Source organism: Bacillus salacetis, assembly GCF_049177075.1.
Classification (GTDB): Bacteria; Bacillota; Bacilli; order Bacillales; family Bacillaceae_B; genus Rossellomorea; species Rossellomorea salacetis_A.
The window spans coordinates 791,371-849,041 of record NZ_CP185377.1 but is presented as its reverse complement, the minus strand read 5'-3'; the positions used below and the strand labels follow the sequence as shown (position 1 = coordinate 849,041).

Here is a 57,671-nt window from a genome sequence, read left to right as displayed (position 1 = left end):
CTGACATACTTCATCAGCGCTTAATCCGTTTGCTTCAATAACAGAACCTTGTGTTACCACGTTAGCGATCCCCATTACATTGGAATCCAGTCCTGTCAGTACACAGCAGTCACAGTTCTGCGCATCAGATTCCTGCTTCAATTCCACAACATCATGACCTTTTTCACGAAGTGCTTGTACAACATTTTGAAGAGATTCTTCTACTCCAATTCTTGACATGTCTCCACACCTCCTTAACATACTCATAGGATTTTCTATCGTTGGCAATGGTATTCATTTTATTTTTTGTTTTTTTGTTTCCCGCTTTTCTTTTGACTCTGGCTCTGGCTGTTTCCGACCTGAAAATCATCTGTACTGAATTCCACGTCATTTTTGCCTTGCTGTTTTGCCAGCTGTTTTGTTGTTTGGTCCATATTCAATCTGCCTGCTTTGCTCATGTCGACGACTCCTCCTCAGTTAAAACTTGGCTGCCTGATGATTGCAGCTCTTGATTTCGATGTTAGTGTTTGCATTTTCTTCATGTTTTATAAGTGTGTTTCCAACATGAAGAACAAGTTTAACCATGACTCAAAAGGGTATTAATAAATTATGAGAAATCAAAGAAAGGATGAATTTTAGATGGATCAAAAATTACAAGAACTTATTGATGGACTAAACGAGGACTTAGCGAACGAATATACAGCACAGATTATGTACACAAACTATGCTGCGGTCGTTTCCGGTCTGCACCGCGCCGTATTGAAGCCGTTCTTCGAAGGAGAAGTCAGCGATGAACAAGGGCATGCTCTATACTTGGCAGAGAAAATCAAAACACTCGGCGGTACACCGACAACCACTCCAGCTCCTGTTAAGCAGACAGACAATGTCAAAGAAATGCTTCAGGAAGCACGCCAGGCTGAGAAAGAAACAATCGACCGTTACAAAAAGCGCAAGGAACAAGCAGAAGAGCTGGGTTACACAGAATTGGTCGTAAAACTGGATGACCTTATCTCTGATGAAACTCATCATATGGAAGAACTTGACCGCATGCTGATGGATCCGGCATTTCAATAATATTTTAAAAAAGCTTTCTCCGAGTTCGGAGAAAGCTTTTTTTTGATGGGTCCACGCTCTTAAACTTTACACCTATATCACAGTGTAATCCTGCCATTCATCAGGCAGCATCGACTGATATTTTGGCGAGAGGTATCGGTCATCAACGAGGACAATCACTCCTGAGTCTTCTTCTGTCCTGATCAGCCTGCCTCCTGCCTGCAAGACTTTATTCATGCCCGGGAATATATAGGAATAATCATATCCGTTTTTCCCCAAGGCATTAAAATGATTTTTGATGGTATCCCGGTCCAGTCCCAGCTGCGGAAGCCCCACTCCGACAACGATGACACCATTCAGCCGGTCTCCCTTCAGGTCAACCCCTTCCGAAAAAATGCCTCCCAGAACGGCGAATCCTATAAGAGATGAATCACGGCCTGGCTGGAATGCCTCTAAAAAGTCCTCCCGCTCTTCTTCAGTCATATTGGAGGACTGAAGAATGACTTCTGCATCAGGTCCTTCTTCCATAAAGGCTTCGTAAACGTCATTCATATATCGATAAGACGGAAAAAAATACAGATAATTGCCCGGACGCTGTTTCAACAATTGGCGGGGCAATTGTACAAGAGGCGCAATGCTATTTTCCCTGTCCTTATAGCGGGTGGACAGCGGCTTGATATAGACTTCCCAGTTCTCGCGCGGAAAAGGGGAGGGAATTTTAAAGCGAAAGTCTTCCGGTCCGCCCCCCAGCAATTCGTAATAGTAGTGGAACGGCAAAAGAGTTGCTGAAAAGAAAATGGATGATGCAAAGCCTCTGCTCGTCCGGCTAATTAAATCAGACGGATCCAGACAGTAGAGTTTGACTGAGACGTCCCTTTTTCCCGTATCCACATAGGTCACGTAATTTTCATTATATAAGGCTCCGACTTTTATAAAATTATGGGCAGCAAAGTAAGTTTCAAGCAGGACGCTATCTCCGCTCTGCCCAAATAATTCTGCCTCAGCAGCGGCAAGGAATTGTTCAAGAAGTTCAATCAAATCAGTGAAGTTGTCTTGGTAAACTGTAGTCTCTGTTTCCTCACACTTCTTTCTCAGATTTATAAAGAAACGATTGATTTCATTGGCACATCTGTATATTTCTTTGTTTTTACTCTTGAAGGTTCGCTTGAGTTCCAGAAATGCCGACTTCTCCAATTCTGCTGAAAACATTGCCCTTCCCCTGTCGACAAGATTATGCGCTTCATCCGTAAGAAGGACCGTTTTCTTTTTCTGGGAATCCGATAATCTTTTCAGGGATACCCTCGGGTCGAAAATATAGTTATAGTCACATATAACAGCATCGGCAATGTAGGAGAGATCGATGGAAAACTCAAAAGGGCATACACGGTGTTTCCGGCTGTACTGTTCAATCACCGGCCTGGTCAGCCGGGTTTCGTTTTCAAGGATATCGAGGAGAGCACCATTGATCCGGTCATAGTACCCCTCCGCAAATTGGCAGGAGTCGCTCTGGCAAATTGTTTCTTCTTTCAAGCACGCTTTGTCCTTGGCGGTTATCGTCACCGTCTTTGCGGATAACCCTTTTTCCTCCAGCAGTTGGAATGCTTCTTCTGCTGTAGTCCTTGTGATCGTTTTTGCTGTTAGATAATAGACTTTATCAATGGTTTCTTTTCCTATTGCTTTCAAGCTTGGGAAGATGGTGGAAATTGTTTTTCCGGTTCCGGTCGGAGCGTTGGCAAACAGGGTTTTCTTTTCTAATATTGTCTTATAGACGGCTCCGGCAAGATTTCTTTGGCCTTTTCTATAGGCCTTGTAAGGAAACTCCAGTTCATCGGCGGTCCTGGTTCTCTTTTCTTTATGTTCCGAAATCAGTTTGGCAAAGGGATAGTAGTCCCTGATGGCGGCTTCAGCAAATTCCTCCAGGTGCTCTATTGTAAACGTCTGCAAGTAGTGAAGCATTTCTTCCGTATCAACTTCAATATAGGTCAGCCTGACACTGATATTTTCCAAACCATGGTCTTTTGCGTATATGTACGCATAGAACTTCCCTTGGGCCCAATGGACAGGATGAGCATTTTCTGTAAGGTCATCAAGTCTCGCACGGGTGGACTTTATTTCATCAATAATGACTTCTTCCCCTTCAAAAATTAAGCCGTCACATCTTCCCTCGACTGTAAAGTTCAAATCCTTGTACAGGAGGTCAGTGCTGAGAAATTCTTCTGCACGATCTCCCTCTTTGTATGTTTTCTGGATTTTCTTGTGCAGCCGTGTCCCTTCCGTCATGGAGGAGGAGGTCTGGAATCTCTGGTCAATGCTTCCGCTTTTATAAACATACTCCACCAGGTTTCTGACAGACACTTGTACTTCCTTCAAACCGGTTTCTCCTTCCGTCACTTAATGATTGAGAGTCAGGACTATTATCTTGTCTTCCTGATAAAAACAACCTTTAGATAATCCCCTTGTTTGAATTGGCTGATCGTCCTGAAATCTTCAGGGAGCGTGAACTCCTCCATCAGCTTATAAGAGCTGCCGCTTTCTTTGAAGGCTTTATCGATAAAACCTTTGAACCTTTTCATATCAAAGTTGCTGGCATTGGTCGAAGCGACGATGACACCGTTTTTCTCTGTGATGGAAATAGCTTCCTTAAGCAAATCTTTATAGTCCTTCGCTGCTGAAAAGGTGTGTTTCTTCGAACGGGCAAAGCTGGGAGGATCGAGAATGACCATATCGAACTTGAGCTGTTTTTTTACAGCGTACTTGAAATAGTTAAAGACATCCATGACAATGATATCCTGTTCTTCATAATCAATTCCATTGATGCTGAACTGTTCAATGGTCTTGGCTTCACTTCGGTTGGCAAGGTCAACGCTGGTTGTTTTGGCCGCGCCGCCAGCCGCTGCAAACACAGAAAATGCTCCCGTATAAGAAAATGTGTTAAGGACCGTTTTACCTTCCGCATATTTGTCGCGTATCAGCTTCCTTACATCACGCTGATCGAGGAAGACGCCGACCATCGCTCCTTCATTCAAGTAGACGGCAAAGTTGACGCCGTTTTCCTTCACTATGAGTGGAAACTCTGCACGTTCACCTGTCACAAAGTCATCCTCTTCAATATATTTTCCGCTTTGGGCAAATCTTTTTTTCTGGTAAACACCTTTGATATCCGCAAGCTGCTGCAGTGAGAGAATGATGTCATTTTTGAATTGATAGATTCCCTCGCTGTACCAGTTAATCAAGTAATAGCCGTCAAAGTAATCGATGGTAAGCCCGCCGATCCCGTCACCCTCACCGTTGAATACCCGGAATGCGGTCGTGTCTTCACTTTGATAAAACTGCAGCCTTTGGTTAATTGCATTTGTCAGTTTTCTTTCAAAAAAGCTTTGATCGATCCGCTCCTCCTCTTTCCAGCTGAGGATCCAGCCTAACCCTTTATTCTGTTTCCCATAATAGCCTCTGGCAATGAACTGCTTTTGGCTGTCCACCAGCTTGATGATGCTTCCTTCTTCTTCAAGGCCGGCTGTGGAGGCAAGAGCCTCTTTGCTGATGAGCGGAAAGCCATTTTTAAATTTATCTGCGAACTTCGGGTTCACGGTCAATATAATATCTTTCATGATTTCATCCTATCCTTTGTATAATTTAGCCGTTACTACATATATTTCACAGAGAGGGACAAGTATAATCCCCCCTCTTGCTTCACCGCTTTAAAGCAGCGGGGGACAGTCCCCCATTGCTTTAAAGTGATGAAGCAGGCTGTCTGATCACATTGTGTTTCTTCAATATAGTCATTATCGCATTTTTCAACTGAAGGTAAAAATAATTAATAAAGGAATGTAGTTATGAGAGAACGAATCGTCTTTTTCATTGCCGGGCTCCTGCTCTTGACACTAGGGGTCGCCCTCATCATCAAAGCGGGTCTCGGGGCCTCTTCCTGGGATGCTCTCGCTGTTGGGGAGTCCACAACCTTCGGAATCACTGTGGGAACATGCGTCTTCATCAATGGAATCATCCTTATCTTCATCAATGCTTTTCTTTTGAGAAAGAGACCTGAAGTGTTTGCTGCCCTCTCGATTTTCATTATCGGATTAATGATTGATTTCTGGCTGCTGATCGGATTAAAGAACTATGCACCAGCCACTCTCGGTGTTCAATCAGCGACATTGGCAGTCGGGATCCTTGCACTCGGTATCGGGATTGCTGTCTACTTACAGGCCAAATTCCCATCGAGTCCAATGGATACCATTATGGTCGCAATTTCTGAAAGGTTCGGGTTGAGCCTTAGGAGTTCACGCTTGATCAGTGAAGGGCTCGCCCTGGCTCTTGCAGTAGCTTTCAGAGGGGCAGTCGGAGTCGGTACCATCATTGTCACGCTTTCACTTGGTTTCATCGTCCAGTTCTTCTTCCCAAAATTTGAAAAACTGCTTCAGGGCTGGAGCGAGAGACTTTCTTTTAAGTAACTCATTTGATATAGTGGTTTTTGGAAAATAGATAACAGTGGAAACTGCCGCAAAGGGCAGTTTCTTTTTACATCCTTTCAGTCCCTCGGGCTGGACAGCAATCGATTAAAAACATATCGGAGGACATCATGACAGATAGAAATAAAGGCATCCTGCTTCTTCTCGTTTCATCGTTCGGTTTTGCCATGATGGCTGCATTTGTTAAGCTTTCAGGTGATCTGCCGACCGTCCAAAAAACCCTGTTTCGCAACATGGTTTCAGCGATCATTTCCTTTGGATTTGTGATTTACTATAAGGAAAGGCTCTTTGGGAAGAAAGAAAACCAGAAAATCCTGCTCCTGCGCTCAGCACTTGGAACCTTGGGAATCGTGTTTTTCTTCTATGCCATCGATGAGCTTGTATTGTCCGATGCGGATATGCTCAATAAATTGAGTCCATTCTTGACGATCATCTTTTCGGCCATATTTCTGAAAGAAAAAGCAAGGCCTTTCCAAATCATTGCTATCATTATTGCATTTCTCGGAACCCTGCTCATCATCAAACCCCAATTCACAGTGGATATCATCCCCTATCTGGCCGGTATTTTGTCTGCCGTGTTTGCGGCAGGTGCCTATACTGTTTTACGGGTCTTGGGGCAAAAAGAAAAGTTCTATACAGTGGTTTTCTACTTTTCCTTCTTTTCCACTGTAGTGCTGCTTCCATTCGTCATTATGTTCTATGAACCGATGGAGACAGAGCAGCTTATATACTTATTACTTGCCGGTGTCTTTGCGACCCTTGGCCAATTCGGCATTACCATCGCCTATAAGTATGCACCTGCCAAGGAAATATCAATATTCTTTTATTCAACGGTGGTCTACTCTGCACTAATCAGCATTGTCTTGTTTGGACAAATCCCTGACTTGCTGAGCATTGCCGGATACATCATCATTTTCGCCGCCTCTTTCTATATGTTCATGAAGAACAAAGAAGAAGACAAAGCGAAAGCCTGACCCTTTATCACATTAACGCACTAAGGGGGACTGTCCCTCTTAGTGCGTTAAAGCGGTGAAGCAATAAAAAGGAGCCGGAATCAGCGAATTCCGGCTCCTTTTGTTTATAGTTGAATCGGTATTATCTCGTTTCTTAGATTCTCTTCAAGCTGCTTAAGAGTAAATGACTGCCATTCTTCCAGGTTATCAAGCTCCCAAACCTGCAGGAACAGATTATATAAGAAGAATTCTCTTTTTCTTAGAAACAGAGGAATTGCGTCCTTTATTTCCTGGCTTAAAAAGCTGACTTGATTATATCCTCTTGCGAAAGCTTCGAGGAAATCCTTGTGCAGCTCCTTCCAGTCGGAATGAATAGACTTTCCATGCCAATTGACATGGTATAAAGCTGTTGCAATATCTTCAGCGAACCAGGAATACCCGAAGTCGTCGGAATCAATGATATGAATCTCACCATTTGAATATAGAAGATTCCCATGATGAAGATCCCGGTGAGACAATCCATAGCATGAATCATCTTTTGAAAGCTTATCAATTTCCGATAGAAGCCTTTGGTAATGACGTGCTATATACCTGTCTCGCATGAGAAGCTCCCTGTATAGTTTATCATCACTCTTCCTGTTAACTGCCTTCTGTTGTTTCACAGTTAATTTTACTGCATTTCCGTTTTTGTGAAGCTTCCCGGCCATGCTGCCCCATTTCTCAAAGATTTCCACGTTCCAGTGAGAGGGGGTAGAAGGGTCCAGTCCTTCCCCCTCAATTTTCCCAAACTGTGTTATGAGAAAGGGTTCTTTCTCCAAACAAATCTCTTTTATCCTGTCTCCATCGGAAAATAAATGGGGTTCATTAATTTTTACACCCTCTGAAACCAATATCTCAAGCCAATGCTGTTCAGCAAGAAGCTCCTCTTCCGTTCTTCTTTTTGAGTGAGAAACCCTGAGAACGGTCTGGCCTATTGTATTTTCAAAAATGAGGTTCTGCAGTCCGCCTGTCAGTTTCCGTAAAGATTGACTCTCCAATCCCAACGCTAATGCAATTTCTTCTCTCCCTCTATCATCCATCCCTGTCCAACCTGCTTCTTTTTTACATGATTTTTTCTTTGCTTTCGAAATCTTTTTTGAGCTGTCTTACCAACGGCAAGGCAATTCTCACCTCGGTTCCCTTTCCCAGCTCGCTTCTATAGGTTATCCTTCCCTCCATCGCCTCAATGATCCTTAATGATACCATTGTGCCAAGTCCCGTTCCCTTGTCCTTTGTTGTATAAAAGAGGGTTCCGATCCGGCTCAGCTGTTCCTTTGTCATGCCTTTGCCGTTATCCTTTATCGTAATTCTTGCATCTTGACCGGCAGCTTTTAAGGATACATGGATCCTGCCTCCATGGTCCGTCGCTTCTACAGCATTTTTTATCACGTTGACCAGTGCCTGTTTAAATTGATTTCTGTCGGTATGGAGGTACACTTCTTCTTCCAGGTCACTGTCCAGATCAACTCCCTGTTTGATGGCCAATGGCTGCATAAGGGAAATCACATCAGATATGGTGGCCGATAACTCAAGCCTTTCAATTTTCTCAAACTGGGGTTTTGCAAAGTTCAAATAATCATTTATGATAGCCTCGGCTCTTGCCAGTTCACTCAACACAAGGCTCAGATATTGATAGTTATCATCCTTTTCTTTTTCCTGGCTTTTCATCAATTGGAGAAAACCTTTCACAACCGTCAGGGGATTCCGCACCTCATGTGCGATGGAAGCAGCGAGTTCCCCAAGGGTGTTCAATTTCTCGGCCCTCTGCATTTCCTTTTTCATCAATCGCCTTTCGATTACAGCTTCATGAAGCATCGAGGCAAATCCGATCGCAATAATTTGAATCAGGCCAAAGAGCAATACATAGATAATCAATTCCTTGATATCGTATATAGGATTATCTGAGAAATACAGCCAGGAAATCAGGATCGACAACATGATGAAAGATGGCCAGATCCCGAGCCAAATGGCCGTAAGAATCCTTCTCTTACCCTGATGTTTCCAAAATCTTTTTACATAAAAGAATGGGATTGAAGCGGCCAAAGTGGCACTGATATAGCCGAATAATAAGGAATCAGCAGCCATAAACGTCCTTGCGCCAATAATGGACAGGAACGTTATTCCCCCTGCAATAGGACCGCCGTATAGGAATGACAAGACAAGCGGTACATACCGCAGATCCCAATAAAGACCGTAACTGTAATAAGAGACTGTGAGACATAATATTGCCGAAACACCATACATCATTCCTATAAAATAAGGTGATTGTCCAATGCGGCGGTTTTCAAAGAAAGAAGTGTACACCAGGATAGGGGCCAGAATGACAAAGACATGTAACAGCAGTTTTTCAGCAAGCATTAAATCTTCCTCATCTCTAGTAGTATATTGATAAAATACGACAACTTAAGCCAAACACCTGCTGATAAACACAAAATTTTCAAAACAATTTTGATAAAATCAGAAAAGGATCCCCGAAAATCGGAGATCCTTCGTTAAAGACAAATGATCAAGATACCTTTTCACGATCTGGCTTTGCTTCGTTTTCCCAGTAATCCGCATTCTTAATTCCAAGCTTAACGGGATCGAAAACCGGATCAAGCCCCTGTTTCTTCTGCTGTTCATAGTCTTTCAATGCTTTCAAAGCTGGTTTGTACAGAAGGACGATGGCAACCATGTTCAGCCATACCATGATTCCAAGGCCGACATCCCCCAGTGCCCATGCAAGGGAAGCCGTCTTCACAGCACCGTATAAAGTAGCTCCAAGGAGGACGATCTTCAAGGCTATGATAGCAAGCTGATTGTTCTTTCCTCTAAAAATGTAAGCGACGTTTGTTTCAGCAATATAATAATACGCCATGATGGTCGTGAAGGCGAAGAAGAACAGTGCAACTGCAACGAACCCTGCTCCGAAGCCAGGAAGCACACTTTCAATCGCTGCCTGTGTATATCCAGGACCTGCTTCGATTCCTTCAAGATTATTGACAATCATTGTTCCATCAGCTTTTTCAACATTATAAGCTCCTGTAAAAAGGATCATGAATGCGGTAGCCGAGCAGACAAGCAAAGTATCGATATAAACGGAAGCCGACTGGACAAGCCCCTGCTTGGCAGGGTGAGAAACTTCTGCCGCCGCTGCTGCGTGCGGACCTGTACCCTGTCCGGCTTCGTTTGAATAGATTCCACGCTTTACTCCCCATGAAACAGCCATACCGACGATCCCGCCAAATGCTGAATCCAACGCAAATGCACTTTTAAAGATAAGAGCAAAAACACCTGGCAGTTCTGCAATGTTCATGACAACAATGATCAAGGATAAGAAGATGTACCCTACAGCCATGAAAGGAACTGCGTACTGGGCAACCTTGGCAATACGCTTTACTCCGCCAAAAATGATGACTCCAAGAAGAACAACAAGTCCGATTCCTGTGACCCATGTATTAAGGCCGAACGCATTTTCAAGACCAAGAGCAATTGAGTTGGATTGAATTCCCGGCATCAATAACGCCATCGCTAAAATGGATGCAACCGCAAAAATGACTCCATACCATCTCCAGCCCATTCCTTTTTCAATGTAGTAGGCCGGCCCCCCGCGGTACTGTCCATCCTGCTTCACTTTATAAATCTGGGCAAGTGTCGACTCAATGAACGCCGAACTTGCGCCAATGAAGGCGATGGTCCACATCCAGAAAACCGCACCCGGTCCCCCAAATGCGATAGCTGTCGCTGTACCGGCAATATTACCGGTACCTACACGCCCTGATAATGATAGTGCCAAAGCCTGAAAAGATGATACCCCTGCATCTGAACTCTTGCCTTGGAACATCAATTTGAACATGTCTTTGATGTGCCTTACCTGGAGAAAACGTGTCATAATTGAGAATACAAGTCCTAAAGCCAAAATTAAATAAATGACAGGTGAACTCCATAAAACCCCATTAAGCCAACCAACAACCGTCTCCAAACATACTCCCCCTTTGTAAATTCAGAATTTTGTTTCTATTCGAATTATATTTCATAACTTGTTATTTAGACAATCTTTTTTTTGAAAAATAATTCGGGATGCCCATAAAGGGCTTTAAAGGAGATGAGTCAGGCGAACACAAAAAACCTCTTGCTGCCTTAACAGCAAGAGGTTTTTGCCGAACCTTAAATGTCACCACGATAGTCGTTTCTTCTGAATGCATTTTCATCGGCATCCAGATTTTCAGTATTCTTATAGTCTCTTCTTTCTTTTTCGGAGCCGGTGACAGCAGAGTCTGTCAGTCCTTCTTGACCCGTTGCATACGTTCCTTCACTGGACGTTCCGCGTAGAGATGAATCCCTTTCAGTATCGTTGAGGCGTTCTTCTCCCTGTACCCTGGAAGATCCGTCTTTATCCAAATGAACCTCTTCTTTTTTAACCGTATCGCTTACATGCTCGGTTTCTTCTGACGTTCGTTTCCCAACGACTACCTCATCAGTCACGACCGGCTTCTTCGTGACTTCCACTTTCTCTTCTACAATCGGTATCCTGATCTCGTCATCCTCACCGATTTCGGCAGAAGCATTTCGCTTTTCACCATCCTGCACATGTCTCTTTTCGACATATACTTCTTCATGCTTCACTGGGATATCGACGCTTCTTTCTTCTTCCACTACGTCTTTGCTGATGGAAACTTCACCGGTTTTTCTTTCTTCTTTGTCAACATTTAAACGCTCTTCTCGAAGTTCCATTGATTGTTCTTCGTTTCTGCCGCCAGTTGTTGTATAGTCATTCACTTCAGTTTCACGTCTGTCATATCCAGTCGTGAATTCTTCCAGCTCGGCAGTTGAATCAGATTCTACTGCAATCAAGATCTTTCCATCATCCAATTTTGATTCATAACGGCTGGCTTCCTCATCTGATAGACCATATGTTGACAGGCGGTTATTAGAATGAGTCTCTTCATCAAGTGTGAATGCATCTTTGATCTTATCCCACATGGATGGGTCATGTTGTTCAGTCCGATCGCGTTCCACTTGAAGGCCGGTCTTACTTTCTAAAGAACCAAGGCGGTCTCTATTTGACACAACCGTGATTTCTTCCGGGGAGTATCCTTTTCTTGATAGCTGTTCCACTACTGCTGCTGCTTCATTTGTTGAATCATATGCTCCAATAATGTGTTTTTCCATCATGATTACCTCCCTCATTTTTTTGATGCTACATAATAAAAATTACCCTTGAGATCGAGCAGAAAACGTTTTGCTTCACTGAAAATGTATCCACTCTTGCTATAAATTTCATGTTTAACCCCAACCTATCGAATCCCATTTCACATAAAAAAACCCGCTGTCATTTCTGCAGCGGGTTTAAGGAGGTTAAAAATCTCCTCTGTAATCATTTCCTTTAAATCTTTCTTTTTGTTCTTTTTCATTAAGGTGTTCGGCATTCTTTTCATCCTGATATTCCTTTTCCGTCTGATCGTTCGTGCTGTTTTCCAGTCCTGCCTGTCCTGTGGAATACCTTTCCGATGTCCCAAGCTTTCCGCCAAGTGTATTGCCTACATTTCCCCCTATTGTATCTTCATTTGTATCCACGTTGCCAGACCTAATATCCTCAGGTTCAGCCCCGTGATTGCCAACGCTTTTTCCGGCTGTTGGGGAATTGCGATAGTTTTCAGTTGATGTTTGATTCCTGACTTCATTTACATTCCTCATGTCATCATCGTCTTCAAGGATATCTTCATCATCTGAAACCGGCTTGATATTGGCACCGGCGTCCACCACTTCTCCTCCATGGCTGAGGACATATTTATCTGTCGCTGTTACAGCAACCAGGATCTTTCCGTCATCAAGTTTGGACTGATAGGTTCCAACTTGGTTAAGCGGGATTTCATATTGAGCAAGATCATTGTCTGACCCTTCATGTTCACGAACGGCAAATGAATCTTTGATTTTTTCCCATAAGCTTCGTTCATGGTGTCCTTCTGGATGTTCTACATGGAGCCCAGAAGTATTGTCCAATCTATCAATATCGTTTCTGTTGGAGATGACAAGGATATCATCTTCATTATAACCGTCTTTTGTCAGACTGTTGATGACATCCATTACTTCAGTTGTGGAGTCATATGCACCAACAATACTCTTTTCCATCAGAATTTCCTCCTCGAAAGTGCATGATTTCCCAATTGTCTGGGATGCAGTCATACAAAAATCTACCCCTTTGATAATCGGTTCAAACCAGGTGGTTAACCACATTACTTTCTGTTATCACTTGCACTTTTTGCAGTCTTTTTTAAAATTTTCCAGTTTCCAGAGAGTTATTGCGTTTTCCATCTTAAAAGAAGGGTAGAAGAAAGCAAATATATTTTATACAGAGGAGCTAGTAAAATGATTGCTACTGAACATCGTTTATTAACAAAGGAAGATATGATGAACCCTGAAAAAGTCCCTCAATGGGTGATGGAGGAATATCAAACATTCAGGGATACGGTCACTGAGAAAACATTCCCCTGCTACTTCGGCATGACTGCCGAAAAGAAAGGTGAATTGAGATACTCTTATATTACACATGATGACTGGTCCTCCCTTCCCGGCACGCTGGAACAATTCATCTCTTTGTTCGACAGCCCCAAGCTGACCCGCCATGGTTTATTTTTGTTTGTCGAGCCTGAGAAAGAGGAAAAAGATATCCCTTACTACCGGGAATACTTCTGGAACATCCTTCAGTTTCTCCATGACCAGGATACAAAGCCTTGGCCAAAAGATTATCCAGAGGATCCCGACCACCACCTTTGGGCCTTTTCTTTCGCTGAGGAACCTTACTTTGTATTTGGCAATGCTCCCGCTTATAAGCAGAGGAAGACAAGAGATCTTGGTAACTCCCTTGTCCTAGGTTTCCAGCCCCGGAGGATTTTTGAGGGGCTGGAAGGTACATCCAAAGGCGGCATCATGTCACGTGAAAAGGTAAGGGAAAGAGTGGAAAAATGGGACAATCTCCCTAAGCATCCAAATATCAGCCATTATGGCGATCCCGAGCATCGTGAATGGAAACAGTACTTTATCGGTGATGATGCCGAACCTATGAATGGTAAGTGTCCTTTTCATCATAAATGATCATAAAAAAGAAGCGGCTGAACATGCCGCTTCTTTTCGTCTGGGTTAATTTTGGCTCCCCGACAGCGTATATTCCTTGCCAAATCAAGCCATATTAAGGGCAAGGAGGATGAATGATGAAACTGTCAAAAGTTCTAATACTGCTATTATTAGTATTTTCCTGGGTTATGCTCCCGTTTGCCGGCTGGCGGTCAATTAAGCGGTTTATGCCTGCATCACTGTTTATGTGTTTCTTCTTATTGATTGAAGATGTCATTGCCGAAAGGTTTAAGTGGTGGATCATATATCCAAATCTTTCTTCGAAGATAAGCGGGATGACTCCTTTTGCTGTCGGGCCGTTTTTCACCGGAAGTATTTTCATCCTGAAATATACCTATGGCAGATTCCCTCTGTTCCTTCTTGTTAATCTTATTGTTGATACCTTCTTTGTTTATCCTTTCTATAGATGGTTCAAGAAACTGGGAGTATGGACATTGATCAAAATGAATCAATTACAGTTACTGAGCGTTTTTTTAACAAAATCAATCCTTATGTATGGATTTCATCACTTCTTCATTGCAAAAAGAGAACAAGGAAATTAAAAAAGAACGTTGAGCAAGGTCCATCTGACATCTTCTCTAACGTTCTTTTTTGCGTCTTTATCCTTTTATGCCCAAGAGAAAGGCACTGACCATCCGCTTCAGACTCTCATCAACACTCAAATCCAGCCCGAATCCGCTTTTTTGCTCCAAAGAGGCAAATCCATGAAATAAACTCCGGAGTCCCCTGACAGCATGAAGCGCATCTTCCTTGGAAAGATCCAGATAATCGAGCGTACCAAGAGCCAGTTCCACTATCTGATTTCCTGCATTTTGCACTTCACGATTCCTGGGATCAGGTGCAAGCAATGCTGCTTCATAAAGTCCTGGATGCCTGCGGGCAAAAGACAGGTAGGAAGCCCCTAAAGCCTGCACAGCATCATCTCCCTCTTTTCCCTCGGAAGCAGATTTAATTTCATGATAAAGACTGTTCAGTCCATGGACAGCCATTACCGTTCTCAGTTCATTCAATCCCTTGATATGGTTATATAAAGAAGGTGGACGGATTTTCAATTCCTTCGCCAAATTGGCGATTGTCACGGAATCAATCCCGTTGTGATCAGCCATTTCTCCTGCTGTCTCCATTATCTTGGTTCGTGTAAGTCCCATTCTTGGTGACATGAAATACCATCCTTCCTGCTTTGCTCACTTCACTTTTTGTTTGGCAGATTCAATCGCCAACTCGATTTCCTCAGACGGGTTTTCAAGCATTCTACCATGTCCGACAGCCAGCAGGGAAGGATTATGACTTTTGATTTTCTCCGCACTCAAAAAGGCCGTCTCCTTGCACCATGTAGCCATAGCCGGAAATGGGAATGAAATGACCATCTGTCCGGAAACGGCTGTACGCCCCCTGGTTTGGAAGGCATCCCCGGCAATCAATGAATGATCTCTGGTATCAAGATAAGACATCGCCCCCGGCGTATGGCCAGGTGTGCCTAAAGCAATCAGTGATCCAATCTTATCCCCTTCGCTTATTAAAAAGTCGGCCCTTGTTTTGAGTTTCTTGGGGACTCCGCCTTTAATCGGGATTTGTGATTCGCCGGGCTCGAGACTTTTATCCCCTTTCATCAAACGTTCATCCCGTTTGGGGACCCCGACCTCTATTTCAGGATGGGAAGATTTAATTTTATCCAGAGCTCCAACATGGTCATCATGAACATGGGTCAGCACAATTCTTTTGATTGGCTTCCCAATATCCTTGGCGGTTTGGAGAATTGCATGTGCACAGTAAGGCAAAGCGGCATCAATTAACGTCAGACTTTCTTCTTCTTCAATCAGATAACAGTTTACCGGAAAAAATTTCGGCATAAAGGCTAGTTGATACAGGTTATTCCTTTTCGTTACTTTCATACGATCAGCTCCCTCTCCTACAAAACTAATGGTGTTAGTTTTATTATAACTAACACCATTAGTTTCTGCTACTCTTTTTCTCAAAAAAAGGAGCCCAATCTTTTTTTAAAATGCCATACTGCAGATGGCTTTCCCATTCACCTTGAATCAGGATGTTATTCTTTTTGAACCCCTCCTTCTGGAATCCCGCTTTCTCCAGCACCCGGATGGAAGGGTTGTTTCTCGGCATCACTTCTGCTGAAACCCTGTTCAGCTTCAAGGAATCAAAGGCAAATGACAGAATCAGCTTCAGGCTTTCGGTTGCCAGCCCTTTACCATTCTGTGCTCTATCAATGGCATAGCCGACAACTCCACATTGATAGGGACCTCCTTTAATATCGTAGAGATTAATGATCCCCATTAGTTGATGAGTCTTTTTATTGAAGATACCAAAAGTATAAAACAGTCCCTTTTGTATGCCTTCCTGGAAGAACCTTATATTTTGAAGCTGTCCGTCAAATGTATAATAACCAGCCTGCCATTCAGGTTCTGTCTTTCCCCAAAAGTTTCTGTTCCGTTTAATGAGCCTCAGAAGAACCTCCGCATCCCCTGCTTCAAATGGACGCAGGTAAATTCTTTCACCAGCAAGTAACATAGCAGATCACTCACCTTTACTTTTTTTATAAAAGAATAAGGACTTGATTCAAATCCACTGAATTCTTCTGGACCTCTTTTAATGATATGTTGGTTCCGGAACTGGCATGAGCCGCTGACCCATTTTTCCAAGGGACTTCCATTTATTGATCCTTACTAAAGCAAAAAAAGGATGTTCAACCCGTGGTTGAACATCCTTTTTATTTTCAGCTGATTTCCCTCAGCTGACTGTTATAAAGTTCATAGTAGAACCCTTTCTGCTCCAGAAGTTCTTCATGCGAACCCCTCTCGGTGATCCTGCCGCTTTGCAGAACAAGGATCTGATCGGCTGACTGGATGGTATTCAGGCGGTGAGCGATGACTATGCTCGTTCTGCCTTTCATCAACCGCTGAAGCGCCTCCTGAATTTTCACTTCCGTAACCGTATCGATACTGCTGGTCGCTTCATCCAGAATCAGGAGGGAAGGGTCTGAAAGAATCGCCCGTGCAATGGAAAGCAGCTGCTTCTGACCCTGGCTGATCCCGCCCCCATCTTGAGTCAGTACAGTGTCATACTGCTCGGGCAGTTTCATGATGAAGGAATGGGCATTCGCTTCCTTTGCTGCCTTTTCCACTTCGAGATCGCTTGCATCCAGCCTTCCATACCTGATATTTTCCCGGATGGTCCCCTGGAAAAGGAAGGAGTCCTGCAGTACAAACCCCATATTTTTTCTGAGGCTTTCCCGTTTAATGGTTAAAAGGTCTCTTCCATCTATCGTGATCTTTCCTTCATCATGATCATAAAACCTCGACAATATATTCGTAATGGTGGTTTTACCCGCTCCTGTAGGCCCTACCAATGCAATGGTTTCGCCGGGCTCTGCCTTGAATGAAATATCTTCGACGGTTTTCGTTTCTTTATCATAAGAGAAAGTGACATGGGAAAACTTTATTTCTCCCTTGATCTCATTTACAGAGACAGCGCTGCCTTCATCTTTCTCTTCCTGCTCTTCATCGAGGATTTCAAACACCCTCTCCGCTCCTGCTACAGCAGATAAAAGCGTATTGAATTGGTTGGCAAGATCATTCAGCGGCCTTGTGAACTGACGTGCATATTCTGTAAAGATCACAATGACCCCGATTGTGATCACTCCCTGCACGGCAAGGATACCGCCGACTCCGGCGATGACAGCGAAGCTCAAATTGTTCAGCATGTTCATCAATTTGGGTATGAACCCCGAATAGGTCGATGCCCAGTAGGCGGAGGCTTTTAATCTGTCACTTTTGACAAGGAAATCATCCATCACCTTTTCTTCCTGTGAAAAAGTTTTAACAATCCGTTGTCCGGAAACGGTTTCCTCAATATAACCATTGAGATCCCCTAAATTTTTCTGCGTTTCTTTGAAAAGCTTCCCAGTCCGGTTCGTGATCCACTTCAGCCCGAGGAACATGGCCGGAATGATCAGCATTGTAATGAGTGTCAGAAGCGGACTCAGCCACAGCATGACCCCCACTGTACCCAGCAATGTGAGGACGCTGGAGAAAATCTGGATAACAGAACTGTTCAATGTCGAGCTGACATTCTCCATATCATTTGTGACCCTGCTCATCAATTCCCCATGCTGGCGGCGGTCAAAGAATGGGATGGGCAGTTTATGCAGCTGTTGAAAAAGCTCTGTCCTCATCCTGTAAACTGTATTCTGGGAAATCCCGATCATCCAGTAAGCCTGAAGCCACATCGCGGCTGAATAGAAGATATAGACGACGATCAGCCATAGAATCAATTCAAGCAGCCCGCCCGCATCTCGTGTGACGATGAAATCATCAATCGCCATCCCTACCAGGAACGGACCCAGAAGCCCCAGGAAGGAACTGATGACGACCATCAGGATGACAAGTGTCAGAAGCCCTTTCTCTTCGGAAAGATAGCTCCAGATGCGTTTGACAGTCCCCTTCCAGTTTTTTATCTTCGGTTTGCTCTTCGGTGCTTTACTGTAATGCCTTGGCATGCTCGAGGTTCTCCTCTCCAAATTGAGATTGAAAGATCTTTCCGTAAAGCGGGGAGTCCGTTATCAATTCTTCATGACGTCCTTCCGCAATCACCTTCCCGTCTTCAATCAGAAAAATTTTATCCGATTGGATGGCCGTACTGATTTTCTGCGTCACAATCAAGATGGTGCACGAATAGTTTCCGATTGCCTGGATCAGCCTGGACTCTGTCTTTAAATCCAATGCGCTTGTGCTGTCATCCAGGATCAGAATTTTCGGCTTCCTTACAAGGGCCCTTGCAATCGAAAGACGCTGCTTCTGTCCCCCTGAAAGATTGACTCCCTTTTGCCCAAGTACGGTATCGTACCCTTTAGGAAGCCCCTCAATCAAGTCGTGGATCTGGGCCGACTTAGCGGCTTCGACAATTTCATCCATTGAAGCATCCTCTTTGCCCCAGGCAATATTTTCTTTGATACTGCCTGAAAAAAGCAGGGCCTCCTGAGGAACAAACCCGATACTTTTCCGGAGGTTCTCAAGTTTGTATTTTTCAATTTCCACATCATCGATAAGGATTTTCCCGCCTGTCGCTTCATACAGCCTTGGGATCAGCTGGAAGAGGGACGTTTTCCCGGAACCGGTCGCCCCGAGAATCGATATGATTTCCCTTGGCTTGACTTTCAAATTGATTTCATCGAGTACATCCGCTTTTGTTCCAGGATAGTGAAAAGACACATCCTTGAATTCAATTTTCCCTTCCGAGACAGCCAGGGAAGCGTCACTGTCTGGCGAGTCAACCAGATCGATATCAGTTTCAAGCACTTCCGAGATCCTTCCTGCAGAAGCCCTTGCCCTGGAAAAACTCATGATGATAAAAGCAAAAACAGAGAAAGCCCCAGTGATTCTTGTCGCATAGTTGACAATGGCCACTACATCACCGACAGCAGCATCGCCGTTTGTCACTTCAACATTCCCCATCCAAAGAATGAACAGAATGCTTCCATTCATGACAATAAACAGTACTGGCATAATGGTTTCCATCAGCCTGAGTGCGCTCACTGTCTTATTCATCAGCGTTTTATTGGCTTCAATGAACCGGTTGTTCTCATGCTTACCCCTGAGGAGGGCTTTGATGATCCGCATCCCCCTTAGGTTCTCCTGGATGACATCATTCACGGAATCCAGCTTTTGCTGGACATACCTGAACATCGTCCAGCCGGTATTCAACACCCATAATAAGAAGATGACGATGAATGGTATGACGAGAAGCAGGATGATCCCGAGCTTCACATCGACGATTAGGGCCATGACAGTCCCACCGATGACAAGCAGCGGAGCCCTCATCATGATACGCAGTGAGGTGAAAATCGTATTTTGTATCTGTGTCACATCATTGGTCAGCCTCGTGATCAAGGAAGATGACGGAAACTTGCTGAAGTTTGCAAAAGAAAAGTTCTGGATCTTTTCATAAAGACTCTTCCTGATATCATAACCTGCCCCCTGGCTGACATGAGCAGCGAAAAAGGAGTTGGTAACCCCTGCCGCAAAAGCAGCCAATGCCAATGCAGACATGATGCCGCCCCAATACCAGACAGCCGACATATCCTCCTGTAATATCCCTTCATCAATCACCTTTGCCATAAACAAAGGCAGCAGCAGCTCCACCGACAGTTCAACTAACATCAGCGTCCAGGCAATCCCCATTGCCAACCGATAGTTTTTCAAGAATGACAGCATTTTCTTCATGTATGTTCCCCCATACTTCTTGGATGCTTGAATATATTTCGGAATCCGTATTTTATCCTATTCATTATAAAGGCTTTTCCTTATTTTTAAAAATAGTTTGAATCTTATTCAACGTTATTTATGGAGGCTTTAACACACTAACGCAGCGGGGGACAGTCCCTCAGCGCTTTAACGCGTTAAGGCACGAAGAGGGACAGTCCCTCTTCGTGCGTTAAAGTGCTAAAGGATTAGTAAAGACATAAAAAAAGACGGCTGCAGAGCCGCCTTTTCATCCAACGCTTAACAGCAGGATGACATATCCGATCCCCCCGATTGCGAACGCCCAGAAACTGCTCTGGCGTTCCTGCGGAATCTCCTCTTTCAATACGTTCAAAATGATACTTCCCGATAAGAATGCAAACAACAGTGCAAGCACCGCTTCGGGAATCTCCGTCATAAATCCGATCGCCCAGCCGACGACAATGGCAGATGCGAGCACCCATCGGCCTTCCCTGTCGTACCGGCCTTTATGATGCTCCCTTAACCCAAAGTCCACAACAATGAAATGAAGCGCCATGGCAAATCCATATAACAAGAGATTCCACAAGCCCGCCTCTTCCCTGTGCACAAGAAGATATCCAATCAGGCCATTGTATATGAAAAAAGAACTGATATGAAGCCAAAACGCCGACTTCTTTGGCTTATTCCCCACATCTGGATTCTGCTTTTTTGAATCCTGGACTGCTTTCTCCAATCCGTAGAAAATAATCAATCCAAGCATTGCAAGCAAGTATGCGTGATGCTCAAGGAATGCAACCACTTGAGCCGACTCTTCAATCGACTCTTGATGTTCCTTCAATTCAGGAAGAATATGAATAAATACATATGCCACAGACACCCCGCCGGCAATCGAAAGAAACTTACTTCTCGGAATCGACTCTAAAAACACCATCCTTCTGGCGGACAAGTGCACCACCGCCAGCACAAGGGCCAGAATCAACGGCATCCAATCCATATGTATACCTCCTTTTTTAGAGTTTGTTTTCCCTTTAATTTGGCGAGGTAATCATACCCGCCCAATTTCCACATTTATCCCGTTTACCACTCCGATTTTTAGACTAATTACATACTATAGACTTTTTTAATAGGGCAAGCTAGACCTATCAATCGATAAAGGGCTGACGTTATGGAAAAACCTCAGTTTGATTTACTCAGTGAAGAGGAACAGGCGGCGATCAGCGAGCAGGTCAGCGGCATGACATTCACTAAGAATTTCCGCTCACCCAGTGCGGAGGAATGGTATGTATTCCTGCCTGATTATCAGGATCCCCGGACAGGCGGTGCTGCCGGAAAAGTGATCGTTCATTATAATTTGCTGGGGACCAAAGATATTTTCATTAACACCACAGTAATTTTTGATGACCCTAAGCTGCATCAGCCAAGCCGGCACCATCTTGTTTATGCGGTGTGCGACGAGCTTGTGAACAGGCTTGTCGGGTATGCGGCGACTTTGCTTTCTGTACATGCAGGCGAGAACAGTTACGACGCGAAATATCATTAACTTTCGGAGGTTTTATAAATGAATGAGTCTGTTATTCAATCGATAAAAGAACATTCTACTGAATATAAGTCAGAACGCGACCTCGATAGGATCATAAATGAAATCGGTGATTCACGGATCGTCCTTCTCGGCGAGGCCTCTCATGGGACTTCCGAGTATTATAAGATCCGGACAGAGCTTTCCAAGAGGCTGATTGAGGAAAAAGGGTTCAATATCATTGCGGTTGAAGGTGATTGGCCGGCTTCACAGACCGTCAATCAATATATAAAAGGATATAATGAGACCCAAAATCCGCGTGATGTCCTGCAATCCTACAAACGCTGGCCTGCCTGGATGTGGGCGAATGAAGAGGTTGTGAACTTGATCTCATGGCTGAAGGAGTACAATACAAACACGGACTTAAAGCAAAAAGTTGGTTTCTATGGGATCGATGTGTACAGCCTTTGGGAATCGATGGAGGAAGTCATCAAGTATCTTGAAAAAACGAATTCACCCGACTTGGAAAAAGCGAGAAAAGCATTCTCCTGCTTCGAGCCTTTCAACAGAGAAGCCCAGGAATATGCAGTTTCAGCAGGCCTGCTAGGCGATGACTGCACACAAGAAGTTGTCGAGCTGCTTTCCACCATCAGAAAAAATAAAGACCACTACACAAGCGATCATGAACAGGAACTGAACCTTGAAGTGAATGCGATGGTGGCTGCAAATGCTGAACATTATTACCGCGCGATGGTGACCAATGATGAAAAATCCTGGAACGTCAGGGATGAACATATGGTAGAAGCTTTGAATGCGGTTATGAAATCATATGGCGATGATGCCAAAGTGATTGTCTGGGAGCATAATACTCATGTTGGAGATGCGCGTGCGACGGATATGATGGAGGCAGGGATGACCAATGTCGGCCAGATTGTCCGGGAGCAGAATCCGAAAGAGGATGTGTATATCGTAGGCTTTGGTACACACCGCGGTACAGTGATCGCTTCTGAAGAATGGGGCTTAGACCTTGAAAGGATGGTTGTCCCGCCTGCACGCCGAGGCAGCTGGGAGGATGCAATGCATCAAGCCGGTAATTATAATCAGATTCTGGTGTTCGATGATGATAATCGGAAAAAGTTCCATACGCCGCTTGGTCACAGGGCCATCGGTGTCGTCTACCGGCCGCAGTATGAACAGTACGGTAATTATGTACCATCGATCATGTCGGAGCGATATGATGCGTTCATTTATATTGATCAAACCAACGCCCTGCAGCCATTGGGACTTAGTGAAGTGATGCTGTAGATTTGGCTGCCAATAAACAATCATAAAGAAGAAGGCTTATCATTCGTCGATCAGCCTTCTTTATTTTCGAGCGGTAAGCGGATGGTGAATTTTGTTCCTTTGCCTTTCTCGCTGGTAACATCAATGGTCCCTTTGTGCATCAGCACTAATTGCTTAACGATGGAAAGCCCTAAGCCGAATTCACCATACGGGGTATTGGTCCTTGAAATGTCTGCTTTATAGAATCTGCGCCAGATCGATTGAATTTCGTCCGGATCCATTCCCATTCCAGTATCTATAATCTCGATGATGGTTTCACCTTCTGAAGATTCACCCTTCAGCCAAATCGATCCCCCGGTCGTGAACTGGATGCTGTTTTTTGTAATGTTGATGAGGATTTGAATGAGCCGGTCATAGTCGGCATACACCTTAAGCTCTGGGTCTGCTTCTATATGGATCTCATTTTGTTTTTCTTCCGCCTGGAAATCCAGCTGCTCTTTAATGACTTCGAACACATCCAGCAGGGGAAGTGTTACTTTTGAGATGGCAATCTGGTTGGAGCGGATTTTTTCATAATCTAAGTTTTCATTCACGAGGCGGATCAGCCTGCGGGTTTCCTGGCTGACCAATCCAAAGCTCTTCTCTTTTTGCTCCTCAGGAATCATGTCATTGCGGATTCCCTCAATCACGCCGCGGATCGTTGTTAATGGTGTTCTCATTTCATGTGAAACGTCAGCCATGAACTGCCTTCTTCGATTTTCCAGACTGTCAATTTCCTCTTTGGATGCCCTCAGTTTAGTGACCATATTATTAAAATCATCTGCAAGGTCGCCGATTTCATCGAAGTTGGAGCTTGGGACATGGACGTCGTAATTCCCGGATGACACAAGCGATGTGGCATCTCTAATACGCTGGATCCTCTTCACATGAAGCTTTGATAAAAACAAGCTGATCAGGAGTGAGATTGCCAAAGATATGAGGACGATATACAGTAAATATTTATTGATATCACTCAGCATTTCCCTTGTTCCGCTTATTGGTGAGATGAGGATCAGTCCTCCTGCCAGCTGATCATTGATGATCCTTGGCATGATGACAAGCGAGACCGCCTGGTTGAAGCGGCCGAAATCTTTCTTCAGTGAAACTGTTTCCCCCCGCTCGATTTTTTGCCATTCTTCCTCAGACAGTTCTATCCGGGGATAAATGCCTCCGCGGGAAAAAGATACGACTCCATTCTCATTGAAGGTAATGAGATCGATATCCCTGGCCTGGAGAAGTTTGCTGTATTCCTCTAAATAAAGGGGCCGTCTTGGACTCGGCCTTTCCAGGTCCGATAAGATTTTATTTCCGTAGGAGCTCAATTCTTCGACCTTATTTTCGTACACAAGATTTTCGACATAATGGGAAAACAGCGTCCCAAGTATAAGGAAGGCGATGATCAGCACACTCGTATGGCTAAGAAGCAGCTGATAAAGATATCTAATTTTCATCACCGGCCGCCGTCTCATCAAATTTATACCCTACTCCCCATACTGTGTGCAGATAAGGCTTGTCCTTGCTGGCAATTTTGTTGCGGAGCCGCTTGATATGGACGTCTACCGTCCGCTCGTCGCCGTAGAAGTCATATCCCCACACCCGCTCAAGGAGCTGTTCCCTTGAAAACACCTGGCGGGGATGCTGGGAAAGATAATAGAGCAAGTCAAATTCTTTTGGAGTTAAATTAGTAAGGGGAACCCCATTCAGCAGGACTTCCCGTGTCTCTTTGCTTATCTGGAAATCTGCTGTAGAAATGTCAGGGGCTGCGGCAGCACTATTCTTCTCTCCTTGATACCTGCGGGTAACAGCACGGATCCTTGCCATCAATGCAAGTGGTGAGAATGGTTTTGTGACATAGTCATCTGCACCGAGTTCCAGGCCGAGGACCTGATCGGATTCACTGTCCTTCGCTGTCAGCATGATGATTGGAACTTGTGTCCCTTCCTCCCGGATCTTTCGGCAAATCGTTACGCCATCCATGCCTGGGAGCATCCAATCCAGGATAACCAAGTCCCATTCGCCTTCACTATAGCGTTGGTATCCCTCAGCACCATCATGAATGAATTCTCCCTGGATGCCTTCTTTTATAAAAAACATTTCCAGCATGGAAGTGACACTTTCGTTATCTTCAACTACCAGCACTTTCATTTTATCTTTCCTTTCCCGTTAACACGAACGTTTTCTATTTAAATTATAGTCTTTTTCACCGATTCCTTCTAATAATAGTTTTCCCTTGGCAGGAGCCTTGAAACAATATGAAAAACCCCGCTTGCGGCGGGGATTTCTCCTTCAAACTTCAATTATAATGTGTCTTCAGAATCGGCCGCTGGCTCGTCTGAGTTTTGTTGATTTTGTGCATCAGCATCTTTCCCGCGGCCATGGCCGTGATGCCCTTTTTTCCCACCATGGAAAAAGAAATCTTTGTCCTTATTGAATGGGAAGATATCCAGTTCCTTTGCCTCATCAGCATGGTCGGTCATGATTTCTTCCATAAGTTCTTTTGTTGATTTGCCTTCTGTTTCGATTCCAAGTTCCTTAGCGGCTTTAAGGATGGAAGCATCAAACACTTCACGCTTTAACTCGTGAGCATCTTTTCCTTCCGTTTCGATCCCGAGTTCTTCCGCCTGCTTCAGCATAGCCGCTTCTCTCACTTCAGCTGCAAGGTCTTTCAGTTCCTTGCCTTCTGTCTCGATTCCTAATTCTTTTGCCTTTTTCACAAGTTGTGCTTCCATGACCTCTTTGGCTAATTCACGTGGATCTTTATCAGCTGTGTCAATTCCAAGTTCTTCTGCTTTTTCTTTCAATTGTTCTTCATTCAGGCCAAACTTTCCATGTCCTCCATGATGATGGCCGCCAAATGCGACATCTTTTTCTGAACTTGCAGCAGCTGATTCCGTGGATTGCGCAGCGTTATCCTCTGCAGCAAATGCCGGGATAGCTCCAAGGATCCCAATGGCTAGCGCACCTGTCAAAACATAGGTAAGTGGTTTTTTCTTTTTCATTTATGTTTCCTCCTTTTTTTTGCTGAAGCGTTGAATCTTATTATGTACCTCACATTGCAGATGGTGATTCAATGCTCTGCAATGTAAGTATCTCCAGAAGTTATTGCCAAACTATGAACAAAACGTTGCCGGTACATTAACTTTTTATAGAAGATTTTCTATCTTATATTCTTCTTTTTGTTCTTCCAGCCAAACTGGGTATTCTGTTTGAAGGACTTGGTCAAATAAAATCTCTTTGATTTCTTCTTTATGGTCTTCAAATACGGCTTCCTGGGCTTCTTTCTTATCTGTTACTTTGATGATATGGTATCCAAATTCAGTCTTAACGGGATCGCTGATTTCGTCTACTCCCATAGAGAATGCTTTCTCTTCAAACTCCGGTACCATTTCTCCTTTTGCAAAGAATCCTAATTCCCCGCCGGCTTCAGCATTGGAAGTGTCGGTGGAGTATTCTTTAGCAAGTTCTGCGAAGTCATCCCCGTCAGCGAGTTTTTCCTTTACTTCTTTAGCTGTCTCTTCATCTTCAACCAAGATATGGCTCGCCTCTACTTGCTCTTGCTGTGCAAACGAATCTTTATTGGCTTCAAAATATTCTTTGATTTGGTCATCTGTTACCTTTACTCTTTCCTGCAATAATTTTTGTGTCAACAAGTAGGATTTGATATTGTCTTTGACACTGTCAAGGCTGGATCCGCTGGATGTCAACGCTTGATTGAATGCCTCTTCGTCTCCATAGGATTCTTGGAGTTTCTTTAATTCTTCTTCTATTTCATTATCTTTCACTTTAATTTTTTGTTCTTCACTTTCAAGCTCAACAATCTTGTCGGCAATCAATGTGTTCAGCGCAGCTTCACCATATTGGTCTACCATCATGGTATATAGGTCATCCTTGCTGATGGACTCGCCCCCTACCTTCGCTACTGCATCTTGAGTTGAAGAACATCCACTGATAAGCATGCCGGAGACAGCCACACTTCCTATTAAACTTAGTAATTTGATATGACTCTTCTTTTTATTCACTTCATAGCTCTCCTTTATAGTAAGCAAGGGGTGCCTGTGCTATCGCCTCACCAGGCACCAGACCTTGATGAATTAGTTAATCATCGCATTGCTAGTCAGAGTTAATGTAACGTTCATTTTTTCTGCACCGCGGTAGACTGTCAGATCAATCTTGTCTCCCACTTTCAAATCGGAGTATAACAATCTTCTTAAATCGGCAGGTGTCTCGACTGATTGTCCGTTAAGTTCTGTAATGACGTCTCCTGCTTTAATGCCGGCTTCTGCAGCAGCTGATGTTTCATCAATATTGGCAACAATGACTCCTGCAGTTACTTCATTTGGAAGTTCTGCAAGATAATTACGAGGTACATCCGCAAGGCTTGTCATTCCGATTCCAATGTAAGGCCGCTCTACTTTTCCAGTATTGATAATCTCATCGACAATCGGCATGAACTCTTTACTTGGAATAGCGAATCCAAGCCCTTCTACACCTGAAGTCGAAATCTTCAAGCTGTTGATTCCAACCAGTTCTCCATTCGAATTAATCAGGGCACCTCCACTGTTCCCCGGATTGATTGCAGCATCCGTTTGGATAACGTTCAGTTCAGATTCTCCAGCAGATGTCGGGACCGCGATCGTCCGGTCAACCGCACTCACAATTCCTTGTGTAACTGTTCTGGATAAATCAAGTCCAAGCGGGTTTCCGATTGCTATGACCTGCTCACCGGCACGAAGCGCGCTGGAATCTCCTACTTTCAGCAGGTTGTCCCCATATTTGCCATCAACTTTCAATACTGCTAAGTCCGTGAGAGGATCGGCGCCAATCAGCTCTGCTTTCGTTTTCTGTCCATCATACAGAGATACTTGAATGTTTGAAGCATCTTCAATTACATGGTTATTTGTAATGATATAAGCGTAGTCTCCCTCTTTCTTAAAGAAGACACCAGAACCGGTTCCTGCTTTAGCTTCCTGTGAAACCCCAGTATATGGATTGCTTTGCTGCTGGTAATTCTCTATTCCAACGATTGCTTTAGAGGCATTTTCAACGACGTTTGCAATATCTCCTCCAGTAGAAACATTTGTTGTGTTAATGCCTGCTGTTGAAGTTTCTGCCTGCTGAGTGATTCCTGCTGTATCGTGTACGGCGTTTTGTGCAAAATTTTGATAATAATCCGTTTGAGGCAGGACGGTCAGTGTCAGCACCGAACCGATGATCCCTGCACCTACAGTTGAAAGGAGTCCTTTCCCTTTTGAAGCTTTTTTCGGTTTTTCGACTCTTTGCATTTCCATTCTATTCACACTCTCTTCTGTTGAAGTTGCTTCTGCTGTATTCTGGATTTCTTCATTTTGATTATTGTTATGTTCTAACATTTTGTTTCCTCCTTATTAGTCAAAAGGTTTTTGTTGTGCATCTATTAAAAAGTTTTGTTTTGGTTTGTTGTTGTTATCTTGTTGCTTGATTACATATTAATGGGCAAATATTACGAAATTATTAACAATCTATGTACAAGATGGGAAGTTTTTAATAACAGAAGGACTAATTTGCGTAACAACTAAAAGCCATAAAAAAGAACCGCCAATGGTTGGCGGTTCAAGGTAAACTAATTATTCATATGATTTCGGATGCGTTCGATAACTTCCTTATAGTAAGAATCCTCATGGGGGACAAAATCGGCTTTCGAGGCTCTAAGTGGTTTCATTTCTTTTCCGTTGCCGGTAAGATGGAAACCATTCAGTTCCAAACTGGAAACCTCTTTATTAATCAATTTTTCAAAATCATCTAGTTCAACCCGGAAAATTCCTGACACCTCTTCGGCGTGAAGAGAGAAATCATCCATTTTCCCCTGAAACTCGTAAAGGAAAAGATGAGCTCTTTCTCTATCAATGAAACCTTTCATTACCACTTCATAGGGTGTTATGCCCATAGGAGTGAGTTCCTCATAGCGAACTTCTACTCCTGTTTCTTCCCTGACTTCCCTTATACCGTCTTCAATCGTCTCATGTGAAAGAAGATGTCCTGCAGCCGTTATATCGAGCATGCCGGGGTAATCCTTCTTAACTTTGCTCCGCAGTTGGAAATACAGATAGCAGTCTTCCTTTTCCTGTTTAATGAACCAACAGTGAAAGGTTTCATGCCAGTAGCCTTTCAGGTGAACTTCGTGACGTGCGGCCGTTCCTAAATGATTTCCTCTATCATCAAATATATTGAGAGTTTCTTGTTCCAAAACGCCATCCTCCTTGTCAGCTTTTTAAGGTACTGAGCTTCCGGTTCCTTATCACCTGGTTAATGACCTCTGAAAAAATCAGGCCGATGGCAATCGATCCTGAAATCATGAACGCTTTCGCTGCAAGGCTGATAGCCGCATTATAATCGTTCTGCACAAAGTTCCTCATCGCATCATAGGCCATTCCCCCGGGAACCAGCGGGATGATACCGGCGACACTGAAAATGATGACAGGTGTTTTATAGTATTTAGAATAAATCTGGCTTAGGACAGCTACTAAGAAAGAGGCAGTCACTGTAGCCAGTACGATATCCATATCATTCATTGTCATCACTATGTAAATGATCCACCCGAACATGCCGACACTGCCGCATTTGACCAAAGATTCACGGGGTGCATTAAAGATGATCCCAAATGCTGCTGAAGCGATGAAGCTGGTGATGATTTGTTCTATTATATACATGCTGAGATGGCCTCCTCTCCACTATTACTGTTCTTTTAGACAAAAGTAAACACAATCGCAATCCCCGATCCTATTGCAAAAGCTGTCAGGAATGCCTCAGCTCCTTTTGATAAGCCGGAAACGAGATGCCCTGCCATCAAATCCCTCACTGCATTTGTGATGAGAAGCCCCGGGACGAGCGGCATGACAGAACCAATGATAATTTTATCCAGTTCCAACCCTATCCCGCTCCAAACAAAGCCTAATGAAAGAAGGCCAATGGTGAGTGAGGCCAGAAATTCAGAAAAGAATTTAATCGGCACAACTTTATGAAAATAGATCAAACTTAAAAAGCCCATTCCTCCAGTGAAAACGGCAGGAAGGAAATCATGCCAGCTCCCCTGGAACATAATAAGGAAACATCCACTCGCAATTGCGGCAGCAAGTATCTGAACTTTAAAAGGAAACGGCATCGTCGCAGCATCTGCCTCTTCCAAAAGCTTATATGCTTGATCAATTGTAAGCTCTCCGCTGCTTATCCTTCTGGAAATGCTGTTGACCACCGTCACTTTCTTCAAGTCAGTCGTCCGCTCTGAAATCCTGATCAGCTTGGTTTTCGTTGGTTCAGATGTCTCAATTGAAAAGATGATTCCGGTAGGAGTTACATAACTATGTGACTCTCTTATCCCGAAGGAAGCAGCGATCCTCATCATGGTATCTTCCACCCTGTAAGTTTCCGCCCCGCTTTGAAGCATAATTTTTCCCGCGAGAAGGCAAACCTCCATGATGTCATATCTTATTTCCATTTGTTTTTCCATTAAAATACCTCTCTAATAAAAATACCTTTGAGTTATGTAGGTACAATTTTAATGGAAAGCATACATCAGAAGCAATAAAAAACGGAAAGCTTTAGCCCTTTAACGCGATGGGGGACTGTCCCTCTTCGCGCTTTAAAGTGTTAAAGCCACCTATATAAACAAAGACGAAGCCGTGAGATACACAGCTTCGTCTTTGTTTGACTTAATTTTATTTGATTCCTCCAGAGATATTGGATCCTTCGATAAAGTGCTTCTGGAAGAAGAAGAATAGCAATATTACCGGTGCCAGGACCATCACAGACATGGACATCAAGTAATGCCATTGGGTAGACATTTGTCCTTTGAATGTCTGCATTCCTATTTGCAATGTGTACATGCTTTCATCATTTAGATACAGAAGCGGACCTAACAGATCATTCCATGCTCCATTAAAGGAGAAGATCGCTACGGTGATCAATGCAGGTTTGGTCAGCGGCACCATGATATGCCACCAAATCTGCACATGGTTGGCCCCATCCAAATATGCTGCATCAATCAGTTCATTCGGAATGGTAAGCGAAAACTGTCTCAGAAGGAAAATGAAAAATGCGCTTCCCAAGAAAGAAGGAACAATCAAAGGAAGATACGTATTAATCCATCCCAGTTTTGAAAATAAAATGTACTGCGGCACCATCGTGACAAACCCCGGAATCAACATGGTTGATAAGACCAGTACAAACAGTGCGTTTCTGCCTTTGAATTGGATCTTTGCAAAGGCATATGCGACCAAGGAGTTAATGAAAACACTTCCGATTGTACCGATTGTCGCAATCATCAAAGTATTAAGTGTCCATCTGGTAAATGGTGCTGTCTGCCAGGCTTTTACATAGTTTGAAAACTGAAAGGTCTCCGGCAGGAACGAAGGCGGATATTGGGCAATCTCCTGAGGTGTCTTCAATGATGTTGAAATCATCCAGAACAACGGAGACAGAATAACCACACTTCCAGCTATTAAAATGAAGAGAATGAACCAGCCATGGAGCTTCTCCCTGAATTTTTTGGATTCACGTAATTTCAGCTTTTGCGTATTTTCCATTACTTTTTGTCCCCTCCTTCATAATACACCCATTTTTTCCCGAGCTTCAGGTTAATGAAGGTTAAGATCAGGACAATAACGAATAAGAACCAGGCCATAGCTGTGGCATAACCCATATCGAAAAGTTCAAACGCATTATTCCACATATGAAGGTTATAGAATAGCAATGAGTTTGCCGGTCCGCCGCTGCCGTTATCCGTCATGACATAGGCTTCCTGGAAGATTTGGAACGCACCAATGGTACTAGTTACTACATCGAAGAAAATGATCGGTGTGATCATTGGTAATGTAATGTAAAAGAACTTATGAAAAATACTTGCGCCGTCCAGTTCCGCCGCTTCATACATCTCCTTGGAAACACCCTGGAGGACAGCTAAGTAAAGCAGCATCCCTCCACCTACACTCCATAGTTTCATAATAATAAGGGAAGGCTTGGTCCATTCCGGATCAAACAACCATGCAGGCCCGTCAATACCAAACCAGGCAAGGAATGTATTGATCATCCCTGTACTGGGACTCAGCAGCTGCATCCATAAGAAGTAGACTGCTACCCCCGACAGAATGGATGGCAGGTAAAATACCGTCCTGAAAAACTTCATCCCTTTCACTTTCTGGTTCAACAATACCGCAAGGAGAATTGCTCCTGCAGTGGTTGCCGGGACAGAAAATAGAACGAAGTATAGTGTATTCCATAGTGAAGTCAGGAACATTTCATCTATAGTAAACATTTTTTTATAGTTATCCAAACCGATAAAATTCATCTTTGATGTAATGTTATAGTCTGTAAAGCTTGCTGCTAAAGAAAACAGCATCGGTCCCAATGTCAATCCAAGGAACCCGAGCAGCCACGGGCTGATGAACAAATACCCGAAGATGTTGTCCTTCGCTCTTCGGGACAGGACTCTTTTCTTTGATGGGATGGAGACCACCCTGTTTCCTGCATCATCATTCTTCCTCTTTAACTTGGTGTTGCCTGAATGCAAGCCGGCCGTTCTGCTTGATTCTGAGGTGTTTGAAATCACTTCTGCGTTGGACCCCTTCATAGGATTACCCCCCTTTTTATTAAACCGAGTGACAATTGTTTCAAAAAATCCGGGACATATAAGTTTAATTGACCAAAAGAGAGAAGGAATCCCCTTCTCTCTAAGTGGCATTTACCTTTTCATTTTTTCAACAGCCTTTTGCGCCTCTTCCAGCGCTTCTTCAGCTTCCATCTGACCCATCATGAACTGATCGATCTTAGGGTTCATCAGGTTTTGATAATCAGGATAATTTACAGGCGTAGGCGCCAATAAAGTCGTTTCCAGGTTATCGATAGTCGCTTGATAGACCTCTTGATCTTTTCCTTCCAGTTCCGCTGCAGCCGCTTCTGCACCTTCGATATTTGCTACATTATCAAAGTTCTGCATAGCCCAATATTTCTGTGCTTCCTTACCAGTCAAGTACTTAATGAATTCTGCTGCTGCTTCTGGATTGTCAGAACCTTTAGGGATTTCAGCAACAAATCCGCCGCCGCTGCTCCAGTGTTTACTGTCTTTGTCATATGCAGGAATCGGGGCAACCCCAAAGTTCATATCAGGTTTGAATTCTTTGATTTGAGTATAGTTATTCCCAACGTTTACCCACATCGCGATTTTTCCGCTGATGAACGGGTTGGCCTGCTGATTTTGGAACTCAGCTTCAAATGTTTGAACGGTATCCTCACCGATTCGGTCTTTCCATTCCTTGACCCATTCCAAGGCTTCTACCTTCCTCGGTGTATTGATTAATACCTCTCCATCTTCAATGAAGTTCCTGCCGTTGTCGGCGCTCACCATCCATGCGTCAGAACCTACACTTCCCCATAACGGATAAAATCCTACGCGTTCATACTGATCGCCATTCTTCTTGTCCAATTTCTTTGCATATTCCTCAAGCTCATCCCATGTCTTAGGCGGCTTTTCCGGATCAAGTCCGGCTTCCTTGAAAGCGTCCTTATTATAGTAAAGCAGTCGTGTATCTGTATTAAAAGGAACAGCATAAGGCTTTCCTTCATATTCAACCGTTTCCCAGAGATGAGGGTAAAATCTATCTTTGAAATCCTCACCCAGGTATTCGCTCAAATCTTCAGCCTGGTTGTTCTCTGCACGCTGGGCAACCGAGTTGATGTCGTTGATGATGACATCAGCAGGATCTCCCGCTGCGATTGATGCAAGGTTCTTCGTCCAAATGTCTCCCCAAGGCAGATATGTATGTTTTACTACAATTTCGTCTTGAGATTCATTGAAATCTTTAATGATTTTTTCAATCATCGGCCTTCTTGTCTCAGAACCCCAGAATGTCCAAAAATCCACTACTGTCTTCCCGTCTTCAGTTGTACCTGCTGATGCTTCTTCATTGTTCCCGCAGCCTGATAAAAAGCCAGAAAGCAAAAGAACGAAGGAAAGAAGCAAAACAAAACTTTTTTTCCTCACTTGTAACTCCCCCTAAACTAAATATAACTTACAAAAAACTTACAAATTACTTCTGCTTCTTCTTCTACCCCGCTTCTTCTTCTCCTTAAACATAAATCTACAAGAAATATTAAAAAATTTTCAGATATTGTCGGCTCCTGTCTGTTTTCCTTTTCATTGAGTAACGCTTGAAAGCCGCGCCATATCAAGAACCCAAACACATTCAACAAACAAAACATTTGACAGAAGCATGGAAATAATAAACAAATATTTTAATTTCTTTATATTGCAATTAATTGACTTTATATAATCTTTTATCGAAAATATATACATCCATATCTATATAAGGAGAACTTATGAAAACTAAAACGGAAGCTCTATATACCTACCTGAATGAAAATATTCCTTCCTTTACCGAAGATTGGCTGAAGTGCCGGGAATTAAGGACCGGGTCCCATTACTCACTTGATGCTCCTCCTGAAGTAATGGAAAAAATCAAGGAGCAAAACGGGAAATATGTCATGCTGGTTGCAGAATCTCTATTCCAGGATGAAGAGGAGATGAAAGAAAGCATTGCCTGCTGGACTGAACAAACAGCCTATGAAAGAGCTAACTCAGACACTTCTCTCACGGAAGTAATCAGAAACGGCGGACATTTCCGCACCTTGATCCTGGAATATATCGAGAAATTCACTGAACAGACGGAGCTCGATATTACTATCAAAGACATAATGAACTGGATTAAAAAAGTTAATATGACTTTTGATTACGTGATGGAAACTTTCACAGATAACTTCCTGGCAATCCTTTTGAACAGGCTGTCTTCCCAATCGAATCTGATCAATGAACTGAGTGCCCCGGTCATTACACTTACTGATGATGTCGGACTCCTTCCTATAGTAGGAGATATAGATACAGCCAGAGCAAAAAGTATATTAGAAACGACTTTGCAGCAGAGTATCGATTCAGGGATCTCCTGCCTGATCATCGACCTGTCTGGTGTGGTGATGGTCGATACAATGGTGGCACAGCAGATTTTCCAGCTTATTGAATCGCTGACTCTGATAGGGGTGCGGGCAATCCTCACAGGGATACGCCCTGAAGTGGCTTTGACCGCTGTTCAATTGGGGATTGATTTCTCTGAAATACAGACAGAAAGTTCTTTGAAGCGAGTCATTTTGACACTGGCCAAAAAGCTGGACAGCAGTTTGAAAATATAATTCCGCTCTTCTCAGCACAGTATGAAAAAGCCTTACGGAAATTCCGTAAGGCTTTTTTCATTATTGATATATAGTATTGGAAAGTAGACGGAACAGGTAATCTGTATGATCGCGGAAGCCAGGTTCCAGTCCGATCAGCGTCACATCCACATCCGCTTCTTTTATTATCACGGCCTGGCCTTTAGCAGCCAGCTTGGAGCTGCCTCTCCAGAAACCTGCTGCAAAGAAATCTTCAGTGTTCTCATAGGAAGCCAGCACTTCTTGATTATCCAAGCCCGTGAACCATGCCGGTCGGTAAACAAAGCCAATGTCATTCTTTTTGTACCCGCTTGAAATAAAGGAATCTTGATAATCCACCTTAACAATTCCGTTGCTATTGCCGTTTCCTGAATTTACAGTAACATCTGTAAGGCCAAGCATTTTGGTTGCGGAAGCAGATAGAGCTCCAACAGAAATATATCGGCCCCCATTATCAACAAATTCAGTTATGTTTGATTTGAAATCCGAAAATTGGGAAGCATCTTTCAGGACAAATTCCTGATTAGCCGAGCTTTGCTTATCTGCCGTCGTGATTAAGCCGGTTGTTCCACTGTAAACAAAGACATCAAAACCATCAAGTCCTTTATCAGCTACTTCTCCCGGTTCCAGTTCAGTTACGTCGAACCCTAATCTGGTTAATGCGAGTTTTGTTCCTGAATGAGACTGCTGCTTGTTCATCCCTCCATCTTTCAGGATCGCTACCTTTACATTCTCTACTGCTTGATATTCATTTGGAACCTTCGCTGTTTCTAATGTTAATCCTGATTCAGCTGCCAATTTCTTCACAAGCGTTCCAGCATGCACATAGAAGTTCCCATCTTTTCCACGAAGGACATTTATACTGTTTTTGACAAGGTCATTCACAAGTTTCACTGCTTCAACAGAGGAATTCGGTATAACATAAGGCCCTTTCCCAATCAGTCCTCCCAGCTCTTTCACTTTTGTTACTTCCACCGAAGCAGCCTGGATCTTTGAATTGACCGGAACAGCTTCAAAACCCCATAATTCAGGAAGGCTCCAAGCTGAAATGTCATACATGGCCGTTGTATCATTTGAAATATCCTCGCCATCCCAAAGCATTGTGTTGGCAAGACCGGCTTTTGCCTGATTCATTTTGACCACATAAGTCCCGGCAGGATATTCTTTCCCCTCAACAGTAAAAGCTTGCTTCACTTCTTCAACAGCAATATCATTTTTCAAAAGATGTTCCACTGCTTTTTCGGTTGCTGTTGGATCTGTTTCATCAACAGGAAGGATATAGTTTTCAGGAAAAAATCCTTCCTCCTGATACGGATGGTCAAATTCAACCCCCCGCTTGAACATCTCAATCTGGTCCTTAATCATCTCAGTCCGGTTTTCGGTAGCGAATTTCAACGCCCCCACTATCGCGTCATACGTCCATTTCACACCATCTTCATCATTGGTCGGCGCTTCCAAAGTATGTCCGTATGCCCCGTGATACATGGCGTACATCGGAGTGAAAATCGGCGGATAATCATCCCACCCTGCTGCATCATCACGATAAGGAATATATGTACCAGTCATGTTTTCATACAATGCTCCTTCGAACTCACTGCTGCTGTTTGAAACAATTTCACTTTCCATCGCCTTCGCCTGATCCAGTGCCCACTTTTCAAAAAGATCATATTCATAATTTGGATTATGAGGCGGAGTGCAAGGTTCTATCAAACCAGGATTTCCGACACCGCCATAGTCTCTTACGTATCCATGTAAATCAAGAAGGACCATTGGGTTCCATTCGGTCATTAGATCAACGGCAACTTCTGTTTCCGGCTGTGATTGTGTAATGAAATCACGATTAAGGTCAATTCCATTCCCATTAAATCTGGTGCCGTCAAACCGCCCATCGGGATTAGCCACCACATTGACGATGATAATATTGTTATCTAAGATTGTCTTCGTTTCCGGATCATTTTCAAAGGCCATTCTTTCAATCAATTGCAGAGCAGCATCTGTACCTACATATTCAGTCCCATGGATTGAGGCATTAATCATGATCGGCACTTTTAAATCTGGATTCTTGTCAATCCATTCCTGTGCTTTTTCCGGGTTCTTAAACATTTGCTTCCTCAAAGCCTGAAAATGTGAATACTTCCCCTTGGCACTTGGATCAGAGATGGTTACAACAAACATGTCATGCCCATCAGCTGATTTCCCCTTAATGTCCAAAGTAATCCGATTGCTACTCTTCTCGATACTCTCCAGTTTGCTCTTGATCTCTGAGTACTTCACAAAGTCATAATCCTCTTTGTTGAATAAGCTCCCTGTCGTATTTTCTTTTTGGTTCACAGCAACTCCCGCAATATGATCATTTGGATTCGCCATTACAGAGAATGGTACTGCAGCCAACAAACTGATACTCAATACTCCAGCAGAAATTTTCTTAAAAGCCATCCTTGTGTTCCTCCTTTTTTAAATTCTTGGAAAATTATAAAATTAAATGAATAAAAATACAATAGTAATAAATATCCATTTTCGTTTTCCTTTTATTTCACTGGATAATCTCAGTTTAATTATGGATTTTTATTTTTATAAACGTATATATACTCATAAATTCACCATTCCGGAAGTTGATTCATCTTTCGGGATGCAGTTTTTACCTCTTTAAAAAACAGGTCGAATGAACATATTAAATAATGGTCAATGGACCTAATTAAAGGAGGTTATTACAATGAAGGTTAAGATTAAATCTTTTCTTATATGTGCACTTGCGCCCCTGATGATTCTGACGGCTTGTAACGGAAATGGAGATAACGAACTCGCTGATCCCCAGGATGTAAATTACGATCCTGTAAGCTTCAGCGGCGAGAACCCAAACCTGAATAATGACGGAAATGGTGCAGCCAGAACAGACCGAAATGCGGGGGATGCCGGTGTTCAGCGCCAGGGAAGAAACCTTTTCACTCAGCGCTATATAGTGCCTTTGAACCCTAGAAACGGCGGACAAAATGCAAGACAATTTGCCGGCCAAGGAAATGAACAAACAAACAGGCAGGATCAAGCTGCCCAGGAACCAGAGACTCCGCAGCAGCCTGCAGAAGGTAATGATCAAAATCAAAATGCTGAAGCCGGCAACATGGACAATACGGTTAAACAGGTGATTGATTTAACGAATGCAGAACGTAAAAAGAATGGTCTGCCAGCATTAAAACCGCATGCAGAGCTTTCAAACGTGGCTCGCATCAAGTCAGAGGATATGGTCGATAAGAACTATTTCTCTCACACTTCTCCTACCTATGGTTCCCCGTTTGAAATGATGGAGAACTTCGGGATTGATTACAGCACAGCAGCTGAAAACATCGCAGCAGGACAGAAAACACCAGAAGAAGTCGTTAAAGCTTGGATGGAAAGCCCGGGACACCGTAAAAACATCATGAACCAGCAAGTTACACATATCGGTGTCGGATATGCCGAAGACGGCGGAATGGGAATTTATTGGACGCAGATGTTTATTAAATAAAAAGCGGAAAGGCCCCGCTTAGCGGCGTACAGATTGGAGGGCTCTCGCATGAGATAAAGGAATCACGAAGAGCGAAGCGATTCGATGATGATTTATCGCAAGGAGAGAGACCGAAATCTGCTAGCCGCTGGGGCCTTGGAGCTGGATTGATAAAAGCGGAAGCGGCCGTTCAGCGGCTTAACAATACAAAACCCCCGGCAGCAGCTGCCGGGGGTTTTCATTTTCATCTGACTATTACAGATTTGTGTTATCCGTATTATTCACTCGTACACGCTCTGGATAGGTATGAGTGTTTAGAGAATTGTTTTCTGAGAAATGACCATAAACTTTATCTCTACGGTCTTCATCAGCATCAACAAGTACGACAATATGTCCCTTGTTTAAATGGCCTTCATATTCTTTAGCGTGCTCTTCAGGAATTCCTGCACCTGTAAGTGCACCAACAAGACCACCGCCGCCGGCACCGATTGCCGCACCGCTCAATGCAGTGGCTAATGGACCAGCTGCTGCAAGTACACCGACTCCAGGGATCGTCAATAATCCTACTTCGGCAATGATACCAGCGATACCGCCAAGGACACCGCCTGTACCGGCACCGATTCCGAATCCTTTACCAGCATTTTTACCACGTCCGCTGTCACTTTCGGTTACATGACTGTCTGTTTCATGCTCAATTTCTTTCACATCATCATTATCTTTTGCGAAAATTGAAATGTCTTCTTTGGAGTAACCTAAATCATGGAGCGCCTCGATTGCACGAATTGCTTCTTCTTGATTTCTAAATACACCGCCTATAATTGTCTTGCTCACTTGTATCCCTCCTCAAAAGATTTCTACATTCATTCAATTCCCGAATTCCTCCCGGCTAAACATGAATTATTATTACAAACCTTTTTATATTTAAAAAAAGCAAAAAGAAAAAGCAAAGGGGATCAGCCCCTTTGCCTTCCTTAAAATACCCAGTTCCCCTGCCTGAAGACCGCTTCTCTTGTTCCATCTTTAAAGATCCCGTCAATATTCATTTTGTCAGAACCAATCATAAAATCCTCATGGACAATGCTGTCATTCAGTCCTGCCGTTTTTTTCTCCTCTTCAGAGAGATCCTGGCCGCCTTCTAAACAAGTCGGATAGGAAGAACCTATCGCCAGATGATTGGACGCATTTTCATCAAACAGTGTATTAAAGTACAGGATACCCGTCTCAGAGATTGGCGACCTGTGCGGCACTAATGCTACTTCCCCTAAATAGCCCGCCCCTTCATCCGTCTCCAGAATTTTTTCAAGTAATTCCTGGCCTTTCTCAGCCTTGGCTTCGATAATCTTTCCTTTATCAAACGTAAGCTTGAAATTCTCAATGACATTCCCCTGATAGGCCAATGGCTTGGTACTCGTTACATAGCCGTTCACTCCGCTCTTAAGAGGGACTGTATAGACTTCTTCTGTTGGCATATTGGCTATGAACGTTATTCCTTTGCTATTCATTGAACTGCCGGTCTGCCATATATGCTGATCAGGCAGCTCGATGGTCAGGTCTGTTCCAGGAGCCGAATAATGAAGCTTCCAGAAACGCTTCTCATTCAACTGGGAAGCTTTCGCTTTCAATGTTTCTATATGTTCTCGCCATTCGGCAACGGGATCTTCCTTGTTAATCCTGACAGCTTCAAAAATAGTATCCCATAAGGCAGGCATTCGTTCAGAGGCAGCCAGGCCAGGGAACACCTTATCTGCCCATTTTTGTGATGGCATGGCAATGATGGACCAGCTGATCTTGTCTGTTTCAATGGCATCATAAAAATTTTCAAGCGCATTTCCCCTTGCCTTTTCGAATCTCAGTAATCTTTCTGCTGGAATTCCTTTCAGCAAGTCGGGATCATCTGCCTCAATCTGTAAAAAAGCTCCCTCTTTTTCTGCCACTGAATCAAAAGCCGACGCAAGCCAATCCGGGAATTGTTCAAACGCCGGGTCAGGGGCGAGCTCATAATGAGTCCTCTTCACTTCTTCATCGTACCATTGAACATGTACATCACCTGCTCCTGCAAGGTAAGCCTGTTTGACAACTTTCCTGACCAGTTGTTCCGTTCCAATTGGAGCAGAGATCCATAGGTACTGGCCTTCCTGTATATTGACGCCGGCTTTCACAGCAAGCTCCGCATATTTATCAAGATTTCTTTCAAAATCCATTTGATTTCCTCCGATCACTATTCAACTATGTACCGCTTCATTATATTCCATCCAAAACAACGGAATGAACTAAACTTATTGAACACGTTACTCTTTTTCAACAATAAACATCAAGCAAAGCGCACTTCGCTTTAACGCTTTAAAGCATAAAGAGGGACAGTCCCCTATAGCGCGTTAAAGCACTGAAGACTGTCCCTTTGATTATGCTGAAGTTGATACCTGCGTCTGCTGCTGCAGTTTCTTTCCTCTTGCTTCTTTTATGGTCAGAACCATGGCAATCAATAGGAAAGCACTTGAAATTTGAAATAGCGTACCGGTTTCCACGAACTGTGCCAGTACACCGAAAACAAGACCGCTCAAGCCAATTCCAAGGTCAATCGATGAGAAGAACATTCCATTCGCAACCCCTCTTCGGTTGGAAGGAGTTTTGGAAAGGACCCATGATTGCAGAGTAGGAATCAATGAACCGAACCCTACACCAAATAACACACCTGCTATGATGATAAACAGATTTGAATGCGCGAACGACAGTACCCACATACCGACAAAAGTCAACGATGTACAGAAAAGCACCAATCCGATCGGCCCTTTTTCATCAAACCACTTTCCGGCAATAGGACGTGAAAGTGATGCCATTATTGCATTAAACAAATAGAAAAGGAAGATTTGATCGATCCCGCGCTCTTCGCCGAATATGACGATGAACGTTACAATCGATCCGTAACCGAATGTGGCTATAACTGTTATGATCGCCGGGTAGATGCTCGATTTTTCCACAAGAGAGCCAAGATAGGAGAATTTCAGCTCCTCTTTCTTCGTTTCTTTTACCGATTGAGGAGTCTGGTAGTGCACAGTCCCCAGCAGGATCAGCGCAATGACTCCCAAAGCGCCTGATATATAGATCAAGTTGTTAAACGAAGTCACTTGAAACAAGAAAATCCCCAGACTCGGTGCAATAATCATCCCGATTGTGATCGATAATCCATAGTACCCCATTCCTTCACCAAGCCTTGAATTAGGAACCACATCAACCGCCGCGGTTCCATTGACGGTCGTTGACCAACCCCAGGCAAGGCCGTGAATGAAGCGGAATAAAAGGAAGATCACGACAATTTGCGAAATCGGATAAATAAATGTGATAAGAAGAAGCGCAGCCGCACCGATCAAAACCAGCGGCTTCCTTGTTTTATATTCCAGCATAAAGCCGATAAAAGGTCTGCTCAATACAGCCCCGATGGAGAACAATGTAGTGACAAGCCCTATCTCCAATCCCGATGCTCCCAGGGATTTAATGTATGGAGGCAAGGTAGGTATCAGCATTTGAAAGGACATGAATACAAACAAATTACCAATCATCAGCATAATGAATGACTTGGACCATAATGTTTCTTTCACCTTAAGTACCTCCTGTTTCGGCCTCTTTGCAGCAGGCCGTTTTTTAAAAACAAAATAAAAAACAATCTTCGCGCAGGAAGATTATTTATTCATCTCAATATTATTTCGAATTACTAAATAATAGCACAGCTGACCCTGAATTGGAATACGAAAAAAGAAACCTTCTGCCTGAAAAACCTGGCAGAAGGCCGCTTATATACTATTTCAAATCTTCCCATGATGTTTTAAAGGAATATTTCCAAGATACCAGTACTGCAGTCAGCATCAGGGCTAAATAAATATAGGTACCAAAGCTGATAAGAGTGAAGAGGAAATGCACCCCCACAAACACGCCGATCAATAAAAAGAAAGGGATCAGCTTCCAGTTGTCACTATCTTGAGCGGCTTCAAAAGACATCGAAAACGGCAGGGTGCCTTTCAACAAGCTGAAGCCGATAATGATATAAAGAATGCTGCTCAAAAATATGATTAAAATGTCTTCAATGATCGTCAAGCCGAATAAGAACATGAAAATCACGCTAAGAAGCAAGTACACCGGAAGAAACAGCCTAACTACAAATGCTTTAATTGTTCCGGTATAGATGGATCGCAGGTGCCCGACAGGAGCCGTTCTGTAAATCCATGCTCCCTTATGTCTGCCGGAGAATTTCAGCATCATCAATATATTCGGGATCATTAATACCGTAAAATACAGAGACAAATACCATTTGCTCTCCCTAATGCTCTCAAATGAACCAAATTGCAGCTGGTTAAAAATAAAAATAAACGGAAATATCAAAGAAAAACCAAGGGAAGGGTACACCTTAAGCTTAAAGTCCCTTTCCGTTTTCATCATCGAGCGGGCAAATCTGTAAAAAGCCATCTCCTCACTATTTCTGCAGACAACTCGAGCTTCCAAATCAAAGTATTGCTGTGCTGTTTTTTTATCCTTGCCGCTGTGGCTTGACAGCTTTTGCAGATTTTGTTCAAAGGCAGGCATGATTTTTGTATAGATGAACAGTGCAATGATTGGTACAGCAAATGCCAGTACGGTAAAAGCAATAATATAAGAACCGCCATCGCCTTGCAGGAACAACTGAAAAGGAGCAGCGAACCAGACAGGCGGAATCAGGAACTGCCACCATGCCGGAGAGAACACCATATCCAACTCGACCAGTTCAAACGAACGGGCCACGAACTGGTATCCAACCGCAAGGCCGATGGAAAGACCGATTTGAACATAATTAATGATATCCTTCAGTTTTTCGCCATCGAAAAATCGCAGGATCGCAAAATAAAGTATGGCGGTAAGGACGACAATCAGAAAATCCATCAATATAATTTCGCCTAAGAACAGCAGGGAAAATAACGGTCCGTGCGAAAAGACACTGACCGCAAGCGGAATGGCCGCAATCGCTGCTGTCAAAAAGAATAGGTAAATACATATATGTAATGTTTTGGCCAGGCTGATCGTTCTCTTATCCACAGGTTTTGTATGGATGATATTCCGGTCCCGGACATCAAGCAGAACCGACGAAAAGTCGGAAATCATAGAAGTCATGATGATAAACATCAGCACTCCGAATGTTAAACTCATTTGAAATAGGTAACTATCTCCCAGCAGCATGATGGGAACGAGAAACAGCCCATACAAGGCATATATCCACAAGGACTTAATAAAGCGATTGTTATCCTCTTTCTGTTTTTTATTGGACTGATTGAAAACCGTCGGCACCCGTCTTCCATCCATGATCAATTTAACTTGGAGGATTTTCCGGAGAATTTTGTAATCAACGCCCTGCCTTGTAAATATCCATTGAAAATAATCCAGGAATTTCAGTGTAGGGAAATCCTTCATCCTTACACACCGCCCCTGACAATTTCAACAAACCGCTCTGCTATCTCTCCATGTTCATTGAATCCGGTAAGTTCATTGAAAATCTGTTCCAATGTCCCTTCCATGTTCTGCCCCTTCAATTCGTCAAAAGTACCATCTGCCACAATCCGCCCATTATGAAGCAGAATGATCCGGCTGCTGATTTTTTCAACTACATCCATGATATGAGAGGAGTAAAAGATCGTCTTTCCTTCTGCAGCCAGCTTTGCCAGGATTTCTTTAAAAATCATGACACTATTGGCATCCAGACCGTTGATCGGCTCATCAAAGAATAGCAGTTCCGGATCATGAAGCAGGCTGGAAATGATCAGGACTTTCTGTTTCATCCCTTTTGAATAAGAAGAAATTTTCGAGTGAAATACATCCTTTAATCCAAAGATGTTCATAAGTTTGTACGCTTTATCCGATGCTTCCTTTGCCGGCATCCCATACAACTCACCGATAAACGTCATATATTCGTTTGCTGTCAGGTTATCATAAATCTCTGCAATTTCCGGCACATAGCCAATCTTTTTCTTATAATCTATGTCACTATCAGAAATCTTTTCTCCAAAAACCTCAATCTCTCCCCGGTCGGCACTCTCAAGTCCCAGCAGAATCTTGACTGTTGTACTCTTTCCCGCGCCATTCGGTCCGATATATCCAATGATCTGCCCTTTCCGGACCTCCAGATCAATTCCTTTCAGTACATGCTTAGCCCCATAACTTTTTTGAAGTTCCTTAATCGCCAACACTGTCTCTCCCTGAACCCTCACAAGAACACCTTCTTTCTTCCTCAATTGTAACATATTGGGTGAAAGTGACAGCCCCACCTATTAGAATAATATTCATTGTTCTTTCAAGCATTATAAAAAGAAAAAAGAGGCTCTCAGCCCCTTTTGTCCCTCACTCTAATATAGCAGTTCATACACTTCATTCAGCTGATAACCGCGTTCGAGGTCACCCGCTTCATTCGCATGGTTGATTTCATCATCAAGGATATTCTCGAGCGAACGGATTTCTTCCTCACTCAGCCCTCTGACAAATGCACCTTCCGACGGATAGTGCCCATGCTCAATTTTACGGTAGATTTCCCTCATCGTGTCATTTCCTTCTGTATAATTGGAGAGCACTTCCCGCAAATATGCCAGGTTTTGATCCATAATGAATCCTCCTTTGAATTGTCTTTGATAAATTTAGGATGACTAAATCCCGGGGAAATATGCGGGGAGGAAATCTGTTTCCTGAAACTCCCGGCCATCCGTATAATTCAAGGGTATTCGGTAAAAGTATCAATAACTGGAATGAAAACGCACGGGAGGCTGGAATGATGGTTGAAACCATTAAAGAAACCCTGTTTGTCCTAGGCAGAATCATCACTATTCTGCCTCTTCTATTATTCATTACGATCTATATGGGAAAACGGGCCATCGGCGAACTACCCATTTTTGATTTCCTCATCATCCTGACACTCGGTTCAGTAGTGGGAGCCGATATTGCCGAACCTAAGGTACAGCATCTCCAAACAGGTGTAGCGGTCATTGCGATCGGTCTTTTGCAAAAATTTGTTTCCAAGCTGAAAATCGCAAACAGAAAAATCGGCAGGCTGCTTACCTTTGAACCAACGGTCGTCATACAAAATGGAAAGCTGTTAAGAAAAAATTTAAAACAAATAAATTACTCGGTCGATAATATTCTGCAGATGCTCAGGGAAAAAGACGTATTCAACATTAATGACGTCGAAACAGCCATCATTGAATCAAGCGGAGCTCTAAGCGTTTACAAAAAGGCCAAGAAACAGACTGCAACCATTGGTGACCTGGGCATCATCCAGCCATCAGCAGGCATTTCTGTCCCCCTTATCATGGAGGGAACCGTGTATCATAATGTCCTTCACCAATATAACCTTAATGACAATTGGCTTAAGCAGCAGCTTCATTCACAAGGCATAGAGGATATTGGCGAAGTATTCTTTGCATCTATCAATAAGAACTTGGAATTGCATATTTCCAGGAAGGATGAACAGTCGAACAATATCCCTTCCCTTTATCATTAAATTTGCTCATTTGCATAAAAGGTGCCTGGTACAGATCTGTGAATTTGTACCAGGCACCTTTTTCTTTATTAAACGGCGTATTCCCTTTCTGGTATAATGATAAAAAAATTTCCGGTTACAGATATATGGCCGGTTTAAAGGAGTCTTCATCATGTTTGATCTTCTCTTCACCATGCTGGAAAGACTCGGAATCATCGTCACCATTGCTTTTGTTTTAACGAGGTTCCGCTTCTTCCAGAGCATGGTCTATCAGGATAAATTGCGGGGACGGCAGGAAATCATCGCCATCCTGTTTTTCGGATTCTTTGGAATTATCGGGACCTATTCCGGACTTTCCTTCAATACTGATACCCTTCATTTTGACCGATGGGCGATGAATCTGGATCCCGATGAGGCGATTGCAAACTCAAGGGTCATCGGGGTGGTCCTCGCCGGGCTTCTCGGCGGTTACAGGGTCGGCATCGGGGCCGGGCTGATTGCCGGGATCCATCGATTCACACTGGGAGGGTTCACAGATATTGCATGTGGTATCGCCGCGATTGCTGCTGGACTCATCTCAGGAATGTTCCATCAGCGGAATAAGCATGTAAAACTGCCTGTGGCTTTTCTAATCGGCGCACTCGCGGAGACGATCCAGATGCTCATCATCCTGTTGGTTGCAAAGCCTTTTGAAAAAGCAGTCACCCTTGTCGAAATGATTGGAATTCCTATGATATTGGCAAACGGTTTAGGCTGCGCATTGTTTTTGCTGATCATCAAGAATGTCGTGAACGAAGAAGAAAAAGCCGGTGCCCTTCAGGCTCAGAAAACACTGAGAATCGCCGATCAAACACTCGCTTATCTGCGGAAAGGCATGAACAGCGAGTCTGCCCAGGCTGTCTGCGAGATTCTTTTTAAGGAAATCAAGCCTTCAGCTGTTGCCATGACAAACAAGACGAGTATACTTGCCCACACAGGTCTGGCAGATGACCATCACCGCGCTGGAAGCCCGCTTCAGACTCATATCACGAAGGACGTAATCAAAAATGGGGAACTGGTGGTGGCGAATGATGAAACCATTCACTGTGTTAACAGGGACTGCCCCCTTGGTGCTGCGGTCATCGCTCCGTTAAAACAGAGAGGACAGACGATCGGCACCCTGAAATTTTATTTTTCATCAGAAAAAGAAATAACAAATGTGATTCTTGAATTGATTTCAGGATTGAGCGTCCTGCTCAGCAATCAGCTTGAAATTGCTGAGGCCGAGAAAGCTTTGCAATATGCAAAAGAAGCAGAGATCAAGGCACTGCAGGCTCAAATCAGCCCACACTTTCTATTCAACTCGATGAACGTGATCGGGTCGCTTATCCGGATTGACCCTGCACAGGCCCGGAAGCTGCTGATTTCCCTTTCCAATTTTTTGAGGCAAAACCTTACGGGGACTACTGCGGAAATCACCTCCTTGGAGCAGGAACTTAAACATGTGAAGGCCTATCTCGCCATTGAAGAAGCACGTTTCGTGGATAAGCTCAAAGTCGAATACGACATTGACGGAAAATCGCTTACGCAAATGATTCCTCCCCTTACGCTCCAGCCGATTGTGGAAAATGCCATTAAACACGGGATTAAAGACAAGAACGAAAACTGTGTGGTAAAAATCACTACCGAAAGGCATGAATCCGGTGTTACGATCACTGTTGAGGATAACGGGCAGGGAATCCCTGCGGAGCGTCTGGCACTGCTTGGGGAAAACAGTCTTGAATCCGAGACAGGAACCGGCTTCGCCTTGTATAATATCAATCGCAGACTGACCATGATGTTCGGACGTGAAGCAGCCTTAGAGATCAAAAGTGAATACGGGAAAGGAACGGACATCTCCTTCTGTATACCTGAAATGGAGGAATCACAATGGAAAAAACAATAAAAGCACTGGTTGTGGATGATGAGCGATACAGCCGGGATGAACTGAAGCATTTGCTGGGCGAATATTCCTCCATCCAGGTTGCCGGGGAGGCGGACTCAGGCGAAAGCGCCATCCTCCAATCCATACAGCACAGTCCCGATGTCGTATTCTTGGATGTGGAGATGCCCAGGATGAATGGCATGGAAGCTGCTAAATCCCTGCTGGAATTAAAGAAGCCTCCGCTAATCGTTTTCGCAACTGCGTATCCGCAGTTTGCCGCAGAGGCATTCCGATATGAAGCTGTGGATTATCTGTTAAAACCCTATGATGAAGAACAGTTGGCACAGACGGTGATGAGGATCGAGAAACTGCTTCACCCCGCCCCCGCCCCTGATCCTGATGGTTCAAGGCAGCCAGGCAAGCTGGCAGTGGAAGGAGAAGGAGAGATCCTGTATCTTGATCCCAATGATATCCTTTTTATATCCCGAGAGGAAAAAGTTTCGAAAATCATGACAAAGACTGGAGAATATGAAGTCAAGACACCCTTGAAGGACTTGGAAAGCCGCCTTGCCTCTTATTCTTTCTTCCGGATCCATAAAAGCTATATCGTCAACCTGGATTATATCACCAGGCTGACACCCTGGTTTAACGGAGCTTATCAGCTTGAGATCCAAGGTTACACCGAAAAACTTTCTGTCAGCAGGAATTATGTAAAAGCCCTTCGCCAGCAGCTCGAACTATAATCCACAGGGGACGCAGTTTCTGCGTCCCCTTTCTTTTTTGAAAAGGTTTTCAAAATCATGCATCTTAATCCCTCATTTTTACATCTTAATCCTCCATTTTTACATCTTGTTCTGTAATTTCACCATTCTGCCACAATTAATCTTATAATCTATGTAAACGCATTCATACTACTCTTAAGGAGGATTTACCATGTATACATTTTTAGCCGGAATTGCACTATTGATTGTTGGTTATTTTACGTACGGAAAAGTTGTTGAAAAAATCTTCGGTGTAAACGAAGGCAGAACGACTCCTGCATATACTCATCAGGATAATGTCGACTACCTTCCAATGAATACACCTAAAAACTCATTGATCCAGCTTTTGAACATTGCTGGTGTCGGCCCGATCTTCGGACCGATCATGGGTGCTTTATACGGCCCAGTTGCTTTCATCTGGATTGTCGTTGGTTGTATCTTCGCGGGTGCTGTCCATGACTATCTGACTGGAATGATTTCCATCCGTAACCGCGGAGCTCACCTTCCTGAGCTTGCAGGTAAGTTCCTTGGAAAATTCATGAAACACGTTGTTAACGCATTTGCCGTTTTACTATTATTATTGGTTGGTACAGTTTTCGTTACAGCTCCTGCCGGGTTGCTTCATAACCTAATGAATGGCTGGGCTTCAATGGGATTGATTCTTGGTGCCATCTTTATTTATTACATCCTGGCTACTTTGCTTCCAATCGATAAGATCATTGGCCGTTTCTATCCTATCTTTGGTGCACTTCTATTAATCAGTGCCCTTGGAGTCGGCGGTATGCTTGTTTTCACAGGAGCACCAATCCCTGAATTGACACTGTCTAATTTCCACCCTGACAACGCACCGATCTTCCCATTGTTATTCTTGACAATCTCTTGTGGTGCTCTATCAGGTTTCCATGCTACTCAAACACCGATTATTTCTCGTACAACTGAAAACGAGAAAAACGGACGCAAGATTTTCTACGGTATGATGATTGCTGAAGGTGTCATCGCTATGATCTGGGCTGCTGCTGCAATGAGCTTGTTCGACGGCTCTATCGGCCTTAACGAATTGCTTGCAAACGGCGGACCAGCTGCAGTTGTAAGTGAAGCTTCAACATTGATGCTTGGCGCGATCGGCGGAACATTGGCTGTACTGGGTGTCATCATCCTGCCTATCACTTCCGGTGATACTGCTTTCAGAAGTGCGCGTATGATCATTGCCGACTATTTCAACTTCTCTCAAAAGAAAGTGACAAGCCGTCTATGGATCGCACTTCCGTTATTCGTCATCTCTTTTGCTCTTACTAAAATTGATTTCACGCTTCTATGGCGTTACTTCTCTTGGGCCAACCAATCAACAGCGGTTATCGCTTTGTTCGTCGGTGCCATGTACCTCTACATTGCGAAAAAGAATTACTGGATCTCCTTGATCCCAGGTATGTTCATGTTAATGGCTACAACAACTTATATCCTGAATGCACCAATCGGATTTGGAATGGCTCTAAGCACTTCCTACATTGGAGCAGCGGTCATCTCTGTCATCCTGGTAGCAACCTTCTTCGTTGCAGCTAAGAAAGCAAGAGCTAACAACATCCCGCTTGAAGAGGATATCTCTAAGTGGAATAAAGTCGCATAATGGGCTGCTGCAGTCCAAACTATCGGAAAACCGTTAATGAGGAAGAAAACAGAATCAATGATAAAGGGAGCGACACGCTTCCTTTATCATTGAAAATAGTGTTGATTACTGCAGCTGTGATTTCCCTGCTTGCCATTATATTGATTTAAAGACTAAAAGCCTGGGAGATACTTTCCCAGGCTTTTAGTTTGTAATGAAGTGACAGACAATATGAAACTAAGGAGGAAAATAAGATATGAAAATACTAGTAGCAGGGGCCGGCGCTGTCGGCGGTTATTTCGGTGGACGTCTAGCGGAGAAGGGTGAGGATGTAACTTTCCTAGTGCGCGAAGGCCGTCGTGAGCAGCTTAAAAAAACAGGTCTCTCGATTCAGAGTGTCCACGGAAATATTGACTTGAAGCCAAAAACTCTCGTATCCGGTGAGCATCCTGTCCCTTACGATGTGATTATCTTGTCTGTCAAGGCTTATCATTTGCAGGGTGTGATGGAGAGCATTGATCCGTATGTCGGGGAGAATACGATGATTCTTCCTTTATTAAACGGCATCTCCCATGTTGATAGGCTTGTTGAAAGATTTGGGGAGCATAACGTGATTGGCGGGCTTTGTTTTGTGGAGTCGACATTGAATCCCGAAGGCCATGTGGTTCAATCGAGCCCGATTCATGATTTGGTCTTTGGTGAGCGGACGGGTGAAAAAACGGACAGGATTTTAAAACTGAAAGATGCGTTCAGCGAAACGAAAGCCAACTTCACTCTCTCTGAAAATATCATTCAGGATATGTGGCATAAGTATCTGTTCATAACGACTCTTTCCGGGGTTACCTCCCTTTTCCGCGCACCGATCGGCCCGATCAGAGACAATGAAACAGGCTTGTCCTCCATCAAGAAAACGCTGGGGGAAACCGCTGCAGTTATGAGAAAGCTGGGGGCTCCGATAGCTGATGATATTGAAGCGAAGCAATTAGAGAAGCTGAACAGCATGGGGTATGAGATGAAATCCTCACTTCAAAGGGATATGGAAAAGGAATTGGCGATTGAAGCGGATCACCTGTATGGTTTTTTGCTGAAAGAAGCCGAAAAACATGACATCTATGCGCCGACATTGCAAACCATATATGCGAATCTAAAAATCTATGAGAAATGATGAATAGAGCAGGGGCCTGTCAAAGGCCCCTGCTCTATTGTATTACTAGTCAGCCTTTTGATTGGATGAGCAGCAGTCTCGCAATATTTTCCGCTGTTCTCTCTACATTCTCTTTACCATTTTTCAATGCTTCTTCCAGGGTTGCCACACCGGGAACGATGCTGAATGCACTGTCTATTCCATGTTCATAGATTTTTTCGAAATCCTTTCCAAGTGACCCGGCTATTGCAATGACCGGCTTATTGGACTCCTTTGCGTAACGGGCAACTCCGATGGGAGCTTTCCCATGGATGCTCTGGCCATCCAATCTTCCCTCACCTGTTATGACAAGGTCAGCCTCTTTTACGGCTTCTTGAAATTGAACCGTATCCAAAACAATTTCCACCCCGGGCCTGAATCCGGCTTTCAGGAATCCCTTTGCCCCTGCGCCCATCCCTCCTGCTGCGCCAGCTCCCGGAAAGCGGGTGACATCCATCCCGGCTGCTTTGCCCAGCAGCTGCCCAAAATGCGTTAAATTAGCATCCAGTACTCTTACCATTTCAGGGCCTGCCCCTTTTTGCGGTCCATATATAAAAGAAGCACCATTGGGACCGGTCAGCGGGTTATCCACATCACTGGCCACTACTACTTCTACCCCTTTAAGCAGTTCATGAAGGCCCTCCAGAGACATAGACGCAATCTCCTTCAGTGTCCCGCCTGCAGGTGTGAAACGATCTCCATTCCCGTTGATGAATTCCACTCCCAAGGCTGCGGCCATTCCGGCTCCACCGTCGTTAGTAGCTGATCCTCCCAGGCCCAGGATGATTTTTCGGACTCCCTTACTGATTGCATGCTTGATCAATTCTCCCGTACCATACGAAGTGGTGATCAGCGGATTCCTGTCTGCAGTTGGAACATGGTGAAGACCCGAGGCAGCAGCCATTTCAATAACTGCTGTTTTGTCATCTCCAAGAAGTCCGTAATACGCCTGGACCGGGCTTCCTATAGGACCGGTCACAATCATTTTGATTAATTCACCGTTTGTAGCACTGACCAATGCGTGAACGGTCCCTTCCCCTCCATCGGCTATCGGAAGCTTGATCACATGGATCTGCGGAAAGATCCTTCGGAAACCTTTTTCAATAGATTCACATACCTCTTCCGCTGTCATGCTTTCTTTAAAAGAATCCGGGGCAATAAGCAGTTTCACTTGCCAGCACTCCTTTTTTTCAAAAACTCATCAATCACTTCAAGGTGGCTTTTGACGATATACTCTGGCAGCTCCTCACTGTAAAAATAGCTGCATTGAATAGATTCCTTTTCATCTACCCGCAGGATGCCTTGTACATCACTCGTACTGTACGCTGTGGTCACCACATAGAACGGGTCACCGTTTGCAGCTACGATAAAATATTCTTTTCCGGAGTACACATTTATCAAGTCCAGCTTTCCCAGCTTCAGCCCCGTCTCTTCATGAACTTCCCTGCGGGCTGTGTCTTCCGTTGATTCACCGAGCTCCATCAACCCGCCAGGCAGGCCCCATGCCCCCTCTGGATGCCTCCTCTGCTGCAGCAGTACCCTTCCTTCATCATCTATAATGACAACTACTGAACCAACAAATATTAACGGCCGTTGTCCGACCAGTTCCCGAATTTCCTCTACATATCCCATTTTGTGACCTTCCTTTCTTCCTTGCATGATTAGTTTCCATACTGGAAACAAGTATTCCTTCCCAATGCTTCAAAAATCGTTTACCCAAGATCCAAAGGAGGTAATAAGAAAGTAAACAATGTGTGGGGGCTGTCCCCCATCGCTGTACAGCGTTACAGAGATAAAGCATTTTACTAATATATAGTTGAGGAGGCAAATAACAGATGGATGTAAAAAGATCCTACTATGTGGATATGAGAAGCGGAGATATTTTGGAAGAGCCTTCTTTTGAGGAAAGTGCGGGGCTGCATATTTTAGCAACTCCCGAAGAGAGGACAGAACTCCAGAAATGTTTCGATGATAATTATGACGACGATGTTTCGACGTTTGTCCGTTCCCATATTCCTTTTAAGCAATACCACGATGACCCACAGGATGCCCGATATGACAGATCCCTGCAAAAGGTATATGCCATGATTTACAAACTTGGAGATGCCGAGACAAAGCGACACATCGAAAAAATCGGTGTGCTCGATGAACATAAGCCGCATGTACGAGATGATATCGAGAACTTAAAATAAGATGATGCCCGGTCTCGCAAAGAGTCCGGGCATTTGTTTTATCTGAAGGCAGTGAGGTAATGATATAAACAAAAAGGATTGTTCAAACCGCTGTTGATTGATATGCTATAAAGCGGGTATTATACAGAATTATTCAATACCTTACAAGGAATCATAAAAAGCTGGAGGATAGTCTTTGATTTATTTAATTAAGACTCTGTTAATCAATATAACGATTTTGTTTTCATTTACATTTAACGCTAATATCTTCTTCCCTTTTCAGCCGAAGCTTCAATTGCAGCTTAAGCAGAAGATCACCTATGGTTTGATCGGGTCCCTGGGTGCATTGTTCTGTATGTTTTATCCAATTGAAACGCTCGGGGAAACACATTTTGATTTAAGGATGATCGCCATCCTCATCATCACCATTTATGGCGGATTCCTTTCCGGCAGCATCGTCCTTTTGGTGGTATGCATTTCCCGCTACCACATCAGCGGTCCCTATGTACTCATCGGGATTGCCGTTTCAGTTTTAGCTTTTGTTATCGGACTGATTTTCAGGAGGATGCTTTTGACAACACAGCATAAACTGCTCGTCAGCGTCTTTATCTTAACAATCTATTCAGCACTTTATATCACGATTATTTACTTCACGATTACGATGCTGGATCTAACTTTTTATATCATTTACTTCAGTGCATTCTACCTTACGTTCATTGCATTGGTCCTGATCATTGAAAGACTCATCAAAACAAATAAACAGATTGAAGAAATGGTATATCTGGATAAACTGAATATGGTCGGCCAGATGGCTGCATCCATTGCCCATGAAATCAGAAATCCCCTCTCTACGGTTCGGGGGTTCATTCAGCACCTCAGTGAAGATACAAAGGATGAACAGTTCAAGAGATTCTCTCCTCTTATCCTGGAGGAATTAGACCGGACTAATAAAATCATCACCGACTATTTAAGCATTAGCAAACCAGAGAAATTCCATCTTGCAGAAATCAATCTGACAAAAGTGATCCAATCTTCTGTCGACCTGCTAAGACCGTACGCTGCATACTCCAACACTTCCATCTTTTTCAACATGGACAAGGAGTATTACATCCAGGCAGATGAACATCATTTAAAGCAGGCGATTATGAATATCATCAAAAATGGAATTGAATCAACGGAAGATAAACGCGGGACAGTGGTAATAGAACTCGGTCCCGGTAAAATGGCAAACACCGTTGAAGTCTGCATCCTCGATAATGGTATGGGGATGACACAAGAGCAGCTCCGTAAAATCGGCCTGCCTTTTTACACAACGAAATCTAAAGGGACCGGGCTCGGCAGCATGGTCACCAACAAAATCATCAGGGAAATGCATGGAAAAATTGAATACGATAGTCAACTGGAAAAAGGCACAACCGTATGCATCGTTCTGCCTTTACATGAAGAAAGATCAAAAAGCGAATCCTGAGGGGGATTCGCTTGTTGTTGTTGAGTTCAGTGCCTTCATCTTTTTGATGTCCCCCCGTTCATCACCGCCTCAAGACAGACTCACCAAAAAAGCCAGCAGCCTATGGCTGCTGACTCTTTTTCCTATTACATATTTTTCAATGTTTCAGTTAGTACCGGCACGATTTGCTTCTTACGGGAAACAACGCCTTTTAGGACTGCAGTGTTGTTATCAAGCTTCACATCGTAGGCTTTTTCCACCGCTTCTGCTTGATCTCCTAATGCCAGTGCAACAGAATCGCTGTTGAGGATATCAGTGGTTACAAACAAGAACAGGTCCAAACCTTTTTCAGATACAGTTTTGGAGATCGCCTCTTCAAGCTCGCTTTGGCGCTTCAGGACTTCGTCTGTATCAACCGCGTTCACCTGCGCAACCTCCACTTTGCAGCTTCCCATCTGGAACTCTTTTGCATCAAGGGAAATCAGGTCTGCAGCTGTCTTATCGCCCAGGCTCGCTCCCGCTTTCAGCATCTCAAGTCCATACTCTTCCGCATCTACACCTGCAATCTCAGCAAGTTCACGTGCTGCTTGAACGTCTTCATCCGTACAAGTAGGAGATTTGAACAACAGGGAATCAGAAATGATGGCAGAAAGCATTAAACCTGCCATCTCTTTGCTGATGTTCAAGCCCTTTTCTTTGTAGATTTTGTTTAGGATTGTTGCTGTACATCCAACCGGCTCAGCACGATAATATAAAGGATCGCTTGTTTCGAAGTTTGCGATTCTGTGGTGATCGATTACTTCAAGGACTTTCACTTCGTCGATGTCATCGGCACTTTGCTGGCGCTCGTTGTGATCGACGAGGATTACTTCTTTCGCTTCTTGCGCCACTTTTTCTACAAGCCGCGGTGCTTCCACTTTAAAATGATCCAGCGCATACTGGGTTTCGCCGTTTACTTCACCAAGGCGGACCGGTTCAGCGTTCATACCTAACTGAGATTTTAAATCCGCATATACCAATGCAGAACAAATAGTATCTGTATCAGGATTCTTATGACCAAAGATCAAAACTTTTTCCATCGTGACTCTCCTTTTTCACATTGTTTTATGTAGTCTTAAATTCACTAGTGAAATCATAACATACGACAGTATTTTATCATACTCGAAGACAGTTTTCGTATTATTTTTCACTTGCTGGCTGATGGCTCAGGCTTCAACAGACCGACCGCTTAATCCTCATCCTTGATATCTGGATCTTCTGGAATCGGTTCATTTTGCCATTGGTCAAAAAGTTTTCTGTAGGCTTCCATCTGCTCATGATAGTTTTGGAAGTTCTCTTTATTGATGAGATACTGTTCTCCATCAAAAACCGCCCTGATTTTCTTCTGTTTGATTAATGCCTCGATATACGTTTCGGGCAGGGAAAGGTATTCCGCGATTTCTTTTACTGTCAAATACATAGTTTCACCTCTACAACACTAGATTATATTTATATATTGATTATTTTCGTATAGATCTGTAGTTTTTGAATAAATAGTTGATTTCCGCTGCAGGTGCACGACTCCGCGGGGCGGGCGGTGAGCCTCCTCGGCTGTGCCTGCGGGGTTCTCACCTGTCCCGCTAATCCCGCAGGAGATCGTGGCACCTTCCGCTCCAATCTCATTCGTGACATTTCCTGAAAAAACTAATAAAAAACAACCTTTTAGATTACAGCCTTATTCTACCATACCACCCGTTCCACCTGAGAGAGTGGAAATTGTAATCAAAAAAGATCGAAACCGGATTCCGGTCTCAATCTTTTATTTCGCTTCAAAGTATAGGTCGTAATGGAGAGCACAACCAGGGTTGAAGGACGCATGGCATTCGGGACAGGAGGATTTACACTCCATGTACTCGGCAATAGCCAATTCATGCCCGCATGATCCGCATAGAACGGCTTTTTCATTTCTTTGCTCCCTGCCCCATACTTCAGCAGGATGATCTGCTTCCTCCTGATGGCATAAGTGGCATGGATAATAGGTTTCACAGCATTTGAACTTTATAGCGATAATGTCTATTTCACTATGGTAGTGCCTGCACCTTGTCTGGGGATCGACTTCTGTACCCCTGACAGGATGGCCTTTAATTGTGACCTGGTTACTTTGCACTTGTGTTCAGCTCCGGATTCTTATCAAGCTCTTTTTGAAGCTGTCCAAATAAAATCAATCGGTACATACGGAAATCAGCTCTCAACGACCAGACCGGATGGCCAAATGTAGCAGGCTTGTTCCCTTCAATGAAAAAGTGGCTGATCCACGCAAAGGCATACGCTGTCACCGGCGCTAATAAAAGAAACCAGAAATTAAGAGTAACCACAGTCAAAATGACAAAAACAAATACAAAGCTTGTCCCGACGAAATGCCAGGATCTTGTGGAAGGTTTACTGTGCTGTGATAAATAAAACGGCCAAAACTCTTCATAATTTTTAAATTCCACATCATTTCCCTCCTTCAATGTAAGCGGTTTCTTTACATATTCGCTAAAATTCGTTTCTCTCCTTCTCCTCATTATAACAAATAGAAAATATCAAGAATATCTCTTCCCCCAATATCGAATCATAAGCAAAAAGGAGATGATAGCATGCCGAACGATAGCCAAAATCAGCACTCACAGACAACTCCTCATTTCGATGGGAAGAATGAAACCGTCGTCAATGACAGCACAGGCTCTCAAATGGGGGTCACCATCG

56 protein-coding genes (2 of these 56 only partly in view) are annotated in these 57,671 nt (G+C 43.7%); 17 read left to right on the top strand and 39 right to left on the bottom strand.

All coding sequences use genetic code 11. The features are described 5' to 3' along the window. Both ACOJQI_RS04250 and ACOJQI_RS04245 read right to left on the bottom strand, forming a co-directional pair. Window positions 1-219 carry the 5' portion of a YkuS family protein gene (locus ACOJQI_RS04250; RefSeq protein ID WP_421383802.1) on the bottom strand. The gene continues 24 nt to the left of window position 1, outside the view, so the window shows 219 of its 243 coding nt (coding positions 1-219); the start codon lies at window positions 217-219; its stop codon lies off the left edge, out of view. Between the two features lie 59 nt (window positions 220-278). Next, complete coding sequence (locus ACOJQI_RS04245; protein ID WP_421383801.1) at window positions 279-437, bottom strand: hypothetical protein; 159 nt, start codon at window positions 435-437, stop codon at window positions 279-281. 181 nt (window positions 438-618) lie between these two features. Between ACOJQI_RS04245 and ACOJQI_RS04240 the strand changes: the two genes are divergently transcribed. Further along, window positions 619-1,053: a ferritin-like domain-containing protein gene (locus ACOJQI_RS04240; RefSeq protein WP_421383800.1), complete on the top strand. Its 435-nt coding sequence runs from the start codon at window positions 619-621 to the stop codon at window positions 1,051-1,053. Window positions 1,054-1,125: 72 nt separating this feature from the next. Here the strand turns inward: ACOJQI_RS04240 and ACOJQI_RS04235 are convergent, their stop codons facing one another. Both ACOJQI_RS04235 and ACOJQI_RS04230 read right to left on the bottom strand, forming a co-directional pair. Then, on the bottom strand, window positions 1,126-3,402 hold the full coding sequence (locus tag ACOJQI_RS04235) for a helicase C-terminal domain-containing protein (RefSeq protein ID WP_421383799.1): 2,277 nt from the start codon (window positions 3,400-3,402) through the stop codon (window positions 1,126-1,128). A 44-nt stretch (window positions 3,403-3,446) separates the two neighbouring features. Next, window positions 3,447-4,643, bottom strand: a complete 1,197-nt coding sequence (locus ACOJQI_RS04230; protein WP_421385384.1) for a class I SAM-dependent rRNA methyltransferase — start codon at window positions 4,641-4,643, stop codon at window positions 3,447-3,449. A 222-nt stretch (window positions 4,644-4,865) separates the two neighbouring features. Between ACOJQI_RS04230 and ACOJQI_RS04225 the strand changes: the two genes are divergently transcribed. Both ACOJQI_RS04225 and ACOJQI_RS04220 read left to right on the top strand, forming a co-directional pair. Next, window positions 4,866-5,483, top strand: coding sequence for a YczE/YyaS/YitT family protein (locus ACOJQI_RS04225; protein ID WP_421383798.1), 618 nt, complete (start codon window positions 4,866-4,868; stop codon window positions 5,481-5,483). Window positions 5,484-5,611: 128 nt separating this feature from the next. Beyond that, complete coding sequence (locus ACOJQI_RS04220) at window positions 5,612-6,475, top strand: DMT family transporter (RefSeq protein ID WP_421383797.1); 864 nt, start codon at window positions 5,612-5,614, stop codon at window positions 6,473-6,475. A gap of 104 nt (window positions 6,476-6,579) precedes the next feature. Here the strand turns inward: ACOJQI_RS04220 and ACOJQI_RS04215 are convergent, their stop codons facing one another. From ACOJQI_RS04215 to ACOJQI_RS04195, 5 genes are all read right to left on the bottom strand, one after another. Further along, window positions 6,580-7,533 (bottom strand): phosphotransferase enzyme family protein, encoded by a 954-nt coding sequence (locus tag ACOJQI_RS04215; protein WP_421383796.1) that lies wholly within the window; start codon window positions 7,531-7,533, stop codon window positions 6,580-6,582. 22 nt (window positions 7,534-7,555) lie between these two features. Further along, window positions 7,556-8,851, bottom strand: coding sequence for an ATP-binding protein (locus ACOJQI_RS04210; protein ID WP_421383795.1), 1,296 nt, complete (start codon window positions 8,849-8,851; stop codon window positions 7,556-7,558). 148 nt (window positions 8,852-8,999) lie between these two features. Continuing rightward, entirely contained in the window at window positions 9,000-10,454 is a 1,455-nt protein-coding gene (locus tag ACOJQI_RS04205) for an alanine/glycine:cation symporter family protein (protein WP_421383794.1), read from the bottom strand. Window positions 10,455-10,639: 185 nt separating this feature from the next. Beyond that, window positions 10,640-11,647 carry a YsnF/AvaK domain-containing protein gene (locus tag ACOJQI_RS04200; RefSeq protein ID WP_421383793.1) on the bottom strand — a complete coding sequence of 336 codons (1,008 nt, stop codon included), beginning with the start codon at window positions 11,645-11,647 and terminating at the stop codon, window positions 10,640-10,642. 183 nt (window positions 11,648-11,830) lie between these two features. Then, entirely contained in the window at window positions 11,831-12,604 is a 774-nt protein-coding gene (locus ACOJQI_RS04195) for a general stress protein (protein ID WP_421383792.1), read from the bottom strand. A 237-nt stretch (window positions 12,605-12,841) separates the two neighbouring features. Between ACOJQI_RS04195 and ACOJQI_RS04190 the strand changes: the two genes are divergently transcribed. Together ACOJQI_RS04190 and ACOJQI_RS04185 are read left to right on the top strand one after the other, a co-directional pair. After that, window positions 12,842-13,567 (top strand): YqcI/YcgG family protein, encoded by a 726-nt coding sequence (locus ACOJQI_RS04190; RefSeq protein ID WP_421383791.1) that lies wholly within the window; start codon window positions 12,842-12,844, stop codon window positions 13,565-13,567. Between the two features lie 113 nt (window positions 13,568-13,680). After that, the gene (locus ACOJQI_RS04185; RefSeq protein ID WP_421383790.1) at window positions 13,681-14,148 is read left to right on the top strand and encodes a hypothetical protein; all 468 of its coding nucleotides are present in this window, start codon (window positions 13,681-13,683) and stop codon (window positions 14,146-14,148) included. Between the two features lie 57 nt (window positions 14,149-14,205). Here ACOJQI_RS04185 and ACOJQI_RS04180 read toward each other — a convergent pair whose 3' ends face one another. The 6 genes from ACOJQI_RS04180 to ACOJQI_RS04155 form a co-directional block, all read right to left on the bottom strand. Beyond that, window positions 14,206-14,766, bottom strand: a complete 561-nt coding sequence (locus ACOJQI_RS04180) for a TetR/AcrR family transcriptional regulator (RefSeq protein WP_421383789.1) — start codon at window positions 14,764-14,766, stop codon at window positions 14,206-14,208. Between the two features lie 24 nt (window positions 14,767-14,790). After that, window positions 14,791-15,498, bottom strand: a complete 708-nt coding sequence (locus ACOJQI_RS04175; protein ID WP_421383788.1) for an MBL fold metallo-hydrolase — start codon at window positions 15,496-15,498, stop codon at window positions 14,791-14,793. 58 nt (window positions 15,499-15,556) lie between these two features. Then, window positions 15,557-16,132 (bottom strand): GNAT family N-acetyltransferase, encoded by a 576-nt coding sequence (locus ACOJQI_RS04170; RefSeq protein ID WP_421383787.1) that lies wholly within the window; start codon window positions 16,130-16,132, stop codon window positions 15,557-15,559. Between the two features lie 205 nt (window positions 16,133-16,337). Further along, entirely contained in the window at window positions 16,338-18,119 is a 1,782-nt protein-coding gene (locus ACOJQI_RS04165; protein WP_421383786.1) for an ABC transporter ATP-binding protein, read from the bottom strand. Then, window positions 18,100-19,842, bottom strand: a complete 1,743-nt coding sequence (locus tag ACOJQI_RS04160) for an ABC transporter ATP-binding protein (protein ID WP_421383785.1) — start codon at window positions 19,840-19,842, stop codon at window positions 18,100-18,102. Before ACOJQI_RS04160 ends, ACOJQI_RS04165 begins: the two co-directional genes overlap by 20 nt. Window positions 19,843-20,110: 268 nt before the next feature. After that, the gene (locus tag ACOJQI_RS04155; RefSeq protein ID WP_421383784.1) at window positions 20,111-20,836 is read right to left on the bottom strand and encodes a hypothetical protein; all 726 of its coding nucleotides are present in this window, start codon (window positions 20,834-20,836) and stop codon (window positions 20,111-20,113) included. A 240-nt stretch (window positions 20,837-21,076) separates the two neighbouring features. Here ACOJQI_RS04155 and ACOJQI_RS04150 point away from each other — a divergent pair, with 240 nt between their 5' ends. Together ACOJQI_RS04150 and ACOJQI_RS04145 are read left to right on the top strand one after the other, a co-directional pair. After that, window positions 21,077-21,382, top strand: coding sequence for a hypothetical protein (locus tag ACOJQI_RS04150; protein ID WP_421385383.1), 306 nt, complete (start codon window positions 21,077-21,079; stop codon window positions 21,380-21,382). A gap of 18 nt (window positions 21,383-21,400) precedes the next feature. Next, on the top strand, window positions 21,401-22,663 hold the full coding sequence (locus ACOJQI_RS04145; protein WP_421383783.1) for an erythromycin esterase family protein: 1,263 nt from the start codon (window positions 21,401-21,403) through the stop codon (window positions 22,661-22,663). Between the two features lie 50 nt (window positions 22,664-22,713). On the opposite strand, the gene ACOJQI_RS04140 is transcribed toward ACOJQI_RS04145, so the two are convergent. The 11 genes from ACOJQI_RS04140 to ACOJQI_RS04090 all read right to left on the bottom strand — a co-directional run bounded on the left by ACOJQI_RS04140 (window position 22,714) and on the right by ACOJQI_RS04090 (window position 33,692). Then, entirely contained in the window at window positions 22,714-24,132 is a 1,419-nt protein-coding gene (locus ACOJQI_RS04140; protein WP_421383782.1) for an ATP-binding protein, read from the bottom strand. After that, entirely contained in the window at window positions 24,122-24,826 is a 705-nt protein-coding gene (locus ACOJQI_RS04135; RefSeq protein ID WP_421383781.1) for a winged helix-turn-helix domain-containing protein, read from the bottom strand. The genes ACOJQI_RS04140 and ACOJQI_RS04135 overlap by 11 nt, the downstream gene beginning before the upstream one ends. 152 nt (window positions 24,827-24,978) lie before the next feature. Further along, on the bottom strand, window positions 24,979-25,680 hold the full coding sequence (locus ACOJQI_RS04130) for a hypothetical protein (protein ID WP_421383780.1): 702 nt from the start codon (window positions 25,678-25,680) through the stop codon (window positions 24,979-24,981). 144 nt (window positions 25,681-25,824) lie between these two features. After that, the gene (locus ACOJQI_RS04125) at window positions 25,825-26,700 is read right to left on the bottom strand and encodes a foldase protein PrsA (RefSeq protein WP_421383779.1); all 876 of its coding nucleotides are present in this window, start codon (window positions 26,698-26,700) and stop codon (window positions 25,825-25,827) included. Window positions 26,701-26,772: 72 nt separating this feature from the next. Next, window positions 26,773-28,050, bottom strand: a complete 1,278-nt coding sequence (locus ACOJQI_RS04120) for a S1C family serine protease (RefSeq protein ID WP_421383778.1) — start codon at window positions 28,048-28,050, stop codon at window positions 26,773-26,775. Window positions 28,051-28,280: 230 nt separating this feature from the next. Then, complete coding sequence (locus ACOJQI_RS04115) at window positions 28,281-28,904, bottom strand: NUDIX hydrolase (RefSeq protein ID WP_421383777.1); 624 nt, start codon at window positions 28,902-28,904, stop codon at window positions 28,281-28,283. Window positions 28,905-28,920: 16 nt separating this feature from the next. Next, the gene (locus ACOJQI_RS04110; protein WP_421383776.1) at window positions 28,921-29,367 is read right to left on the bottom strand and encodes a threonine/serine exporter family protein; all 447 of its coding nucleotides are present in this window, start codon (window positions 29,365-29,367) and stop codon (window positions 28,921-28,923) included. 35 nt (window positions 29,368-29,402) lie between these two features. Then, complete coding sequence (locus ACOJQI_RS04105; protein ID WP_421383775.1) at window positions 29,403-30,164, bottom strand: threonine/serine exporter family protein; 762 nt, start codon at window positions 30,162-30,164, stop codon at window positions 29,403-29,405. 208 nt (window positions 30,165-30,372) lie between these two features. Beyond that, window positions 30,373-31,239, bottom strand: coding sequence for a carbohydrate ABC transporter permease (locus ACOJQI_RS04100; RefSeq protein ID WP_421383774.1), 867 nt, complete (start codon window positions 31,237-31,239; stop codon window positions 30,373-30,375). Next, window positions 31,239-32,282 (bottom strand): carbohydrate ABC transporter permease, encoded by a 1,044-nt coding sequence (locus tag ACOJQI_RS04095; RefSeq protein WP_421383773.1) that lies wholly within the window; start codon window positions 32,280-32,282, stop codon window positions 31,239-31,241. Before ACOJQI_RS04095 ends, ACOJQI_RS04100 begins: the two co-directional genes overlap by 1 nt. Window positions 32,283-32,393: 111 nt before the next feature. Continuing rightward, window positions 32,394-33,692 carry an ABC transporter substrate-binding protein gene (locus ACOJQI_RS04090; protein WP_421383772.1) on the bottom strand — a complete coding sequence of 433 codons (1,299 nt, stop codon included), beginning with the start codon at window positions 33,690-33,692 and terminating at the stop codon, window positions 32,394-32,396. Between the two features lie 335 nt (window positions 33,693-34,027). Here ACOJQI_RS04090 and ACOJQI_RS04085 point away from each other — a divergent pair, with 335 nt between their 5' ends. Beyond that, window positions 34,028-34,891, top strand: coding sequence for an STAS domain-containing protein (locus ACOJQI_RS04085; protein ID WP_421383771.1), 864 nt, complete (start codon window positions 34,028-34,030; stop codon window positions 34,889-34,891). A gap of 60 nt (window positions 34,892-34,951) precedes the next feature. On the opposite strand, the gene ACOJQI_RS04080 is transcribed toward ACOJQI_RS04085, so the two are convergent. Beyond that, window positions 34,952-37,345: a M14 family zinc carboxypeptidase gene (locus ACOJQI_RS04080; RefSeq protein WP_421383770.1), complete on the bottom strand. Its 2,394-nt coding sequence runs from the start codon at window positions 37,343-37,345 to the stop codon at window positions 34,952-34,954. Between the two features lie 277 nt (window positions 37,346-37,622). Between ACOJQI_RS04080 and ACOJQI_RS04075 the strand changes: the two genes are divergently transcribed. Next, the gene (locus ACOJQI_RS04075; RefSeq protein ID WP_421383769.1) at window positions 37,623-38,411 is read left to right on the top strand and encodes a CAP domain-containing protein; all 789 of its coding nucleotides are present in this window, start codon (window positions 37,623-37,625) and stop codon (window positions 38,409-38,411) included. 234 nt (window positions 38,412-38,645) lie between these two features. On the opposite strand, the gene ACOJQI_RS04070 is transcribed toward ACOJQI_RS04075, so the two are convergent. From ACOJQI_RS04070 to ACOJQI_RS04045, 6 genes are all read right to left on the bottom strand, one after another. Then, window positions 38,646-39,221, bottom strand: a complete 576-nt coding sequence (locus ACOJQI_RS04070) for a general stress protein (RefSeq protein WP_421383768.1) — start codon at window positions 39,219-39,221, stop codon at window positions 38,646-38,648. A 140-nt stretch (window positions 39,222-39,361) separates the two neighbouring features. Next, window positions 39,362-40,591, bottom strand: a complete 1,230-nt coding sequence (locus ACOJQI_RS04065) for an aminopeptidase (RefSeq protein ID WP_421383767.1) — start codon at window positions 40,589-40,591, stop codon at window positions 39,362-39,364. Between the two features lie 201 nt (window positions 40,592-40,792). Then, window positions 40,793-41,986 carry an MFS transporter gene (locus ACOJQI_RS04060; RefSeq protein ID WP_421383766.1) on the bottom strand — a complete coding sequence of 398 codons (1,194 nt, stop codon included), beginning with the start codon at window positions 41,984-41,986 and terminating at the stop codon, window positions 40,793-40,795. 199 nt (window positions 41,987-42,185) lie between these two features. Next, window positions 42,186-43,823: a hypothetical protein gene (locus ACOJQI_RS04055; protein WP_421383765.1), complete on the bottom strand. Its 1,638-nt coding sequence runs from the start codon at window positions 43,821-43,823 to the stop codon at window positions 42,186-42,188. A gap of 2 nt (window positions 43,824-43,825) precedes the next feature. Then, a complete protein-coding gene (locus ACOJQI_RS04050; protein WP_421383764.1) occupies window positions 43,826-44,650 on the bottom strand; it encodes an ABC transporter ATP-binding protein in 825 nt (274 codons plus the stop codon). 102 nt (window positions 44,651-44,752) lie between these two features. Continuing rightward, complete coding sequence (locus ACOJQI_RS04045) at window positions 44,753-45,004, bottom strand: sigma-G-dependent sporulation-specific acid-soluble spore protein CsgA (protein ID WP_421383763.1); 252 nt, start codon at window positions 45,002-45,004, stop codon at window positions 44,753-44,755. A gap of 167 nt (window positions 45,005-45,171) precedes the next feature. On the opposite strand from ACOJQI_RS04045, the gene ACOJQI_RS04040 reads away from it, so the two are divergent. The 5 genes from ACOJQI_RS04040 to ACOJQI_RS04020 all read left to right on the top strand — a co-directional run bounded on the left by ACOJQI_RS04040 (window position 45,172) and on the right by ACOJQI_RS04020 (window position 51,308). Beyond that, the gene (locus ACOJQI_RS04040) at window positions 45,172-45,897 is read left to right on the top strand and encodes a DUF421 domain-containing protein (protein ID WP_421385382.1); all 726 of its coding nucleotides are present in this window, start codon (window positions 45,172-45,174) and stop codon (window positions 45,895-45,897) included. A gap of 151 nt (window positions 45,898-46,048) precedes the next feature. Next, window positions 46,049-47,800 carry a LytS/YhcK type 5TM receptor domain-containing protein gene (locus ACOJQI_RS04035; protein WP_421383762.1) on the top strand — a complete coding sequence of 584 codons (1,752 nt, stop codon included), beginning with the start codon at window positions 46,049-46,051 and terminating at the stop codon, window positions 47,798-47,800. Continuing rightward, complete coding sequence (locus tag ACOJQI_RS04030) at window positions 47,785-48,522, top strand: LytR/AlgR family response regulator transcription factor (protein ID WP_421383761.1); 738 nt, start codon at window positions 47,785-47,787, stop codon at window positions 48,520-48,522. The genes ACOJQI_RS04035 and ACOJQI_RS04030 overlap by 16 nt, the downstream gene beginning before the upstream one ends. Before the next feature lie 190 nt (window positions 48,523-48,712). Beyond that, window positions 48,713-50,164 carry a carbon starvation protein A gene (locus tag ACOJQI_RS04025; RefSeq protein ID WP_421383760.1) on the top strand — a complete coding sequence of 484 codons (1,452 nt, stop codon included), beginning with the start codon at window positions 48,713-48,715 and terminating at the stop codon, window positions 50,162-50,164. A 235-nt stretch (window positions 50,165-50,399) separates the two neighbouring features. Further along, a complete protein-coding gene (locus tag ACOJQI_RS04020; RefSeq protein ID WP_421383759.1) occupies window positions 50,400-51,308 on the top strand; it encodes a ketopantoate reductase family protein in 909 nt (302 codons plus the stop codon). A gap of 49 nt (window positions 51,309-51,357) precedes the next feature. Here ACOJQI_RS04020 and ACOJQI_RS04015 read toward each other — a convergent pair whose 3' ends face one another. Both ACOJQI_RS04015 and ACOJQI_RS04010 read right to left on the bottom strand, forming a co-directional pair. Next, entirely contained in the window at window positions 51,358-52,497 is a 1,140-nt protein-coding gene (locus ACOJQI_RS04015) for a glycerate kinase (protein ID WP_421383758.1), read from the bottom strand. Further along, window positions 52,494-52,958, bottom strand: a complete 465-nt coding sequence (locus tag ACOJQI_RS04010; protein ID WP_421383757.1) for an NUDIX hydrolase — start codon at window positions 52,956-52,958, stop codon at window positions 52,494-52,496. Before ACOJQI_RS04010 ends, ACOJQI_RS04015 begins: the two co-directional genes overlap by 4 nt. 203 nt (window positions 52,959-53,161) lie before the next feature. On the opposite strand from ACOJQI_RS04010, the gene ACOJQI_RS04005 reads away from it, so the two are divergent. Continuing rightward, the gene (locus ACOJQI_RS04005) at window positions 53,162-53,518 is read left to right on the top strand and encodes a hydrolase (RefSeq protein WP_421383756.1); all 357 of its coding nucleotides are present in this window, start codon (window positions 53,162-53,164) and stop codon (window positions 53,516-53,518) included. Between the two features lie 175 nt (window positions 53,519-53,693). Then, complete coding sequence (locus ACOJQI_RS04000; RefSeq protein WP_421383755.1) at window positions 53,694-54,965, top strand: ATP-binding protein; 1,272 nt, start codon at window positions 53,694-53,696, stop codon at window positions 54,963-54,965. A gap of 125 nt (window positions 54,966-55,090) precedes the next feature. On the opposite strand, the gene ACOJQI_RS03995 is transcribed toward ACOJQI_RS04000, so the two are convergent. From ACOJQI_RS03995 to ACOJQI_RS03980, 4 genes are all read right to left on the bottom strand, one after another. Then, window positions 55,091-56,023 (bottom strand): manganese-dependent inorganic pyrophosphatase, encoded by a 933-nt coding sequence (locus ACOJQI_RS03995; protein ID WP_421383754.1) that lies wholly within the window; start codon window positions 56,021-56,023, stop codon window positions 55,091-55,093. 149 nt (window positions 56,024-56,172) lie between these two features. Next, on the bottom strand, window positions 56,173-56,403 hold the full coding sequence (locus ACOJQI_RS03990) for a helix-turn-helix domain-containing protein (RefSeq protein WP_421383753.1): 231 nt from the start codon (window positions 56,401-56,403) through the stop codon (window positions 56,173-56,175). A 339-nt stretch (window positions 56,404-56,742) separates the two neighbouring features. Beyond that, window positions 56,743-57,069, bottom strand: a complete 327-nt coding sequence (locus ACOJQI_RS03985) for a CHY zinc finger protein (protein WP_421385381.1) — start codon at window positions 57,067-57,069, stop codon at window positions 56,743-56,745. Window positions 57,070-57,079: 10 nt separating this feature from the next. Then, a complete protein-coding gene (locus ACOJQI_RS03980; RefSeq protein WP_421383752.1) occupies window positions 57,080-57,418 on the bottom strand; it encodes an Mpo1-like protein in 339 nt (112 codons plus the stop codon). 144 nt (window positions 57,419-57,562) lie between these two features. On the opposite strand from ACOJQI_RS03980, the gene ACOJQI_RS03975 reads away from it, so the two are divergent. Continuing rightward, window positions 57,563-57,671: the 5' portion of a hypothetical protein gene (locus tag ACOJQI_RS03975; RefSeq protein ID WP_421383751.1), read on the top strand. 101 nt of this gene lie beyond the right edge of the window; the window shows 109 of its 210 coding nt (coding positions 1-109); it begins with the start codon at window positions 57,563-57,565; its stop codon lies beyond the right edge, outside the window.

Bases quoted from the DNA above. Each gene is read 5' to 3' on its own strand.
- ACOJQI_RS04185 (WP_421383790.1), top strand. From the start codon at position 13,681: ATGATGAAACTGTCAAAAGTTCTAATACTGCTATTATTAGTATTTTCC.
- ACOJQI_RS04190 (WP_421383791.1), top strand. From the start codon at position 12,842: ATGATTGCTACTGAACATCGTTTATTAACAAAGGAAGATATGATGAAC.
- ACOJQI_RS04210 (WP_421383795.1), bottom strand. From the start codon at position 8,851: ATGCTTGCTGAAAAACTGCTGTTACATGTCTTTGTCATTCTGGCCCCT.
- ACOJQI_RS04095 (WP_421383773.1), bottom strand. From the start codon at position 32,282: ATGAAGGGGTCCAACGCAGAAGTGATTTCAAACACCTCAGAATCAAGC.
- ACOJQI_RS04030 (WP_421383761.1), top strand. From the start codon at position 47,785: ATGGAAAAAACAATAAAAGCACTGGTTGTGGATGATGAGCGATACAGC.
- ACOJQI_RS04105 (WP_421383775.1), bottom strand. From the start codon at position 30,164: ATGGAAAAACAAATGGAAATAAGATATGACATCATGGAGGTTTGCCTT.
- ACOJQI_RS04240 (WP_421383800.1), top strand. From the start codon at position 619: ATGGATCAAAAATTACAAGAACTTATTGATGGACTAAACGAGGACTTA.
- ACOJQI_RS04195 (WP_421383792.1), bottom strand. From the start codon at position 12,604: ATGGAAAAGAGTATTGTTGGTGCATATGACTCCACAACTGAAGTAATG.
- ACOJQI_RS04160 (WP_421383785.1), bottom strand. From the start codon at position 19,842: ATGAAGAAAATGCTGTCATTCTTGAAAAACTATCGGTTGGCAATGGGG.
- ACOJQI_RS04010 (WP_421383757.1), bottom strand. From the start codon at position 52,958: ATGGGATATGTAGAGGAAATTCGGGAACTGGTCGGACAACGGCCGTTA.
- ACOJQI_RS04120 (WP_421383778.1), bottom strand. From the start codon at position 28,050: ATGTTAGAACATAACAATAATCAAAATGAAGAAATCCAGAATACAGCA.
- ACOJQI_RS04170 (WP_421383787.1), bottom strand. From the start codon at position 16,132: ATGTTACTTGCTGGTGAAAGAATTTACCTGCGTCCATTTGAAGCAGGG.
- ACOJQI_RS04035 (WP_421383762.1), top strand. From the start codon at position 46,049: ATGTTTGATCTTCTCTTCACCATGCTGGAAAGACTCGGAATCATCGTC.
- ACOJQI_RS04150 (WP_421385383.1), top strand. From the start codon at position 21,077: ATGACATTCACTAAGAATTTCCGCTCACCCAGTGCGGAGGAATGGTAT.
- ACOJQI_RS04065 (WP_421383767.1), bottom strand. From the start codon at position 40,591: ATGGATTTTGAAAGAAATCTTGATAAATATGCGGAGCTTGCTGTGAAA.
- ACOJQI_RS04025 (WP_421383760.1), top strand. From the start codon at position 48,713: ATGTATACATTTTTAGCCGGAATTGCACTATTGATTGTTGGTTATTTT.
- ACOJQI_RS04075 (WP_421383769.1), top strand. From the start codon at position 37,623: ATGAAGGTTAAGATTAAATCTTTTCTTATATGTGCACTTGCGCCCCTG.
- ACOJQI_RS04155 (WP_421383784.1), bottom strand. From the start codon at position 20,836: ATGGATTGGATGCCGTTGATTCTGGCCCTTGTGCTGGCGGTGGTGCAC.
- ACOJQI_RS04200 (WP_421383793.1), bottom strand. From the start codon at position 11,647: ATGATGGAAAAACACATTATTGGAGCATATGATTCAACAAATGAAGCA.
- ACOJQI_RS04225 (WP_421383798.1), top strand. From the start codon at position 4,866: ATGAGAGAACGAATCGTCTTTTTCATTGCCGGGCTCCTGCTCTTGACA.
- ACOJQI_RS04050 (WP_421383764.1), bottom strand. From the start codon at position 44,650: ATGTTACAATTGAGGAAGAAAGAAGGTGTTCTTGTGAGGGTTCAGGGA.
- ACOJQI_RS04175 (WP_421383788.1), bottom strand. From the start codon at position 15,498: ATGAAAGTAACGAAAAGGAATAACCTGTATCAACTAGCCTTTATGCCG.
- ACOJQI_RS04085 (WP_421383771.1), top strand. From the start codon at position 34,028: ATGAAAACTAAAACGGAAGCTCTATATACCTACCTGAATGAAAATATT.
- ACOJQI_RS04040 (WP_421385382.1), top strand. From the start codon at position 45,172: ATGGTTGAAACCATTAAAGAAACCCTGTTTGTCCTAGGCAGAATCATC.
- ACOJQI_RS04220 (WP_421383797.1), top strand. From the start codon at position 5,612: ATGACAGATAGAAATAAAGGCATCCTGCTTCTTCTCGTTTCATCGTTC.
- ACOJQI_RS04245 (WP_421383801.1), bottom strand. From the start codon at position 437: ATGAGCAAAGCAGGCAGATTGAATATGGACCAAACAACAAAACAGCTG.
- ACOJQI_RS04005 (WP_421383756.1), top strand. From the start codon at position 53,162: ATGGATGTAAAAAGATCCTACTATGTGGATATGAGAAGCGGAGATATT.
- ACOJQI_RS04110 (WP_421383776.1), bottom strand. From the start codon at position 29,367: ATGTATATAATAGAACAAATCATCACCAGCTTCATCGCTTCAGCAGCA.
- ACOJQI_RS03995 (WP_421383754.1), bottom strand. From the start codon at position 56,023: ATGGAAAAAGTTTTGATCTTTGGTCATAAGAATCCTGATACAGATACT.
- ACOJQI_RS04140 (WP_421383782.1), bottom strand. From the start codon at position 24,132: ATGAAAATTAGATATCTTTATCAGCTGCTTCTTAGCCATACGAGTGTG.
- ACOJQI_RS04045 (WP_421383763.1), bottom strand. From the start codon at position 45,004: ATGGATCAAAACCTGGCATATTTGCGGGAAGTGCTCTCCAATTATACA.
- ACOJQI_RS04080 (WP_421383770.1), bottom strand. From the start codon at position 37,345: ATGGCTTTTAAGAAAATTTCTGCTGGAGTATTGAGTATCAGTTTGTTG.
- ACOJQI_RS03990 (WP_421383753.1), bottom strand. From the start codon at position 56,403: ATGTATTTGACAGTAAAAGAAATCGCGGAATACCTTTCCCTGCCCGAA.
- ACOJQI_RS04020 (WP_421383759.1), top strand. From the start codon at position 50,400: ATGAAAATACTAGTAGCAGGGGCCGGCGCTGTCGGCGGTTATTTCGGT.
- ACOJQI_RS04055 (WP_421383765.1), bottom strand. From the start codon at position 43,823: ATGAAGGATTTCCCTACACTGAAATTCCTGGATTATTTTCAATGGATA.
- ACOJQI_RS04165 (WP_421383786.1), bottom strand. From the start codon at position 18,119: ATGCCAAGGCATTACAGTAAAGCACCGAAGAGCAAACCGAAGATAAAA.
- ACOJQI_RS04215 (WP_421383796.1), bottom strand. From the start codon at position 7,533: ATGGATGATAGAGGGAGAGAAGAAATTGCATTAGCGTTGGGATTGGAG.
- ACOJQI_RS04180 (WP_421383789.1), bottom strand. From the start codon at position 14,766: ATGTCACCAAGAATGGGACTTACACGAACCAAGATAATGGAGACAGCA.
- ACOJQI_RS04145 (WP_421383783.1), top strand. From the start codon at position 21,401: ATGAATGAGTCTGTTATTCAATCGATAAAAGAACATTCTACTGAATAT.
- ACOJQI_RS04135 (WP_421383781.1), bottom strand. From the start codon at position 24,826: ATGAAAGTGCTGGTAGTTGAAGATAACGAAAGTGTCACTTCCATGCTG.
- ACOJQI_RS04100 (WP_421383774.1), bottom strand. From the start codon at position 31,239: ATGGAAAATACGCAAAAGCTGAAATTACGTGAATCCAAAAAATTCAGG.
- ACOJQI_RS04130 (WP_421383780.1), bottom strand. From the start codon at position 25,680: ATGAAAAAGAAAAAACCACTTACCTATGTTTTGACAGGTGCGCTAGCC.